59 protein-coding genes and 2 pseudogenes (1 of these 61 only partly in view) are annotated in these 55,203 nt (G+C 70.2%); 34 read left to right on the top strand and 27 right to left on the bottom strand.

Annotated elements, in window-relative coordinates; translation table 11 throughout:
• The 3 genes in view from CF165_RS11250 to CF165_RS51135 are tightly spaced (at most 15 nt apart) and all read left to right on the top strand, a layout consistent with a single transcriptional unit that may run on beyond the window.
• Positions 1–424 carry the 3' portion of a hypothetical protein gene (locus CF165_RS11250; RefSeq protein ID WP_093947421.1) on the top strand. It extends 74 nt beyond the left edge of the window, so 424 of the gene's 498 nt are visible here — the last part of the coding sequence; its start codon lies beyond the left edge, outside the window; the stop codon is at positions 422–424.
• Between the two features lie 15 nt (positions 425–439).
• Positions 440–757: a CATRA system-associated protein gene (locus tag CF165_RS11245; RefSeq protein WP_093947420.1), complete on the top strand. Its 318-nt coding sequence runs from the start codon at positions 440–442 to the stop codon at positions 755–757.
• Positions 738–2,327, top strand: a complete 1,590-nt coding sequence (locus CF165_RS51135) for a CATRA conflict system CASPASE/TPR repeat-associated protein (protein WP_158226762.1) — start codon at positions 738–740, stop codon at positions 2,325–2,327. Before CF165_RS11245 ends, CF165_RS51135 begins: the two co-directional genes overlap by 20 nt.
• A 4-nt stretch (positions 2,328–2,331) precedes the next feature.
• Here CF165_RS51135 and CF165_RS11235 read toward each other — a convergent pair whose 3' ends face one another.
• Positions 2,332–3,300 carry a hypothetical protein gene (locus CF165_RS11235; protein WP_093947418.1) on the bottom strand — a complete coding sequence of 323 codons (969 nt, stop codon included), beginning with the start codon at positions 3,298–3,300 and terminating at the stop codon, positions 2,332–2,334.
• A 188-nt stretch (positions 3,301–3,488) separates the two neighbouring features.
• Between CF165_RS11235 and CF165_RS11230 the strand changes: the two genes are divergently transcribed.
• Entirely contained in the window at positions 3,489–4,487 is a 999-nt protein-coding gene (locus tag CF165_RS11230; RefSeq protein WP_093947417.1) for a hypothetical protein, read from the top strand.
• A 62-nt stretch (positions 4,488–4,549) separates the two neighbouring features.
• On the opposite strand, the gene CF165_RS11225 is transcribed toward CF165_RS11230, so the two are convergent.
• Together CF165_RS11225 and CF165_RS11220 are read right to left on the bottom strand one after the other, a co-directional pair.
• Complete coding sequence (locus CF165_RS11225; RefSeq protein WP_093947416.1) at positions 4,550–4,768, bottom strand: hypothetical protein; 219 nt, start codon at positions 4,766–4,768, stop codon at positions 4,550–4,552.
• Positions 4,769–4,845: 77 nt separating this feature from the next.
• The gene (locus tag CF165_RS11220) at positions 4,846–5,361 is read right to left on the bottom strand and encodes a hypothetical protein (RefSeq protein WP_093947415.1); all 516 of its coding nucleotides are present in this window, start codon (positions 5,359–5,361) and stop codon (positions 4,846–4,848) included.
• 207 nt (positions 5,362–5,568) lie between these two features.
• Here CF165_RS11220 and CF165_RS11215 point away from each other — a divergent pair, with 207 nt between their 5' ends.
• Entirely contained in the window at positions 5,569–5,850 is a 282-nt protein-coding gene (locus CF165_RS11215) for an early set domain-containing protein (RefSeq protein WP_093947414.1), read from the top strand.
• 3 nt (positions 5,851–5,853) lie between these two features.
• Here CF165_RS11215 and CF165_RS11210 read toward each other — a convergent pair whose 3' ends face one another.
• Positions 5,854–6,549 carry a LysR substrate-binding domain-containing protein gene (locus CF165_RS11210; protein WP_093947413.1) on the bottom strand — a complete coding sequence of 232 codons (696 nt, stop codon included), beginning with the start codon at positions 6,547–6,549 and terminating at the stop codon, positions 5,854–5,856.
• A 42-nt stretch (positions 6,550–6,591) separates the two neighbouring features.
• Between CF165_RS11210 and CF165_RS11205 the strand changes: the two genes are divergently transcribed.
• From CF165_RS11205 to CF165_RS11165, 9 genes are all read left to right on the top strand, one after another.
• A complete protein-coding gene (locus CF165_RS11205) occupies positions 6,592–6,963 on the top strand; it encodes a DUF5997 family protein (protein ID WP_205660821.1) in 372 nt (123 codons plus the stop codon).
• A gap of 12 nt (positions 6,964–6,975) precedes the next feature.
• A complete protein-coding gene (locus CF165_RS11200; protein ID WP_093947411.1) occupies positions 6,976–8,193 on the top strand; it encodes a kynureninase in 1,218 nt (405 codons plus the stop codon).
• A 421-nt stretch (positions 8,194–8,614) separates the two neighbouring features.
• On the top strand, positions 8,615–11,038 hold the full coding sequence (locus tag CF165_RS11195; protein ID WP_093947410.1) for a sensor histidine kinase: 2,424 nt from the start codon (positions 8,615–8,617) through the stop codon (positions 11,036–11,038).
• Positions 11,039–11,092: 54 nt separating this feature from the next.
• On the top strand, positions 11,093–11,518 hold the full coding sequence (locus tag CF165_RS11190) for a roadblock/LC7 domain-containing protein (RefSeq protein ID WP_003097762.1): 426 nt from the start codon (positions 11,093–11,095) through the stop codon (positions 11,516–11,518).
• Positions 11,515–11,886 carry a DUF742 domain-containing protein gene (locus CF165_RS11185; protein WP_093947409.1) on the top strand — a complete coding sequence of 124 codons (372 nt, stop codon included), beginning with the start codon at positions 11,515–11,517 and terminating at the stop codon, positions 11,884–11,886. The genes CF165_RS11190 and CF165_RS11185 overlap by 4 nt, the downstream gene beginning before the upstream one ends.
• Positions 11,867–12,457 (top strand): GTP-binding protein, encoded by a 591-nt coding sequence (locus tag CF165_RS11180; RefSeq protein WP_205660820.1) that lies wholly within the window; start codon positions 11,867–11,869, stop codon positions 12,455–12,457. The genes CF165_RS11185 and CF165_RS11180 overlap by 20 nt, the downstream gene beginning before the upstream one ends.
• A 332-nt stretch (positions 12,458–12,789) precedes the next feature.
• Positions 12,790–13,740, top strand: a complete 951-nt coding sequence (locus CF165_RS11175; protein WP_093947408.1) for a hypothetical protein — start codon at positions 12,790–12,792, stop codon at positions 13,738–13,740.
• 37 nt (positions 13,741–13,777) lie between these two features.
• Positions 13,778–14,407, top strand: coding sequence for a hypothetical protein (locus CF165_RS11170; RefSeq protein ID WP_093947407.1), 630 nt, complete (start codon positions 13,778–13,780; stop codon positions 14,405–14,407).
• Positions 14,404–15,225 (top strand): hypothetical protein, encoded by an 822-nt coding sequence (locus CF165_RS11165; protein ID WP_093947406.1) that lies wholly within the window; start codon positions 14,404–14,406, stop codon positions 15,223–15,225. The genes CF165_RS11170 and CF165_RS11165 overlap by 4 nt, the downstream gene beginning before the upstream one ends.
• A 296-nt stretch (positions 15,226–15,521) precedes the next feature.
• Here CF165_RS11165 and CF165_RS52515 read toward each other — a convergent pair.
• From CF165_RS52515 to CF165_RS11150, 4 genes and pseudogenes are all read right to left on the bottom strand, one after another.
• A pseudogene (locus CF165_RS52515) lies at positions 15,522–15,664 on the bottom strand (HNH endonuclease); the annotation flags it as partial.
• Between the two features lie 58 nt (positions 15,665–15,722).
• A complete protein-coding gene (ltrA, locus tag CF165_RS11160; RefSeq protein ID WP_093947405.1) occupies positions 15,723–16,994 on the bottom strand; it encodes a group II intron reverse transcriptase/maturase in 1,272 nt (423 codons plus the stop codon).
• 466 nt (positions 16,995–17,460) lie between these two features.
• Positions 17,461–18,603: an HNH endonuclease signature motif containing protein gene (locus CF165_RS11155; protein WP_093947404.1), complete on the bottom strand. Its 1,143-nt coding sequence runs from the start codon at positions 18,601–18,603 to the stop codon at positions 17,461–17,463.
• Positions 18,604–18,803: 200 nt separating this feature from the next.
• A complete protein-coding gene (locus CF165_RS11150) occupies positions 18,804–19,136 on the bottom strand; it encodes a winged helix-turn-helix transcriptional regulator (protein ID WP_093947659.1) in 333 nt (110 codons plus the stop codon).
• Positions 19,137–19,254: 118 nt separating this feature from the next.
• Here CF165_RS11150 and CF165_RS11145 point away from each other — a divergent pair, with 118 nt between their 5' ends.
• Entirely contained in the window at positions 19,255–19,983 is a 729-nt protein-coding gene (locus tag CF165_RS11145) for an alpha/beta fold hydrolase (protein ID WP_093947403.1), read from the top strand.
• Positions 19,984–20,034: 51 nt separating this feature from the next.
• Here the strand turns inward: CF165_RS11145 and CF165_RS11140 are convergent, their stop codons facing one another.
• The 3 genes from CF165_RS11140 to CF165_RS11130 form a co-directional block, all read right to left on the bottom strand.
• A complete protein-coding gene (locus tag CF165_RS11140) occupies positions 20,035–22,311 on the bottom strand; it encodes an ATP-binding protein (RefSeq protein WP_205660819.1) in 2,277 nt (758 codons plus the stop codon).
• A gap of 353 nt (positions 22,312–22,664) precedes the next feature.
• Positions 22,665–23,549: an RNA polymerase sigma-70 factor gene (locus CF165_RS11135; RefSeq protein WP_093947401.1), complete on the bottom strand. Its 885-nt coding sequence runs from the start codon at positions 23,547–23,549 to the stop codon at positions 22,665–22,667.
• 25 nt (positions 23,550–23,574) lie between these two features.
• Positions 23,575–23,958 carry a DoxX family protein gene (locus CF165_RS11130; protein WP_093947400.1) on the bottom strand — a complete coding sequence of 128 codons (384 nt, stop codon included), beginning with the start codon at positions 23,956–23,958 and terminating at the stop codon, positions 23,575–23,577.
• 105 nt (positions 23,959–24,063) lie between these two features.
• Here CF165_RS11130 and CF165_RS11125 point away from each other — a divergent pair, with 105 nt between their 5' ends.
• The 5 genes and pseudogenes from CF165_RS11125 to CF165_RS11105 all read left to right on the top strand — a co-directional run bounded on the left by CF165_RS11125 (position 24,064) and on the right by CF165_RS11105 (position 27,872).
• The gene (locus tag CF165_RS11125) at positions 24,064–24,621 is read left to right on the top strand and encodes a TetR/AcrR family transcriptional regulator (RefSeq protein WP_093947399.1); all 558 of its coding nucleotides are present in this window, start codon (positions 24,064–24,066) and stop codon (positions 24,619–24,621) included.
• 17 nt (positions 24,622–24,638) lie between these two features.
• Entirely contained in the window at positions 24,639–25,331 is a 693-nt protein-coding gene (locus tag CF165_RS11120) for a cupin domain-containing protein (RefSeq protein WP_093947398.1), read from the top strand.
• Positions 25,332–25,455: 124 nt separating this feature from the next.
• The gene (locus tag CF165_RS11115) at positions 25,456–26,112 is read left to right on the top strand and encodes a lytic polysaccharide monooxygenase auxiliary activity family 9 protein (protein ID WP_093947397.1); all 657 of its coding nucleotides are present in this window, start codon (positions 25,456–25,458) and stop codon (positions 26,110–26,112) included.
• A gap of 87 nt (positions 26,113–26,199) precedes the next feature.
• Positions 26,200–26,537, top strand: a pseudogene (locus tag CF165_RS11110) (helix-turn-helix domain-containing protein).
• A 384-nt stretch (positions 26,538–26,921) separates the two neighbouring features.
• Positions 26,922–27,872, top strand: coding sequence for an endonuclease/exonuclease/phosphatase family protein (locus CF165_RS11105; RefSeq protein ID WP_093947396.1), 951 nt, complete (start codon positions 26,922–26,924; stop codon positions 27,870–27,872).
• 1 nt (position 27,873) lies between these two features.
• On the opposite strand, the gene CF165_RS11100 is transcribed toward CF165_RS11105, so the two are convergent.
• The 3 genes from CF165_RS11100 to CF165_RS51130 form a co-directional block, all read right to left on the bottom strand.
• A complete protein-coding gene (locus CF165_RS11100; protein WP_143268544.1) occupies positions 27,874–29,175 on the bottom strand; it encodes a DUF3592 domain-containing protein in 1,302 nt (433 codons plus the stop codon).
• Positions 29,176–29,339: 164 nt separating this feature from the next.
• Entirely contained in the window at positions 29,340–30,794 is a 1,455-nt protein-coding gene (locus CF165_RS11095; protein ID WP_093947394.1) for a non-reducing end alpha-L-arabinofuranosidase family hydrolase, read from the bottom strand.
• A 186-nt stretch (positions 30,795–30,980) separates the two neighbouring features.
• Entirely contained in the window at positions 30,981–31,121 is a 141-nt protein-coding gene (locus tag CF165_RS51130) for a hypothetical protein (RefSeq protein WP_158226761.1), read from the bottom strand.
• 340 nt (positions 31,122–31,461) lie between these two features.
• Between CF165_RS51130 and CF165_RS11090 the strand changes: the two genes are divergently transcribed.
• The 5 genes from CF165_RS11090 to CF165_RS11070 are packed head-to-tail and all read left to right on the top strand — an operon-like array spanning position 31,462 to position 35,501.
• Positions 31,462–32,331, top strand: a complete 870-nt coding sequence (locus CF165_RS11090) for an acyl-CoA desaturase (protein WP_093947393.1) — start codon at positions 31,462–31,464, stop codon at positions 32,329–32,331.
• Entirely contained in the window at positions 32,328–33,122 is a 795-nt protein-coding gene (locus tag CF165_RS11085; protein ID WP_093947392.1) for a hypothetical protein, read from the top strand. The genes CF165_RS11090 and CF165_RS11085 overlap by 4 nt, the downstream gene beginning before the upstream one ends.
• Positions 33,119–33,562 carry a hypothetical protein gene (locus CF165_RS11080; RefSeq protein WP_143268541.1) on the top strand — a complete coding sequence of 148 codons (444 nt, stop codon included), beginning with the start codon at positions 33,119–33,121 and terminating at the stop codon, positions 33,560–33,562. The genes CF165_RS11085 and CF165_RS11080 overlap by 4 nt, the downstream gene beginning before the upstream one ends.
• Complete coding sequence (locus CF165_RS11075; protein WP_093947390.1) at positions 33,555–34,583, top strand: acyl-CoA desaturase; 1,029 nt, start codon at positions 33,555–33,557, stop codon at positions 34,581–34,583. Before CF165_RS11080 ends, CF165_RS11075 begins: the two co-directional genes overlap by 8 nt.
• Before the next feature lie 3 nt (positions 34,584–34,586).
• Positions 34,587–35,501, top strand: a complete 915-nt coding sequence (locus CF165_RS11070) for a class I SAM-dependent methyltransferase (protein WP_093947389.1) — start codon at positions 34,587–34,589, stop codon at positions 35,499–35,501.
• A gap of 322 nt (positions 35,502–35,823) precedes the next feature.
• On the opposite strand, the gene CF165_RS11065 is transcribed toward CF165_RS11070, so the two are convergent.
• On the bottom strand, positions 35,824–36,384 hold the full coding sequence (locus tag CF165_RS11065) for a phosphoribosyltransferase family protein (protein WP_240521541.1): 561 nt from the start codon (positions 36,382–36,384) through the stop codon (positions 35,824–35,826).
• A gap of 289 nt (positions 36,385–36,673) precedes the next feature.
• On the opposite strand from CF165_RS11065, the gene CF165_RS11060 reads away from it, so the two are divergent.
• The gene (locus tag CF165_RS11060) at positions 36,674–37,159 is read left to right on the top strand and encodes a hypothetical protein (RefSeq protein ID WP_093947388.1); all 486 of its coding nucleotides are present in this window, start codon (positions 36,674–36,676) and stop codon (positions 37,157–37,159) included.
• A 15-nt stretch (positions 37,160–37,174) separates the two neighbouring features.
• Complete coding sequence (locus CF165_RS11055) at positions 37,175–37,327, top strand: hypothetical protein (RefSeq protein ID WP_205660818.1); 153 nt, start codon at positions 37,175–37,177, stop codon at positions 37,325–37,327.
• 188 nt (positions 37,328–37,515) lie between these two features.
• Here CF165_RS11055 and CF165_RS11050 read toward each other — a convergent pair whose 3' ends face one another.
• Positions 37,516–38,553, bottom strand: coding sequence for an amidohydrolase family protein (locus tag CF165_RS11050; protein WP_093947387.1), 1,038 nt, complete (start codon positions 38,551–38,553; stop codon positions 37,516–37,518).
• Between the two features lie 60 nt (positions 38,554–38,613).
• Here CF165_RS11050 and CF165_RS11045 point away from each other — a divergent pair, with 60 nt between their 5' ends.
• Complete coding sequence (locus CF165_RS11045) at positions 38,614–39,189, top strand: TetR/AcrR family transcriptional regulator (protein ID WP_093947386.1); 576 nt, start codon at positions 38,614–38,616, stop codon at positions 39,187–39,189.
• A gap of 93 nt (positions 39,190–39,282) precedes the next feature.
• Here the strand turns inward: CF165_RS11045 and CF165_RS11040 are convergent, their stop codons facing one another.
• The 3 genes from CF165_RS11040 to CF165_RS11030 all read right to left on the bottom strand — a co-directional run bounded on the left by CF165_RS11040 (position 39,283) and on the right by CF165_RS11030 (position 44,146).
• Entirely contained in the window at positions 39,283–41,688 is a 2,406-nt protein-coding gene (locus tag CF165_RS11040; RefSeq protein ID WP_093947385.1) for a ricin-type beta-trefoil lectin domain protein, read from the bottom strand.
• 49 nt (positions 41,689–41,737) lie between these two features.
• Positions 41,738–43,204 carry an endo-1,4-beta-xylanase gene (locus tag CF165_RS11035; RefSeq protein ID WP_093947384.1) on the bottom strand — a complete coding sequence of 489 codons (1,467 nt, stop codon included), beginning with the start codon at positions 43,202–43,204 and terminating at the stop codon, positions 41,738–41,740.
• 456 nt (positions 43,205–43,660) lie between these two features.
• Positions 43,661–44,146 (bottom strand): MarR family winged helix-turn-helix transcriptional regulator, encoded by a 486-nt coding sequence (locus CF165_RS11030; RefSeq protein WP_240521540.1) that lies wholly within the window; start codon positions 44,144–44,146, stop codon positions 43,661–43,663.
• 121 nt (positions 44,147–44,267) lie between these two features.
• Between CF165_RS11030 and CF165_RS11025 the strand changes: the two genes are divergently transcribed.
• The 3 genes from CF165_RS11025 to CF165_RS11015 are packed head-to-tail and all read left to right on the top strand — an operon-like array spanning position 44,268 to position 45,760.
• Positions 44,268–45,074, top strand: a complete 807-nt coding sequence (locus CF165_RS11025) for an MBL fold metallo-hydrolase (RefSeq protein ID WP_093947382.1) — start codon at positions 44,268–44,270, stop codon at positions 45,072–45,074.
• A gap of 2 nt (positions 45,075–45,076) precedes the next feature.
• A complete protein-coding gene (locus CF165_RS11020; RefSeq protein ID WP_240521539.1) occupies positions 45,077–45,499 on the top strand; it encodes a nuclear transport factor 2 family protein in 423 nt (140 codons plus the stop codon).
• 33 nt (positions 45,500–45,532) lie between these two features.
• Positions 45,533–45,760, top strand: coding sequence for a nuclear transport factor 2 family protein (locus CF165_RS11015; protein WP_240521538.1), 228 nt, complete (start codon positions 45,533–45,535; stop codon positions 45,758–45,760).
• Positions 45,761–46,016: 256 nt separating this feature from the next.
• Here CF165_RS11015 and CF165_RS11010 read toward each other — a convergent pair whose 3' ends face one another.
• Positions 46,017–46,619, bottom strand: coding sequence for a TetR/AcrR family transcriptional regulator (locus CF165_RS11010; protein WP_093947657.1), 603 nt, complete (start codon positions 46,617–46,619; stop codon positions 46,017–46,019).
• Between the two features lie 204 nt (positions 46,620–46,823).
• Here CF165_RS11010 and CF165_RS11005 point away from each other — a divergent pair, with 204 nt between their 5' ends.
• Positions 46,824–47,771: an NAD-dependent epimerase/dehydratase family protein gene (locus CF165_RS11005; protein ID WP_093947380.1), complete on the top strand. Its 948-nt coding sequence runs from the start codon at positions 46,824–46,826 to the stop codon at positions 47,769–47,771.
• 129 nt (positions 47,772–47,900) lie between these two features.
• On the opposite strand, the gene CF165_RS50100 is transcribed toward CF165_RS11005, so the two are convergent.
• Positions 47,901–48,668 (bottom strand): DUF6348 family protein, encoded by a 768-nt coding sequence (locus CF165_RS50100; protein WP_143268539.1) that lies wholly within the window; start codon positions 48,666–48,668, stop codon positions 47,901–47,903.
• A gap of 108 nt (positions 48,669–48,776) precedes the next feature.
• On the opposite strand from CF165_RS50100, the gene CF165_RS50095 reads away from it, so the two are divergent.
• Complete coding sequence (locus CF165_RS50095; protein WP_143268537.1) at positions 48,777–48,983, top strand: hypothetical protein; 207 nt, start codon at positions 48,777–48,779, stop codon at positions 48,981–48,983.
• 211 nt (positions 48,984–49,194) lie between these two features.
• On the opposite strand, the gene CF165_RS10990 is transcribed toward CF165_RS50095, so the two are convergent.
• The 6 genes from CF165_RS10990 to CF165_RS10965 form a co-directional block, all read right to left on the bottom strand.
• Positions 49,195–50,040, bottom strand: coding sequence for a hypothetical protein (locus CF165_RS10990; RefSeq protein ID WP_093947377.1), 846 nt, complete (start codon positions 50,038–50,040; stop codon positions 49,195–49,197).
• A gap of 420 nt (positions 50,041–50,460) precedes the next feature.
• Complete coding sequence (locus CF165_RS10985; RefSeq protein ID WP_158226760.1) at positions 50,461–51,315, bottom strand: DUF1963 domain-containing protein; 855 nt, start codon at positions 51,313–51,315, stop codon at positions 50,461–50,463.
• A 1,011-nt stretch (positions 51,316–52,326) separates the two neighbouring features.
• A complete protein-coding gene (locus tag CF165_RS52510) occupies positions 52,327–52,485 on the bottom strand; it encodes a DUF6307 family protein (protein ID WP_093947656.1) in 159 nt (52 codons plus the stop codon).
• Between the two features lie 8 nt (positions 52,486–52,493).
• Complete coding sequence (locus tag CF165_RS52040; RefSeq protein ID WP_143268536.1) at positions 52,494–52,751, bottom strand: RGCVC family protein; 258 nt, start codon at positions 52,749–52,751, stop codon at positions 52,494–52,496.
• A 56-nt stretch (positions 52,752–52,807) separates the two neighbouring features.
• Positions 52,808–53,023, bottom strand: coding sequence for a hypothetical protein (locus CF165_RS10970; RefSeq protein ID WP_093947374.1), 216 nt, complete (start codon positions 53,021–53,023; stop codon positions 52,808–52,810).
• 57 nt (positions 53,024–53,080) lie between these two features.
• A complete protein-coding gene (locus CF165_RS10965; protein ID WP_093947373.1) occupies positions 53,081–53,566 on the bottom strand; it encodes a DUF5994 family protein in 486 nt (161 codons plus the stop codon).
• A gap of 463 nt (positions 53,567–54,029) precedes the next feature.
• Here CF165_RS10965 and CF165_RS10960 point away from each other — a divergent pair, with 463 nt between their 5' ends.
• Positions 54,030–54,452, top strand: a complete 423-nt coding sequence (locus tag CF165_RS10960) for a DUF6292 family protein (protein WP_093947372.1) — start codon at positions 54,030–54,032, stop codon at positions 54,450–54,452.
• Positions 54,453–55,203 lie beyond the last annotated feature (751 nt).

Below are 55,203 nucleotides of genomic sequence, written 5' to 3'. Positions count from 1 at the left end.
GTTCCTCGTCGGCCTGAGCACGATGCCCGCCGCCGCGCCGCTGCCGTCCAGCCCGCCGCCGAAGCCGACGCCCACCACCACGCCCGCGACCCCGACGACCCCGCCGAAGGCGCCGCCGGTGCTGCGGCCCGACCCGGTCGAGTTCACCGTCTCCGCCGACCTCGCGCACCTGGACGGCGACCGGGTGCGCCGCGACGTCGAGGCGGTGCTCGCCGGCACCGGCCCGCAGCCGCGGGTGGGGGTCGTCCTGGTGTTCGCGGCGGGCCCGCAGAACGCCATCGGCGTCGCGACCGGCCGCGCGAACTCGGTGATCGACCTGCTGCGCGCCGGTTCCGCGCCGTTCCAGCGGGCGACCGGCAAGGGGTACTGGAAGGCGGGTTCGCGCGCGGACTCGCTCGACTTCGTCGTGTTCCTCTACGCGTGAAGCGAGGTGTTCGGAGTGACCGTCCTCGACCCGGCCACCACCGCCGACGCGCTCGACGTGCTCAGCGACGTTCCATTGTGGACACTGACGCCGTCCCAATGGGACACGGTGACGCGCGACCTCGGCGCGCTCGCCGAAGCGGTGCAGCACAAGGAAGCCGCCTCGGCGCGTGCGGTGGTCGACCGGCTGCTGCTCGCCGAGCCCTCACGGGTGACGCCCATCGGCGCGGAGCCCGCCGTGCCGGCGCCCCCGCCGGTGCGCGAGCGGATCGCGCTGCTGGTGCACACCCTGCTCGGCGACGGAGGTGACCGCCGTGCCACCGGAACTCGTTGAGCCGGAGCTCGTCGTCCACGCGTTCGCGCCGCTCACCGGGCCGTCGGTGGCGGCCGCCTACGACCAGCTCGGCCGCATCTGGACCCGCTGCCGGTCCCTGCTCGGCACCACCGAGCCGCTGCCGGTGCCCGGGCTGCCGACCGGCCTGCCGGAACGGCCGCCGAAGCCGGGCAACGCGGAGAACGCCGTGGCGGGGCAGGAAAACACCGACGGCGACCGGCAGGCCATCGTGCGCCGGGTGCAGGACGTGCTGGTCTTCTCGCTGGTGTTCACCGGGCCGTCGGCCGGCTGGCACGGGGCATGCCGCCGGTGGGCCGCGCTGTCCGCCGGATCGACCGGCGACCTGCTCGGCATCTGCCTGCTCCACCAAGCCAAACACCGCGACGAAGACGCGTCACCCGGCGAACTCGCGACCGCGCTCGAGGGCTGGGTGGAATGCCCCGGACCGGGTGAGCTGCGGCCCGGCGGCTTCACCGTCTGGGACCTCTCCCCGCCCTTCGACGCGCCGATCGAGCAGCGGCTGGTCGTGCTCGCCCCGGCCGGACTCGACGCCGAACTGAGCGCCTGGACGTGGAGCCGCGGCGACGTCGTGCTGCCGCCCCTGCCGCGCTACCTCGCCCAGGTCGCGAAGATCCGGTACCAGAGCCGGGTCTGGCAGGCCGGCCACGACCGCGTCGAAGAGCTGCGGATCCGGCTCGACGAGGCCGTCGAGGCGCTCGGCGCCGACCCCGGGCGGCCCACCGGCCTCGACGAGCTCGCGCGCGACCGGGCGCAGGCGGCGATCGCGGCCACGCGGCTGCGGGACATGGCGCGCACGGTGGAGATCTGCGCGGCCAACCTGACCACCGTCCTCGGCTCGCCGCTGGCCGCGGACCTCCGCCGGACCACGTGGCTGGCCGACCGTCTCGCCGATTCTGCGTCCTATCTGGACAATGCGCTGCGCCGGGCCGAGCAGGTCGTGGCCGCGGTCCCGGCGGCGACCGGTTCCCCGGCGCCGGCGCGGCGGGCCGGGACGCTGACCGTCCGGCTCGGGTACGCGCTCGACATCGTCGGGTTCAGCAAGCGCCCCGCGCCCCGCCGCGAAGCCCTGCAGCGGCGCTTGGCCGCCCTGTCCGAAGAGGTCCTCGCCGACCTGGGCGTCCCGCCCGGCGAAACCGACCACCAGGGCACCGGCGACGGGCTGATCGTCTTCCTGCCCGACGGCTGCCCGGTGCACGAGGCGCTGCCGCGGCTGCTGAACTCGTGGCACACGCGGCTGGCGGCCGACAACGCCCGGCACGCCGAACGGCTCCGGCTGCGGCTGGCCGTCGCGATCGGCCCGTTCGGCCTCGCCGCGCTCGGCTTCCGCGGCCAGACGGTCATCGAGGTCAACCGGCTGCTGGACAGCGAGCCCCTGCGGCGGACCCTGGCCGAGCGCGACGACCTCGGCGTCGCCGCCCTCGTGTCCGACCAGCTCTACGGCTACGTCGTCGGCGACGGCTACCCCGGGCTGGACCCGGCGCAGTTCCGCCGCCACGACGTGACGGTGAAGTCCTTCTCCGCCCAGGCCTGGCTCTGGACCGCGGACTGAGGGTTCACGAAGCCAGCCACCGCAGGCCGTAGGCGTAGCCCAGCTGCGGGCCCACGAAGTCCTGGGCGACTTCGCAGGCGCCGTCCAGCGGCAGCGTCGTGCCGGGCTGGGCCGGGTCGGCGAGCACCGAGTGCGGCACCCGGTCCAGCCGCCACACCGCCCGCGGCAGCCGGTGCGGGTGGAAGCGGACCCGGACCGTGAACGACTCGCACGTCACCAGCGGCACGAACGCGTACGACGTCCGGATCGGCCTGCCGTCGCGGATGCGGAACACCAGGGAGTAGGTGTGGCTGTCGCCGCGCGAAAGGGGCCGCGGCAGGTCGAGCAGCCAGTGGAAGTGCCGCTGGCCCTCCCGTTCCGGGGCGCCGATCCGGACGCCGTGCTGGGCGTCCGCGACCACGTCCCGTTCGCCTTCCCCGCCGTCCCCGCCGTCTTCGGTGCGGGGCACGGTGAACCGGGCGGAGATCCGGTTCAGGCCGTCGCGGGTCGCGACGATCTCCCGCTCTTCGATCAGCTCCGGTTCGTCGGTGTCCAGCCGCACGAGGGCCTTGAGCCGTTTGACGAACCAGCCCTTGTCCGGGTCCGGCACCGCCTCGGCGGACTGCGTGCCCGCCTCGATCTCGGCGGCGAGCCGGGCGAACGCCCGGTCGATCCGCCGCCGCGCCGTACGTTCCGAAACGTTCAGCCGGTGCGCGAGGACGCCGACCCGGTCGCTGAGCCGGGCGTACCGCGCGTCGGGGGTGCTGGCCAGCGCGACGTTGACCGCCAGGCGGTCGTCGGCCGGGAAGTCCGCCATCGCGGCCTCGATCGCTTCCCGCAGGATCCGTCTCACTTCGCGGTCGCTGGTCGTCCGGTGCAGCTCGCACCAGCCGGAGACCAGCGGCCCCAGCCGGCCGCGCAGCTTTTCGGTTTCCAGCCCCCAGCCCCGCCGCAACGTGGTCAGTTCCCGGATCAGTCCGTCGTCGTGTGCCATGGGATTTCGATTGTGACACGCGAACTTCCGGGCGATCGGCGGAAGCTGCTGGGCCGATCAGGTGATTCCCGGGTGGCCAGTCCGTGGCCAGTCCGGCGGAAAATCGGCCTGCCGCAGGCCTTTTCCGCTTCCCCGGCTGACCGACCATTCCCCCGTCGGCGCAGTAACTGACGGCATCCGGAGGAAAGTTGCTCCCCAGCACGCTCCCGCCGAACGAGCAGGCCGAGGTGGCGGTGCTCCGCCGGCTGGCGCGCGACGGCCTGCTCGCCAGCTCGGCCTCGTCCGCTTCGCCCGGCCGGCTCGCCCGGCTGCGCCGCGCGGTCTACACCGTGGCGTGGCCCCTGGTCTTCGCGCGGATCACCAAGCCACTGGAACAGCAGCGCCGCCACCCGGACTGCACGAGACGGCTCGAGTCGATGCGGCCGGACTGCCTCGACCGCTTCCACGACGACGTGGAAGCGGTGGTGGAGCACGCGCTGCGGCGCGCGACCGACCCGATCGAGAACCTGGAGGGCTGGCTGGCGACTCGCCTCACCCCGGCGACGGTCGACGCGCACCGGCGGCGGCGCGGCGAAATCGGGGCCCTGCAACGGCCCCGCCTGCCGGCCTGGCTGGCCGACGCCCTCGGCGGCGACCGGTGGCTGGGCGACCTCGCCGTGCAGATCCTGGTCTGGGCCGGGGTGCCCTCGACCGCGGGCGCCGAGCTGTGGCCACTGGACGGCTGGGCGGCGCGCCGTGCCGCGGTCACCGGCGAGCCGGTGGCCGGCCGCGACACCCTCGACCGCGAGGTGCGGACGGTCCTGGCGGCCATGCGCACCCGCCCGAAGTGGCACGCCGAGCACGTCGAGCGCCCGCTGGGGCACAAGCAGGCGCCGGTCGCGCCGATGCCTGCGGACAACGCGGCCGAGCTGCCGGCACTGGACCTGGCCGGCCCGCACGAAGCCGAGGACACCCGGCTGTCCGGGCTCGCCGAGCAGGCGCTGCACGCGATCGAGGCACGCCTGGACCGCGGCGAAGCCGCCCAGGCGGCGGTGACCGCGGTGGTCCGGCTGGTGTTCGGCGCGGGCGAGCCGGGACCACTGCCCGCCCGCGGCTCCCCCTGCGACGACTGGCTGGCCACCGCACTGGCCGACGAAACCCGGCTGGCGGAGATCGTGGCGACAGCACTGGCCATCCTCGGCCGCTGATCACCGGCGCCGCGGTGTCGTGAACGACTCGTTCACGACATCCGGCGACATGAACGACTCGTTCACGACATCCGGGTCCGCGCCGCACTTTCGTCCGCGCCGGGGCCGTCGCCGGCCGCCGACTTGCGGCGGGCGTCGAAGACCGCCGCCAGCACCTCGGGCGGGCAGCCCGCGGCGCGGGCCCGCGTCCCGGCGGCCACCAGCTCGGCCAGCAGGAGCGCGCGCACCGCCGCGCGGGTCGCGTGCGGAAGTCTCGTGCGCGGGGCCGCTGGTTCGGTCACCCGGCCTCCTCTCGCCCGGGGCCGGCATCCGCCGGGCCCAGCCTTCACCTGACGGACACGCGTCCGCACCAACGATTTCAGCGCCACCACGACGGCGGCGGCACCGGGAGCCGCAGCGGGCGGCCGGGGTGGCAGCCCGTCCAGCTGTCGGCGAGCCGCCGGGTCAGCGCGACCGGCCCGAGCAGGCTGTCCTCCCACACCGGGGTCAGCTCGCCCGCCCGGCGCAGGACGGCTTCCGCGGTGCCGCAGCAGGAAACGATCGCGGCGATCGCGGCGTCGGCCCGCTCGACGGGCCAGGCGACCGCGCCCGGCGGCAGCCGGGCCGGGATGGCCAGGCCGGTGCCGACGGTGCAGTTGCGTGCCAGCTGCGCGGCGAGGTCGAACTCGACCGCTTCGGCGTGGCACTGCCGGGCGCACCACCGGGGCGAAACCACGGCGGCGTGCAGGCCGGCCACCCGGGCGGCGACCAGCCCGTCCCACACCGTCAGGAGCACCGCTCGCGTGTCCGCCGGATGGAGGGCGGCGAGCTCGTGGGCGACGGCGCCGAGCCAGGCACGCGGGTCCTCGACATGACGATCAACGGTGACAGTCACGGCAGTCAGTCTCGCACCTGAGCGCACGTCCGGCAGCAAGATGATCATGGTTCGCGGCAGGACCACCCGGTCGGTGGCGAACCGTTGAGCGGCGCCGTCCCCCCATCGGGCACTGCACGTGACCGAATCGTCACAGCTGTGTCATCATGTCGGCGCTCAGTGCCGAGCACGCCACCCCCGACCCGTCCGCGAAAGGCCAGCACAACCGTGATCAAGATCAGCAAGAGCCGGGCCGGCACCCAGCGCGTCACGTTCAGCCTCCCCGCCGGAGCGCCGCCCGGCCGGGTGAGCGTCGTGGGTTCGTTCAACGACTGGACGCCCGGCCGCCACCACCTCACCCCGCGGTCGAACGGCCGCCGCTCGGCGTCGGTCGACGTGGCACCCGGCACCGTGCTCGAGTTCCGCTACCTCGGGGAGAACGGCCTCTGGTTCGACGACCCCGACCTGCCCGACCGCGCCGACGGCAACTGCGTCTGCGCGACCTCCTGACGTTCAGGCCCGGCCGCGGCGCTTGCCCGTGCTGCGCCGGGCCGGTTTCGCCGCCGCGGGCTTGCGCGGCTGCCGCTGCGCGCGCTTCTTCTCCGGGGGTTGCTGCGGGCGGCCGCGCGTGCTGTTGACCGTGCGGCCGCGGACGATCCCGATGAACTGCTCCATCAGGTCCGTCGTCTCCTCCTCCAGCCACGACAGCGCGACGCTCGACTGCGGCGCGTCCACGACCGGCCGGTAGGTGAGGTCGCGGCGGTGGTGCAGCCGGGCGAGCGACTGCGGGACGACGAGGACGCCGACGCCGGCCGCGACCAGCTCGATGGCGTCCGCCGTCGTCTCGGGCCGCGAAACCGCCGGGCGCCCAGGCCGGGTTTCCCACTCCAGCGTGTCGTCGAGGGGGTGCAGCACGACGTCGTCCGCGAGGTCCGCCGCCGACACTTCGTCCGCCGCCGCGACCAGGTGGTCCTTGGCCACGACGACCACCGACGTCTCGGTGTAGAGCGGGATCGCGTGGAGGCCGTCGCGGTCGACGGGCGAGCGCAGCAGTGCCGCGTCGGCATCCCGGGCACGCAGCAGGCCGGCCGCGTCGACAGCGGCGACCGGGACGAGCACCAGCGGGACCTCCGGCACCCGCTCGGCCCAGGTCCGCACCCACTTGGCGGGAGTCGCGCCCGGGACGTACGCGAGCTTGAAAGAGGTCACCGGGTCAGGTTACCGGGGGTGACGCTGGCTACCCTGGACGGCATGACGTCGCACAAGACCGCCCAGACGATGAAGCCCGCGACGGCGGCGAAGAAGCTGGGTGTGTACCTCGAGGCCACCCCCGCGGAGTTCCAGGAGGGCGTCGTTTCGCGCGACGAGCTGAACGCGCTGCAGGCCGACCCGCCCGAGTGGCTGCGCGAGCTGCGCCGCACCGGCCCGCACCCGCGGCCCGTGGTCGCGGCGAAGCTGGGCATTTCCATCGGCGGCCTGACGCGCGGCGGGATCACCGAAGCGCTCACCACCGAGCAGATCGACGCGCTGAAGACGGAAAACCCCGACTGGCTGGTGCGGGAACGCGCCACCCAGGCCGAGGTCCGCAAGGAAGCGGTGCGGGTCAAGGAAAAGCACGACTGAGCCGGTCCGGTCATGGACATCTCGCCCGAAGGAGCGAAGCGGCTCGACGCCACCGACGAGCTCGCCGCGTTCCGCGACCGGTTCGTCCCGATCACCGACGCGAGCGTGGTCGCCTACCTCGACGGGAACTCCCTGGGCCGCCCGTTGCGGGCCACCGCCGAGCGGCTGCGGAACCTTGTCGCCGAGGAGTGGGGCTCCCGGCTCATCCGGTCGTGGGAAGAACGCTGGCTCGCGCTGCCCGAGGAGATCGGGGACGAGCTGGGACGCGTCGCGCTCGGGGCCGCGCCGGGGCAGACGATCGTCGCCGATTCGACGTCCGTGTGCCTCTACAAGACGCTCCGGTCGGCCGTCGCGCTCCGGCCGGGACGCGACGAGATCGTCACGGACACCGCGAACTTCCCCACCGACCGGTTCCTCGTCGAGAGCGTCGCCGCCGAACTCGGCCTGACGCCGCGGTGGATCGAGACCGGCCCGCTGACCGGCGTCCGCGCCGAGGACGTCGCCGCGGTCACCGGCCCGCGCACGGCGGCGGTCGTCCTGTCCCATGTGGACTACCGGTCGGCGGCGATCGCGGACCTGGCCGCCGTCACGCGGCTGGTGCACGAACGCGGCGGCCTCGTCGTGTGGGACCTCTGCCACAGCGTCGGCGTGCTCCCGGTCGGACTGGACGCGGCGGGCGCCGACTTCGCCGTCGGCTGCACGTACAAGTTCCTCAACGCCGGGCCCGGCGCGCCGGCCTTCCTCTACGTGAACGCGCGGCACCACGAGGCGTTCGGCCAGCCCATCACCGGCTGGATGGGCGCGGCCGACACGTTCGCCATGGCGCCGCGCTACGTGCCGGCGCCGGGGATCCGGCGGGCGCTGTCGGGCACCCCGCCGGTGCTCGGCATGGCAGGCGTCCAGGAGGGGGTCGCGCTGCTGGCCGAAGCGGGGATCGACCGCGTGCGGGCCAAGGCCGTGGCGCTGGGCCGGTGGGTGCTGGCCCTCGCCGACGCGTGGCTCGTCCCGCTCGGGTTCACGATCGCCTCGCCCCGCGACGACGACCGGCGCGGCGGCCACGTCACGCTGCGGCACCCGGACGCCGAGCGGCTCTCGCGCGTGCTCATCGAGAACGGCGTGCTCATCGACTTCCGCCGCCCCGACGGCATCCGCATCGGGCTGAGCCCCCTCACGACCGGCTTCGCCGAAGTCCGGCAGGCCATGGCGCGCGTGCGGGAACTCGCCGGCTGATCTCCGCCCGGACTCAGCGGACGAGGTCGCCCAGGACGCCCGTGCAGAAGTCGTGCCCCTTCTCGCCCACGCCCACGGACACTCCGCGCAGCGAAGTCGAGGAATTCGATTTCACCCGTTCGGCCCAGTAAGCCGACGTTGAAATGTGTCCCAAGCCTGCTACCTGAGGAAATGCCGGTGATCGTCCCGGAGCGCTGAGTAAACAGCGTTCGCGGCCTGCCGGACGAGTGTCCGCCAACCGGGTCACAGCCACAGCCCTTCCTGGGTTCATGGTAAAAATCTGGCCCTGATCGATTCCGCGGCAACACGGAGGGTGAGGCGAAGACGGGTGACGGCGGCCGCTGTGTCCCATCGTCGTGTCCGCTTCCTCGTCCGGGTCCCCTTTCCTCGCCGACCGTCACTCAGGAGTTCGTGAACCGCCGTGCTGAACAAAGACCCCAGGGACGAGTCGGACAAGCCGTACGACAAGTCGATCCGCAAAAGGCTGACCAGGACCGTTCTCATTCCCAGCGTGACGCTGCTGGTGCTGTGGATCGCGGTCTCGTCCTACTTCCTCTTCAATGGCGTTTACGTCCGGTTGGTCGCGGCTTCCGTGCGCGAGGTGTCGATCCCCGCCGCCACCGCGCTGGCCGAGTTCCAGAAGGAACGCCAGACCGCGCTGCAGTACCTGGACGACCCGGCGCAGGGCCCAGCGAGGCTCCAGCAGCAGCAGCGGGCGACCGACGAAAAGCTCTCCGCGCTGAAGGACGCCTTCGCCGCGACCATCTCCAACGCGCCCGACGAGATCGCGTCCAAGGTCAACGCGCTGAAGTCGCAGTTCGACCAGCTGCCCGTGCTGCGCTCGCAGATCAGCTTCCGCAGCATCGACCGCGCGCAGGTCAACAGCTACTACAACGGCGTGATGGACACCGCGTCCAACCTGTTCGACACCCAGGCCCGTGTCGTGCCCGACGCCGAAGCGGCGACCGGTGGCATCACGGCGACCTCGGTCTTCCGCGCCGGTGACATGATGTCGCGTGAGACGTCGCTCGCCTCGACGGCGTTCTCGTCCGGGACGTTCGCGCCCGACGACTTCGCGCAGTTCGCGCAGCTGTCCGGGCTCTACCGGACCCAGCTGGCCCAGATCGCGCCGTTCCTCGACCCGGGGGTCCGCGACAAGTACCGGGCGCTGACGACCAGCACGGCTTGGCGGCAGCTGGCGACCGCCGAACAGGCGCTGGTGAAGCACGGCCCGTGGTCCACCGGCGAGCAGAACACCGTGCCGGTGGCCGAAACGGACTGGGAGAACGCGACGACCCAGGTCGCCCAGAGCCTCAACGATCTCGCCATCACCCAGGCGGACAAGGTCTCGGCGGCCGCGATCGACTCCGGCGACGCCCAGCTGCGCAACGTGATCATCGGCAGCATCCTGGCGCTGCTCGCGTCGCTGGCGGCGATCATCGTGGCGGTGCGGGTGTCCCGCTCGCTCGTCGACCGCGCGCTGATGACGCGGCTTGCCCGGCTGCGCAACGACTCCCTCGACCTCGCCCGCAACCGGCTGCCGAACATCGTGGACCGGCTGAAGAACGGCGAAGCCGTCGACCTGAAGGAAGAACTGCCGCAGCTCGACCACGGCCGGGACGAGATCGGCCAGGTGGCCGAGGCGTTCAACGTCGCCCAGCTGACCGCCGTCAACGCCGCGGCCAGCGAGGCCAAGGCCCGCAGCGGCGTGCACAACGTGTTCCTCGGCATCGCGCACCGCAACCAGGTCCTGGTCCACCGGCAGCTGCAGATCCTCGACGAGATGGAAGCCCGCGAGGACGACTCGACGCAGCTGGCGTCGCTGTTCCAGCTCGACCACCTCGCCGCCCGCGCCCGCCGCACCACCGAGAACCTGATCATCCTCGGCGGCAAGCAGCCGGGCCGCCGCTGGCGCAAGCCGGTGCCGCTGATGGAGGTGCTGCGCGCGGCCGTCTCGGAAACCGAGCAGTACGCGCGGGTCCAGGTCGAGCAGGTGCCCGACGTCGCGATCGTCGGCGCCGCGGTGGCCGACACGATCCACCTCGTCGCCGAGCTGGTCGACAACGCGACGTCGTTCTCGCCGCCCGGCTCGCCGGTCGAGGTGACCAGCCGCCGGGTCGCGCGCGGCGTCGTCGTCGACGTGTCGGACCAGGGGCTCGGCATGAAGGACGGCGTCCGCGACTGGGCCAACGCGATGATGGCCGAGGCACCCGAGTTCGACGCGATGGCCCTGCGGGCCGACTCCAGCCTCGGCCTGTTCGTGGTCGCGCGCCTGGCGGCCCGGCTCGGCATCACCGTCACCTTCGACCCCTCCCGCTACGGCGGCCTCCGCGCCACCGTCCTCATCCCCACCCAGCACCTGGCCGGACAGGACGCCGACCAGGCCGACGACACCGGTTCCACGCCCGCGGAGGACACCGCGGTCCTCGCCCCGGTGGGCGGCCCCGCGCCGCAGGCAGCAGAAAGCTCGCTCCGCACGATGGACACGCCCAGCTCGTTCAGCGGCCAGATCCCGATGAAACGAGACACCAAGCCCCGGCCCTACCCGGCACGCGCCCTCACGCCGCCCGACGCTCTGCCCTCCGTGCCGGTGGCGACGCCGGAACCGGAACTGGCGCCCGCCGCCGACCCGGCCAACGCCGCGAACGCCGCAAACAACCAGCCGACCGATGACCGGCCCCGGCTGCCCCGGCGTGAGCCCCAGCAGAACCTCGTCGCCCAGCTGGAGAACGAACCCGACGACAGCGCCGAGGATGTCGTGGCGCCGGGCGAAGGCACCGCGCGCACGCTCGCGGCGTTCCACAAGGGCACCCGCCGCGGGCGCGGCGGGCCGGACGACGCGTAATCCGCGACAGCACACAGGAAAGTCCACACACCGAAAGTCAGGGTCTGACGTCGAATGAACGAGTACGGGAACCCCAAACCCGATCTCAACTGGTTGCTCGATGACATGGTGAACCGCGTGGTCGGCGCGCAGAACGCCATCGTGCTGTCCGCCGACGGGCTGCTGATCGGCAAGTCGGCGGGCATGGGCAAGGACGACTCGGACCAGCTGTCGGCCATCGCCTCCAGCCTGCAAAGCCTCGCCAAGGGGGTGAGCAAGCAGTTCAACCGCGGCCCGGTGCTGCAGAACATGATCGAGATGGAGCGCGGCTACCTGTTCGTCTCGGCGGCGGGGCAGGGCGCCTGCCTCGCCGTGCTGGCCGCGGACAACGTCGACGTCGAGATGATCGCCTACGAGATGAGCCGGCTGGTCAAGCGGGTCGGCGACTACATGGCGTCCGCGCCGCGAGAAGCGGCGTCGGTCCTGCGGGAGGCCACATGAGTGCCGATGACGGCTGGTACGACGAGGCTGCCGGGCCGCTGGTCCGGCCGTACACGATCACGAGCGGCCGGACGCCGGCCGAGAACGCGCGGCTCGACCTGTCGACGCAGGTGATGACTCTGCGCTCGGAGCAGGAGCCGGCCGGGCTCGGCCCGGAGCACCAGGCGATCGTGCAGCTGTGCCGCCATCCGGTGTCCATCGCCGAGATCGCGGTCTACGTGAAGATCCCGCTCGGGGTCGTGCGCGTGCTCGTCGGCGACCTGATCGAACGCGGCCTCGTCATCACGCGGTCGCCCACCCATAACCCGGCGCAGTCGCCGGACCTCGAAACACTCCAGGCGGTTCTCGATGGCCTCATCAAGTACTGACCCCGCGGGGGCGGAGCTGGTCCCCACGCCGGTCAAGATCATCATCGCGGGCGGCTTCGGCGCCGGGAAGACCACGATGGTCGGTTCGGTCAGCGAGATCCCGCCGCTGACCACCGAAGAGGTGCTGACCGAGGCGAGTGCCGGGGTGGACGACCTGTCCGGCGTCGAGCGGAAGACGACCACGACGGTCGCGCTGGACTTCGGCCGGATCACGATCTCGCCGCGGCACGTGCTGTACCTGTTCGGGACGCCGGGGCAGGCGCGCTTCTGGTTCATGTGGGACGACCTCGCGCGCGGGGCCATCGGCACGATCGTGCTGGTCGACACGCGCCGGCTGGAAACCAGCTTCGCCGCGATCGACTTTTTCGAACGCCGGAAGATCCCGTTCGTCGTCGCGGTCAACTGCTTCGACAACGCGCCGCGCTACACGACCGACGAGATCCGCGAAGCCCTGGTGATCCCGGACCGCGTGCCGATCGTCATGTGCGACGCCCGCGACCGGGACTCGAGCAAGCTCGCGCTGATCCGCCTGGTCAAGCACGCGATGACGGTGGTGCCGGCGCGGGTCTGATGTCCACTCCGTGTCCATTCGATGTCCGGTCATGTCCGGTCATGTCCGGACTGGACAACGCCGGTGTCCGATGTGCCCCTCCGTGTCCACGCCGGACACCGGCTACCCACATGGCGCAATTGACTGGACCACCCGGGTGCAGATTTTTAGTTGAGCAAGCATCCACCTGATAACATCCGGGCGTGACGAGCCACGTGCCAGGAATTCCCGAATATATAAGGGAAAACTATCCGGCACAGGGTCGGCTCTTCGGTGACTTTCTGTGTGGACTTTGGTCGACGGCGTGTGACGCGCTCGAGGTCCCGGTCGAGCAGTCCGTCCGGACGACCCGGATGCTGCGCGCCCTGCTGCCCCCGTGGGCGCACGAGCGGATCGGGCCCGCGCCCGCCCAGCCGTCCTATGTGGCGGACGACGGGTTCCCGGCCGAGATGTCGGTGAACTGGTCCGGCGGGCGGCCGGAGCTGCGCGTGCTGTTCGACAGCCTCGGCCACGACCTGGTTTTCCCAGGTGAAAGCGGTTTCGCCGCCCGTCGGCTCGAGCGCGTCCACGAGACGTTCACGCCACGGGCGGGCCGTCCCTCGCCCGCGCCGCTGTGGCATTCGATCGCCTGGCGTCCGCCGTCCGGCGTGGTGCACAAGACCTACTTCGGGCTGTACTCGTGGCCCCACGCGCAACGCGAGACGGCCGTGGCCGAAGCCATGGCCCAGCTCGGCCTGGGAGCCGCCTGGGAAGACGCCCACCGTCGCATCGAAACCGTCGAAGGCGACCGGGAGATCGAATTCTTCGCCGTCGACTTGGCCGGTGAAACCCGGGCCAGGGTGAAGATCTATTACCGCAACCACGCGGCCGGCCTCGCGGAGGTCGGCCGCGTCGCGGCGGTGGCGCTGCGCCACGACCCGGAGGAGGCCCAAGCGGCCTACCGGGTGCTGGCCGGCAGCCGCGCCGACGCCGGCGAGGGCGCCCTGACGTGCCTGGCGTTCCGGTCCGGGGTGGACCGTGCCGCCGAGTCCACGACGTACCTGCGGCTGCCGGATCTGGCCCAGGACGACCAGGAAGCCGTGGAGCGCACCGCGGCGCTGCTGCACGACGAAGGCGTGGACCCCGGCCGGTTCCGCACGCTCGCCGCCGCGCTGGCACCCGGCCCGCTGTCCGGCAGCCGGGGTGTGCTGGAGCTGGTCAGCTACCGCGCGGCGGGCCGGCGCGGCGACGTCACCACGTACTTCCGGTTCCCCGTCTACGACCGGCCCGGTCCCTCTCCGCTCGCCCCTGTCGATCTTGCCTAGAGTTGATCTCCGGCAACACCAAGGTAAGGAGCCGATCGTGACCCAGCAGGACGTCGAGCGCGTCGCGCGCCACAACGAGCAGCGGCAACGCGAGTACGAGTCGTCGGACCTGATCCGGCTGCTGACCGGCGAGGACACTCCCGCGGAGACGAAGAAGGCGGTGCTCACGTACCTGCAGCCGTGGTCGAACGCCTTCCAGCGGATGATCAGCGCGCGCGTCACCTTCGAGAGCGACCCGGAACTGCGGGCGCTCGCGTGCGAACACCAGCAGGAAGAGGTGGGCCACGACCGGATCCTGGCGCGCAGCCGCGCGGACGACCGGGAGCTGGTGTGGGATCCGGTGATCGAGATGGGCGCGTCGTGGTTCGTGGACCAGTTCGCGATCCTGCCGGGCGTGCAGCGCGCGGTCCTGGCACACCTGGCCCTCGAGGCGGGCAGCCTGGTGTTCAGCCAGGCGGGCACGAAGGCGTTCCCGGACGACGAATACTTCGACCTGCACGACGAAGCCGACGTCGAGCACCTGGAGATGGGCTACGAACTGCTGCGGCGGCGCCAGGACTGGACCGCGGACGCGGTGATCGCGGTGCTGGACCGGGCGTGGCAGGTGATCGGCGTGGTGTCGGACCGCATCGCGGAGTGCGCCCGCCGCGATACGGTGGCGGCATGACGACGACCGAACCGGCGACCAAGGCCCGCGCGATCGCCACCGAGGCCGCTGAATCGTATCGGGAACTGTTCGGTTCGCGCTTGATCGGCGCGTACGTACTGGGCAGCCTGTCGTACGGCGGCTACTCGGCGGCGGTGAGCGACATAGACCTGGCCCTGGTCCTCACGGAAGTCCGGGAAGGCGACCCCTCGGCGGTGGCGGCGGCGACGGAGGCCCTGCAGGAGCGAAGCCCGTTGCACCGCAAGCTGTCGGTGTTCTGGGCGTCCCTGCCGGCCTTGCGCAAGGGAGAGGACGACGGCCGTTTCCCAGCCCTGGACCGCCTGCAGCTGGCAGAGCACGGCCGCGTCCTGCTGGGCGAGGACGTGACGGCCGAGGTGGCCCGCCCGGCCGCCGAAGAGCTGCTGCTGGAGAGCGCCCGGTTCGCCGTGGCGGTCTTGGCGACCGACGAGGTGACGGCGGAGTTCCGCACCCCCCGCCGCCTCCTGGCCGACAAGGTGTGGTTCACGAAGGCGGTGTTCTTCCCGGTCCGTTTCCTGTATTCGGCAACGACGGAGACCGGCCGCGCGGCCACGAACGACGAAGCGCTGGAGTGGTATCTGGCCCAGCCGGAAGCGCCGTCGAAGTCCTTGGTCCGGCTCGGGGCGCGAGTGCGGGAAGGTCAGCCGTTGGATGCGGACGAGGCCGGTCCCGAGCTGGCTGTGGGCTTGGTTCCGTTGTACCGGTACTACATCGAGGCCGAGGTCCGGCGGTTGCGGGAGGTCGGTGGTCCCGGGGATCTCGTTGCCGCCTTGACGGACTGGAGCGAACGCCTGGGGTGACGACGTGGTGCGATGGGGTGGCCGCTGGTTCGGGCGGGTTGGTGGCGGTCCGAAGTCCGTTAGCGGCAAGCCTTTCCGGCTGAGCGGCACGCCGATCGCACCGCCCGTGGGCGGCTAGGACAGTGGCTTGAAACCTGTGGGTAGCAAGCCTTCGGCATCGAGCGGCAGGCTGACTCACGCCGCTGACACCGTGCGCGCCTGAGCCTCAAAAGCCTTCGCTGCCTTGCGTAGCCACGCCTCGCGGACGTGGGTGTGGGCCCGTAGCCGTGTGGCTGCGGGCCTGTCCCATGCTGTGGTTATGCCGCGAACGGCAAGGGTTGGTGCAGGTTGTTGCGCCTCGGTTTTCGCTGTTGTCCAAGAACACCGGCGGTAAGAACTCCGGGAGGCCGTCGGTGGCGACGCGGACTTGCCATCCTGAGCGGTGCAGCAGCCGGTGGTGAGTCGGCGGCGGGATTTCACCCGCCGCCGCTCTCAGAACCGTGCGTGACACTCTCGCGTCACACGGCTCCCGTTGTCGAACCTGCCGGGAGTGCGCCGTGGCGCCAGTGGATGAACATGCCCGGGTAGTTTGTGGCGATCTGGGCGATTCGCCGCCGAGCTTTGGCTGGCCAGCGGTGCAGATGTTTGAACTTGCGCATGGCCCACCGGACCAGATGGGGATTGATCCGGTCGGAGAGGAAGCTGATCAACAGGGATTTGTAGAAGTGCCCGTAGTAGTTGATCCAGCCGGCCACGATGCGGTTGATCATCGCAGCGACTTCTCTGAAGCTCAGGTCGGTGCGCCGCCCCAGCCGCCATCCGCGGATCACTGCCGCCATCGACTTCTTGGCAGCCTTGCTCACCGCGGGCAGGAAGCCGGATTTCCAGCGACCGTCTCGCAGTCGTGCATAGCGAGGCCGGAACGTGAAGCCCAGGAACGTGAACTCGACCCCGTAACGCGGGTCCTGGGTTCGTTGTTCCTGAACACAATGCACGATCTTGGTTTTCTGCGGATGCAGTGTCAGGCCAAGACGCGTGAACCGCTCCGCTATCGACCTTTTGATGTAGAGCGCTTGTTTCTCGCTCACGCAATGCACGATCACGTCATCGCAGTACCGTTCGAACCTGACCAGGGGCTGCATCCGGGCCAGCCAGTCATCGAACGCGTAATGCATGAACAGATTCGACAACAAAGGCGAGATCGCAGACCCCTGAGGAGTCCCCCGACCTCTGACCACCAGGGTTCCGTCCTGTTGCTGGACCGGGGCCGTGAGCCACCGCTGCACATACAGCAGCACCCACGGTTTGTCGGTGTGCTTTCCGACGGCACGCAGAATCGGTTCGTGTGGCACATTGTCGAAGAATCCCTGGATGTCGATGTCGATCACCCACTGACTCTGCCAACACCGTTTCCGGCACGTCTCGACTGCGTCCAGCGCCGACCGCGCAGGCCGGTAACCATAGGAATCCTGGTGGAACACCTGTTCCGCCGAGGGCTCCAATGTCATGGCCACCACGGTTTGCGCGATCCGATCTGCCACGGTCGGGACGCCGAGCACCCGCACGCCACCGCCCGCCTTCGGGATCTCCACCGCCCGGACCGGCGGCGGGAAGTAGCTTCCCGACGACATCCGGTTCCAGATCTTGTACAGGTTCTTCTTCTCGTCCCGCGCAAAATCCACCAGCGACTGCCGGTCCACCCCGGCGGCACCCTTGTTGCTCCTCACTTTCAGATAAGCTTCCCATACCATCATTTTCGGAATATCAAACGCCTTGCCCGACGATCCCATTACAGGAGCTTCGTCACTACTACGGGTCGATCCGCCTCCCTGCCCGGCCACCGACACCCGAACCTCTTGCAGCTCTTCACTGCTTGAAGCTCAACCTCTCGACACCAGCCACAACCAGCCGATACCCATTTCCGCGCGAGGGATTCTCCCGTTCCATACCGAAGCCTGATCCAGACTCACGCCGTCTATATGCCGGACACCGCCAGGTCAATAAACAGGCACCCACCTGACTTATCCCGGGATAACCACCAAACCCCGGTTCCGATGTCATCTCATGCGTTACGACACGTCATCGACGGTTCACTGTCGTTCGTCTTCCTGGACCGCACCTGCCACCTCATTGTGTGACTTTTCCATGACGCTCACCACCACACCTCATTCAATGCAGCAGCTCATGGCGGTTTGACACCATCACCTGCATGACGATGCCGAGGGGCCTACCCTCATCTCCAGCACAGCACTTCCATCAAGCGACTCTGGCTTCTACATCAGAACCTCTCAATCGAATTCGGGACACACGGTGGTGGGCGCACATCAGCACCAGATTGCCCAGCTCGGTGGGGCCACCATCGGCCCAGTGACGGATGTGGTGACCCTGACAGTGTCGGGGTGGGCGATGACACCCCGGGAAGGCACAGCCCCGATCACGCAAGTAGAGGGCGTGGCGGATCGCTCGGGGAACCAGGCGGCGCAGGCGCCCCACGTCGAGGGGTTCACTGTGGGTGCCGAGGACGGCGGGGATGATCATGCAGTCGCAGGCGTGCAGTCGGGCTTCGGCGGCGGAGATCGTTCCGGTGTCGCCGAGGAGGGCGGTGCCGATGCCGGTCTTCAGGTCTTCCAGGGAGACCGCGACCATGACGTGGGCGCGGTCTCCGGCCTGCATCGGCAGGTCCGGGGTGTTCAACGCGAGGTCGAGGGCGTCGGAGAAGGCGTCGCCGTAGCGTTCCTGCGGCGACCGCAAATCCGGGCCCTCGCCGGCGGGGCGGCGCTGGGCGAGGGAATCCAGCAGGGCGCTGGCCCGGGCACCGGTCTCGTCATCCAGCCGGCCGTTGATCTCCCAGATCCCGGTCCGCTTGCGTCGCAGGGAGAGTTCCCGGGCCGGGGTGGCGGGTTCGGTGTCATCGGGTTCCGCGCCGTCGGGGTCGAGGTGCGCCAGGATGCGGGCGCCGAGCGCGGCGACCTGCCGATGCCCCGCCTCGGCGGCGAAGTCGAGCAGATGCCGCTCGGCCCCCTCGCGGTGCTCGGGTGGAACGTCTTGCAGGACCCCGGCAATCACGTCGATCATCGGGTTGCTCAGCTGTCCCGACCGGGCCACGACCCCCGTGGCGGCCGCCAGGGCCGGGATCGGGGTGCCATCCAGGCTCAGGCCGGGGTTGACCGCCCGCGCCCGTTTCACCATCCGCTCAGCCGAAGACTTCGGGACATCCGCGAGGTGTTCCAGCAATCGGGGAACAGATCGGTAGCCGAACAGCTCCAGCACCCCTCGCTGCTCGATCTCGACCAGCAGCGCGCCGAGTTCGGCTTCGGCGGACCGGATGCACGCGAACAGGGAGCCGATGCGGTCGGCCAGGGCCACCGCATCAGACTGCCAGAGCGCGTGTTCGGTCATAACTCAAGATTACCGGCAATCGAACACCTGTCATCACACGAACAGGTACCACCAAAACCGAACTGTCACAGCACCGGAACACCCCACGAAAGAGGCGGCAGAGGGACTCGGTGCGTGGGGAATCGGCGCTACGGACCACAACGGGAAAGCAACCACGGCAAGCGCCGATTCCCACGCCACGGCGAAGCCGCGCTTGAAACCTAGCCACGACCGTCATAATCAGAACGAGCCGCATCAATAGCAGGCAAATGCGCAACACTCCACTCGAGCAACGGCGCAGCGGCTTCCCGCAAGGTCAGCCCCATCGGCGTCAGCTCATAGCTCACATGCGGCGGCATGACGTTGAAGACGGTCCGCGTCAAAAGCCCGTCCCGTTCAAGATCGCGCAGAGTCACCGTGAGCATCCGCTGGCTGATCCCGTCGATCGCCCGCTTGAGTTCGGTGAAGCGAAGCGGCCCATCCCGAAGCGTCCGGACCACGAGCAAAGCCCACTTGTCGCCCACGATGTCCAGGACCGCGCGGGTCCGGCACATGTCCTCCACGGTTACCTCCAGAGAACCGGGGCACCGGAAAGTGCCTTATTGCCCGGTGCGCGTCGAGTGGATCACGATGGTTACCAAACAGTACCGAGGCACGGATGGGAACCGAAGCATGTCGACGTTTTTGCTGGTCCACGGCGCTTGGCACCGCGGAGAGTGCTGGCAGCGGGTGGTCCCGCTGCTGGAGTCCGCCGGACACCGGGTGCTCGCGCCGTCACTGACCGGCTACGGTGACAAAGCGCACCTGCTCAGCCCCGACGTGGGGCTCGACACCCACGTCGACGACATCGCCGCGCTGCTCGAGGACGAGCGCGACGTCGTGCTCGTCGGGCACAGCTACGCCGGGCTGGTCATCTCGTCCGTGGCCAACCGGCTCCCCGACCGCGTCGCGCACCTCGTCTACCTCGACGCGATGGTCCCCGAAGACGGTGAGACCGCGGCCGACGTCATGCCCATCACCAAGGAGCTGATCGATCTCGCCGTTGACGGCTGGCGAGTCCCTCCCCTGCCGGAAGGGCCCGGTGGCCTGTTCGGGGTCACGGATCCCGGGGACATCTCGTGGCTGCGTTCGATGCTCTCGGACCAGCCCGTGCGCTGCCTCCAGCAACCCGTGCGGCTGGACAACCCGGCGGCCAACGCGATCCCGCGCACGCACATCCACTGCGTCGGCGGGGAAAAGCCGGCGGGCATCACGCGGCGGCCCGTTCCCCCGCTCCAGCCCAACGGCTCGCCGTCGCGGGTGCGGGAGCTGCCGACCGGGCACGACTGCATGATCACCATGCCCGCCGAGCTCGCCGCACTGCTGCTCGATCCGGAGGTGCGCACATCGACCAGGACGTGATCTTCACCGATGGCTCCCATGTGGACGGTGGGGCTGCGGCGAACCGGACGCCTAGGGCGACGGCACCCGCGATGCCGTGGCCGCCCACGCGGCCACCTGCGCGCGGGAGTCGAAGCCCAGCTTCCGCAGGATCCGGTTCACGTGCCCCTCCGCGGTGCGGCGGGAGATGACCAGGCGGTCGGCGATCTCCTGGTTCGACCGGCCGTCCGCGATCAGGGCGACGACCTGCGCTTCCCGGTCCGTCAGCGGTGTCGGCCGCTCCGGTTCGGGTTCCGGGGACGGCGACGCGACGCCGTCCCCGAGCGCGTAGGCGATCGCCTCCTTCAAGCCGAAGCCGGCGCCGCGCCGGAACGCGGCTTCGAACGGGCCGTCCCCCAGTGCGCGGCGGGTCCTTGTCACGCATTCGCCGTGCGGGGAGCCGAAATGCCGGGAGCCGAACATCGGGAAGCCGACCGCGTCCCAAATCGGCTGGGCGCACCCGAGCAACGTCGCGGCCGGTTCCCAGTGCTGCCGCGCGGCCTCGGTCCACGCCAGCACCTCGATCGCGAGCACGATGCCGAGCAGGTCGTGGAACGTGCTCTTGACGCGCAGGCAGTGCCGCCCGTGGACGGCCGCCCGGTCGAAGTCTCCGCGGCCCAGCGCGACCATGGCCTTGACGTAGATCGCATAGGCGCGGGCCCACTGCTCGCCGTGGGCGGCGCCGGTCGCGCACGCCTCTTCGCACAGTTCCGCGGCGCGGTCGAGGTCGCCGAGGAAGACCGACGCGACGGCGAGTTCGACGCCGGCCAGCAACACGGTGCTGTTGAGCTCACCGAGCTGCCGGTAGCGGGCCCGCGCTTCTTCGAGCAGGGTCTTCGCGTCGCCGACGTCGTCCCCGACCAAGAGGTTGCAGCCGAGGCGGTGGGTCGCGTACGCCAGCGCGACTTCGTCACCGGACCGCCTCGCGTAGGCACGGCATTCCTCCAGCATCGCGACGGCCGCGACGTTGTCGCCTTGCACCGTGGCGACGTACCCGGTGACCCACAACGCTTTCGCCCGCGCTGCGCCGGGTTCCGTGGCGAGGGCGAGAGCACGGTCGAGCCAGTGACGGCCTTCGCCGAACACCCCGCAGCCCGCCCAGTAGAACCACAGGGCCGAGGCGAGCCGGAGGCCGGTCTCGACCTCGCCCGGCACCGTCAGGCTGTAGTCCAGCGCCGCACGCAGGTTCGCGTGCTCGCGGCGCATCCGCCGGAAGATGTCCGCCTGCTCCGGGCCGAACCACGCGCGTTCGCTCCGCACGGCGAGAGCGAGGTAGTGGTCCCGCATCCGCCGCCGGACCGCCGCCGTCTCCCCCGCCCCGGCCAGCTTGTCGCGGCCGAACTGCCGCAGCGGCTCCAGCAGCCGGAACCGCTGCCGGTCGCCGTCCGTTTCCCTGACCAGCACGGACTTCTCCACCAGCCCGGCGAGCCGGTCCCGCAGCTCGCCGGCGGGCAGCCCGTCACCGGCGCAGACGCACTCGGCCGCGGCCAGGTCGAAGCCGCCGGCGAACACCGACGCCCGGGCCCACAGGTGCCGTTCGGCCGGGCCGCACAAGGCGAAACTCCAGTCAATGGCGGCGAGCAGCGTCTGATGGCGGGGTTCCCCGCCGCGCTTCACCGTTCCGGGCAGCCGGAAGCAGTCGCCCAGCCCGGCTTCCAGCTCCGCCAGCGTCAGGACCCGCAGCCGCACGGCCGCGAGCTCGATGGCCAGCGGGATGCCGGCCAGCAGGCGGCACACCTCGGCGACGCGGTCCTGGTTCTCCGGCGTGACGGCGAACCCCGGCACGACCGCGGCCGCGCGCTCGGCGAACAACGTCAGCGCCGGGTAGCGCAGCCAGCCGCCGCCGGGCAACGGGCACCCGGGTTCCGGCAGCGGCAACGGGGAAACCGGCCAGAGGTGCTCGCCGGTCAGCGCGAGCCGCTCCCGGCTGGTCGCGAGCAGCCGGAGGCCGGGCGCGGCCCGCAGCAGGTCGTGCGCGAGCGCGGCACAGCCGTCCAGGAGGTGCTCGCAGTTGTCCAGGATCACCAGCAGCCGCCGGTCCCGCACGTGCCCGGCGAGCACGGCGGCCGGGGGCCTGCCGGTTTGGTCGGGCACGCCCAGCGCTTTGAGGACGGTGTGCGCCACGAGCGCCGGGTCTTCGAGCCCGGCGAGCTCGGCCAGCCAGACGCCGTCGGGGAACGCGCGGGACAGCCCGGCCGCGGTCTGCACGGCCAGCCGCGTCTTGCCGACGCCGCCCACGCCGGTCAAGGTGACCAGCCGGGCCTCGGCCAGCAGGTGTTTCACCTCGGCGACTTCGTGCTTGCGTCCCACGAAACTCGTGGTGTCCGCAGGCAGGTTGCCCCTCCCGCACGCCGCACCGGCCTTGCCCACCACTGAACCGTAGGGAGGACACCACGAGCGGTCAATGCGACGGGGCGGGTCGTCCCTCGGAGGAAGCAACCCCCGGGCGTCACCGGAGGGAAGAGGCCGGTCGCGGCAGCGGGTCGTCCGAGGGGAGACGACCCGGAGGAGGGGACGCGACCGGCCGGCCACCATCTGCTTCGACCTCCCACGGTCTTCGACGGCTCGTCCGAGAGTGCTCCGGGCGGCTCCGCGCCGCACCCGTACAAGTACCTCACTCCATACCTGTTTCGTTGTCACTCAACGCACCCGACGGACTACTTTCAGCGCAGAGTGAGCGGGGTTTCGGACGCGAGGCGGGTCAGTTTCGCCGGGTTGCGGACGTAGTAGAGGCCGGAGATGCGGCCGTCGTCGAACCGGATCGCGATCACGCCGTCGAGTTCGCCGTCCAGGCGCACCACGAAGCCCGGGTTGCCGTTGACCGTCGTGGGTTCGACGGTGATCCGCTCGGTGGTCTTGCCGAGACCGCCGAGGATGAAGCGGACCACCTTGCCGGCGCCGGAAACCGGGCGCAGCGCGGCCTGCTTGACCCCGCCGCCGTCGCCGACGACGACCACGTCCGGCGCGAGCACGTCGAGCAGGCCCTGAAGGTCCCGGCCTTCCAGGGCCCGCCGGAACGAATCCAGCACCGCCCGGGTTTCGCTCGCGGAGACCGTCTCGCGCGGGCGGCGGGCGTCGACGTGCCGCCGCGCGCGGTGCGCGATCTGCCGGACGGCCGCGGGTGTCTTGCCGACGGCGTCGGCGATTTCGTCGTAGCCGACGTCGAAGACCTCGCGCAGCACGAACACGGCCCGCTCGGTCGGCGCGAGCGTCTCGAGGACGAGCATGAGCGCCATCGAGACGCTCTCGGCCAGCTCGACGTCCTCGGCCACGTCCGGCGTGGTGAGCAGGGGTTCGGGCAGCCACGGGCCGACGTAGGCTTCTTTGCGGCGCTTCATCGTGCGCAGCCGGTTGAGCGCCAGCCGGGTCGTGATCCGGACCAGGTAGGCACGCTCGTCGCGCACGTCGCCGGAGTCGACCTTCACCCAGCGCAGCCAGGTTTCCTGGAGCACGTCCTCGGCGTCGGCCGCCGAACCGAGCATCTCGTAGGCGACGGTGAAGAGCAGGTTCCGGTGGGCGACGAAGGTTTCCGTGGCGCGGTCGCTCATGACCCTTTCCTTTCGCGGTCGCCGGTCAGGCGGTGAAGGCGGCCGGACCGAAGCGGCCCCAGGCGACGAACGCGGCCACGGCGAGGTAGGCCAGGTTCAGCACCACGAAGTTCGCGCTGCCGTGCCGGACGTGGGTGATCATCGCACCGGCCATCAGCAGCACCCAGCAGGCGGCGGTCACCGGCACGAGCACCGGTGCGATGCCGGTCAGGGCGGGCAGGACCAGGCCGGCCGCGGCGAGGAGCTCGACGGCACCGAGCGACTTGACGAAGCCGCGTCCCGCCTCGGCGGTCCACTCCCCGCCCGGTGCGGCGGCCAGCTTTTCCTCGGGTACGAACACCTTGCTGACACCGCCGGTCAGCGCGACCACGGCGAGCAGTCCGGCGGCGATCCACAGTGCGAGGTTCACGGGCTTCTCCTTTTCGGTTCGGCCTCAAGACACCGGCCGCCGGGAGGCTGTGACATGACCTGGGTCACTTGATTCTGTACCTACTAGTATGTACATTCGGTCGCCATGGGGACCAGGGACCAGCTGATCGACAGCACCCGCGAGCTGTTGTGGGAACGGGGTTACGTCGGGACGAGCCCGAAGGCCATCCAGCAGCGGGCCGGCGCCGGCCAGGGCAGCATGTACCACCACTTCGCCGGCAAGAAGGAGCTGGCGCTGGCCGCCGTGCGGCGCAGTGCCGACGCCCTGCTGGCCGCCGCCGACGAGCAGTTCCGCGGTCCTGGCACCGCCGTCGACCGGATCACCGCGTACCTGCGGCGCGAGCGCGAAGTGCTCAAGGGCTGCCCGATCGGCAGGCTCACCCAGGATCCCGACATCGTGGCCGATCCCGTCCTGCGCGCCCCGGTGGACGAGACCCTGACCCGCCTGCGCGCGCGGCTGACCGAGGTCCTCGACGAAGGCCGGGCCGCGGGGGAACTGCCCGGCACGACCGACACCGCCGCGCTGGCCGCCACGATCGTCGCCGTGCTGCAGGGCGGCTATGTGCTGGCCCGCGCCGCGAACGCGCCAGAACCGTTCGACCAAGCCGTTTCCGGCGTGCTCGCCCTGCTCGCCGCCCGCTGAAGCCTCAGGAGTACTCCGTGAACTTCCCGTCCGCCGTCCCCGCCGACGTGATCACCGGCAACGCGTGGGTCACCCCGCTCGCCGTCCCCGAAGGCGCTTCGCGCACCCAAGTGGACCGCGTGCAGTTCGCGCCCGGCGCCCGCACCCACTGGCACCGGCACCCGGTCGGCCAGGTCCTCGTCGTCACCGAAGGCACCGGTTACGTGCAGCGCCGGGGCGGCCCGGCGACGCTGATCAGGGCGGGCGACACGGTCCGCGTCGCGGCCGGCGAATGGCACTGGCACGGCGCGACGGACACGACGCCGATGACCCACCTGGCGATCGAGGAGATTCCCGCCGACGGCACACCCACCGAGATCGGCGAACCGGCCGACCTTCCCGCCGTCACCCGCACGGTCGTGCTGGACCAGCACCTGCCCGAACCCCGCGTGGTCGGCCACGTCGAGGTCCGCCGCATCACCATCGCCCCGCACCACAGCCCCGGCCCGCACACCCACAACGGCCCGGTCTTCGGCAGCATCGAGGCCGGCTCCGCCGTCTACCAGATCGAGGGCGAGCCCGAGACCGTGCTGAACCCCGGCGACGTCTTCTACGAGCCGGAAGCGACCCGCATCGCGCGGTTCGACGCCCAGGGCGAAGGGGTCACGTTCCTCGCGCACTTCCCCGTGGGGCCGGGTGAAGCTCCGCGGCTGGACAGTGTCGGAAACTGAGCCGAAAGTTTTCGACACATCGCACGGAATGTCCGGTTGAAGTTTCACGAGACGGCGTATAGCCTGTTGCTCCGGGAGCGCTCCCACAGCCACCGCTCGTTCATCCGAGAATGGAGGCTCATCCATGCGTATGCGCACCTCCGGGCCCGCCACCAGGCGGCGGAGCATCATCGCAGTGATCATCGGCGTGCTGGCCGGATTGTTCCTCTGGGCCCCGCCGGCCTCGGCGCACGGCACCATCGTCAGCCCCGCCACCCGCGCCTACCAGTGCTGGAAGGACTGGGGCAACCAGCACACGAACCCCGCGATGCAACAGCAGGACCCCATGTGCTGGCAGGCTTTCCAGGCCAACGCCGACACCATGTGGAACTGGATGAGCGCGCTGCGGGACGGGCTCAAGGGGAACTTCCAGGGCGCGACCCCCGACGGCCAGCTCTGCAGCAACGCCCTCGCGCGCAACAACTCCCTCAACACCCCCGGCCAGTGGAAGACCACCAGCATCGGCAGCAGCTTCTCGATGCACCTGTACGACCAGGCCAGCCACGGCGCCGACTACTTCCGCGTGTACGTCAGCAAGAACGGGTACGACCCCACCACGCAGCGCCTCGGCTGGGGCAACCTCGACTTCATCACCCAGACGGGGAGGTACGCGCCGGCCAAGGACATCACGTTCGACGTCCAGACCTCCGGCTACCGGGGACACCACGTCGTCTTCACGATCTGGCAGGCCTCGCACCAGGACCAGACCTACATGTGGTGCAGCGACGTGACCTTCGGCTAGCGGCTGCCCGCTCCCGCGAGTTGGGCAACCCCTGAGGACCCCGGGTGCCGTGACGGCACCCGGGGTCCTCTGTGATGTGGAGGTGGAATGATCCCTGAGCAGGAAAGACCGGCCACGCCAGGCGGGGCCGACAAGTTCGACGACGAGCACTACCCCGCGTACACCATGGGGCGGGCCGCGGAAATGCTCGGCACGACCCAAACTTCTTGCGCAGCCTCGACCAGGCCGGCCTGATCACGCCGCAACGCTCCGGCGGCGGGCACCGCCGCTACTCGCGCCACCAGCTGCGGCTGGCCGCCCGCGTCCGGGAACTGGTCGACCAGGGCACCGCCGTCGACGCGGCCTGCCGCATCGTCACCCCCGAAGACCAGCTCCACGAAGCTCAACGCCTCAACCGATCCCAAGGTCTCGAGGCCGTCGACTGACCCCGTCGGCCAGTGCGTCCGGCGTGCCGCGATCGACGTGGCCGGTGGTGGCATCCTTTCCGCCGCGCAAGGCACCCTCGTCGCCCGTGCGGCCGCGCCCAGGCAGACGACGGCCTCGCGTGGGGCCCCGGCCCGCGCGACTTCCGGCGCCCACACAGGGCTCGGCGGCGTTGAGCCTGCGCCCACGTCGCGAAACGACGTGCCCGCGGGTTTTCCCCAACCAATGACGCAAATCGGTACGGAATCACTCGCCGAAGAGGGTTCGTGCACTGCGGCATTCGGGTGAGGCTTGTAACCGTGCGTCAGGACGCGACGAGTCATCTGGTATCCGTGCGCGGAACACCAGCGTCCCTGGCGGCCGGCACGCAAGGCCCGGGAGGCGTCATGGTCGTCATCGGCACGTGGAACCTGGAAAACCTGTTCCTGCCCGGCGACGGAGACGGCCGGCCGGACCCGGCGACCTACGACGCCAAGCTGAAAGCCCTGCACGGGACGATCACGGCGATCGGCCCGGACGTGCTGGCCGTGCAGGAGGTCGGGGATCCGGAAGCGCTGAAGGACCTCGCCGCGCGGCTGACCGGCGACTGGCACACAGTCTGCTCGCAGCACCCCGACTCACGCGGGATCCGGGTCGGCTTCCTGTCCCGCCTGCCGCTGACCGTCGTCGCCGACACCGTGGCCCTGCCGGCGAAGCTGGCGCCGATCCAGGTCGCCGACCCGCCCGCCCCGCTCAGCGGCCAGCTCGGCCGCGGCGCGCTGACCGTCACCGCGCAACTCGAAGGCGGCAGCGTCACCCTGATCACCTGTCACCTGAAGTCCAAGCTGCTGACCTACCCGGAAAACCGGTTCTTCCCGCACGGCGAAGGCGAACGCGCCCGCTACGGCGCCTACGCCCTTTACCGCCGCACCGCCGAAGCCACCGCCGTCCGCGAACTGGCCACCGCCGCCCTCGAACCGGGCGACGGGAAACGCGTCATCGTGCTCGGCGACCTCAACGACGAAGCCGAAGCGGCGACCACCCAGATCCTGACCGGCCCGCCCGGCTCGGAAATCGGCACCGGCGGCTTCGAACGTGACGACGCCGGCGACCGCCGTCGCCTGTGGAACCTCTCCCCCTTGATCCCCGACGCCGAGCGCTACTCCCGCATCAACCACGGCCGCCGCGAACTGATCGACCACATCTTCGCCAGCCACGCGCTCCTCGCGCCGCTGCCCGAAGTCCACGTCCGCCACGACCACGACCTGCCCTCGGTCACCGAAGACCCGTCCGCGCACGTGAGCAAGCCGGGCTCCGACCACGCCCCGGTCTTCGCTTCCTTCCCGCTGGACGGCTAGGTCATTTCTCCTCGATCGCGGCCCGCATCCGGCTGAAGTAGAGCTGGGTGAGCGGGAGAGGCGCGAGCGAGCCCACCACCACGACGAAGAACATGGGCAGCAACATGTCCAGCACGATCAACAGGACGCTGACTCCGACCAGTACGACGAACCAGCCGAAAATCGCGATCATGAACCAGCGGACCCTGCGTTCGACGAACGCCACCTGCTCCGGGTCCTCGGGGATGGGCGCCGCCGCGGGCTGGGGCGCGACCCGCAGGTTCAGCGCGTAGGCCGGCACGGCGTAGGGCGGCTGCCGCCAACGTCCGTGGGGGAAGAGCACCACCATGTCGCGGTCGGTGCCGCCGATCCAGGCCCGCCGGTTCGGCTCGTTCTTCAACGGCGCCGCGCCGTGTGACGACGTGGCCGCGCGCAGCGTGATCCGGGTGCCGTCGCGATACTCGACGTTGATGTCCGGCAGGTGCCGGTTCGAGCGCATCGGCTTGTCCGGCACGACGGTCACCGACGCGATCCGCCAGCCGGTGGCGAGGACGGCGCGGTGGCGGCGCCGCCAGTTCACCGCGGCGATGACCGAGAGCACGAGCCCGAACCCCCCGGCGGCCGTCCCCATCGCCAGCACCCAGGTCAAGGTCTGGTCGTCGTTGGTCTCGTCCAGCGTGCGCACCCGAGCGGGGTCGGCCTTGTCGTAGATGACCGTGATCTGCTGCCCCTTGGTGTACGGCCGGCCGGAGTCCCAGACGATGTCGGCATACCTCAGGTGGCCGTAGTCCACCGGGTACGCCACGTAGATCGTGTCCTCGCCACGGCTGTGCTGGTAGACGCCCAGCACCTCGCCGCTCACCCGCACCCCGGTCTTCAGCAGGTGGTCGGCCGACGCGCTCATCGCGGCGAATCCCGCGACCACCCCCGCCAGCACGGCGATCCAGACCAGCACGAGCCCCACGGAGCGCAGCACCAGCGGCCGCAACCGGGCGGTCTCGACGTCGAGGTCGACCTGGCCCTGGCCGTCGTGTTCGGTCAGCGACGGCAGCCAGTGTTCGTGCTCGGCGACCAGCGCGGCGCGCCGCAGGTCGTGGCGCCGCCCGAGGGCGACGCAGCCGAGCAACAGCGCGGAGGCCAGGGCGAAGACCAGCATCTCGCCCGTGAGCTCGCCGTCGTCGAAGACGTACCCGGGAGCGCTCAGCGAGTAGGCCGCGCCCGCCGCCACACCGAGCGCGGCCAGGCCGAAGACGATCTCCCCGGCCAGAAAGGTGTTCTGCCACCGGCGGTGCTTCGTCGCATCCCGGTCCATCCCCAGCGTCATCGCCTCAGCGTAGACCCGGGAAACCCGCCCTGACCTGCGATCAACCAGACACCGGAGCAAGGCAACCAAGCACGCCCGCCAAGCGTGCAAGCGGGCAATGCCCTCGGAACGGAGGAACCCCAGCCGGTGGCCGGCTGGGGTTCCTCCCGAGAGAGTGCCGCGGGTCAGCGCTGCAGCGTCAGGACACCCGGCCGCCACGGCAGCTGGTCGTAGGGGCCGCCGGCGCTCGGCGACTTGCCCTGGTAGAGCAGCTGCAGGTTGCAGGGGTCGACGGTCATGGTCTGGTCCGGGTTGGTGCGGACCAGGTCACCGTGACTGATGTCGTTGGTCCAGCTGGCGCCGCTGTTGGCCTTGCCCGCGAAGGGGTTGCCTTCACTGGCGGCCTGCGGCGTCCACGAACCGCTGAGGCTGCTGGCCGTGAACGAGCGGAAGTACCGGCCGTTCGCGCCCATCGCCTCGACGATCATGAGGTACTGGTTCTGGCCCTGCACCTTGTAGACCTGGACCGCCTCGAACAGGTTGGCCTGCGAGTCGCTCATGATCGTCGTGTAGTTCGAGCCGAAGCTGCCCGGGAAGTTCCCGATCGGCATGCTCGCCCGGTAGATCTTGCCGTTGTCACCGGCGAAGAACAGGTACATGTTCGAGCCGTCGGCGATCAGGGTCTGGTCGATCGGGCCGGTGCCGGAGCCGGAGATGCTGCCCGTGAACAACGGCTGCGGCGACGACCACCCGTTGGGGTTGGTGGGGTCGCTCGACGTGCGGTAGATGAACGGCCAGGCACCCCACTGGTACGCCAGCACCCAGATGTTCTTCGGCGCGAAGTAGAACAGCGTGGGCGCCACCGTGCCCTGGTTCATCCCGGTCTGGCCGGCCGAGGCCATGTCGGACCAGTTCGTGAAGGGGGTGAAGGCCATCGAGCCGTACGACGATCCCGAGACGTTCGACGCGTAGACGAGGTGCTTGCCGTTGTAGACGACGTTGGTGAAGTCCTTGAGCGAGACCCATCCGTGCTGCGGCTGCGCCAGCGCCCCCGTCGAGGACCACCGGTACGTCGACGGAAGCGTGCAGCCGTTGTTCCCGCCGGTCGTGGTGGTGGTCGTGGTCGGCGTCGTGCCCGACAGGCCCGTCCACTTCTGGTTGCTGCCGCCGTTGCACGTCCAGATCTGCACCGCGGTGCCGTTGGCCGTGCCGGCCCCGGAGACGTCCAGGCAGAGCCCCGACTGCACGCCGACCACCGTGCCGTCGGCGTTCACCCGCCACTGCTGGTTGGCCCCGCCGTGACAGGTCCAGGTCTGCACCTTGGTGCCGGCGGCGGTCGCGCTGCCGGGGACGTCCAGGCACTTGTTGCCGTACACGGTGAGCAGGCCGGCCGCGGTCGACGTCCACTGCTGGCCCGCTCCGCCGGAGCAGTCGTAGATCTGCAGGGAGGCACCGTCGTTCTGGCTGCCGTTGACGACGTCCAGGCATCGACCCGAACCGACACCACGCAGGGCGCCGGTGGCGTCGGCCAGCGCCTGGCCGGTGACACCCAGCGTCACCGCCAAGGCGACCGTCACCGCCGCGGCGGAGAGCACGGCGACCAGGCGCCGGCTCCGGCGGCTGATACTTCCTCTGTTCATGACGACCTTCTCCCAGTCATCGCGCGGCCACTGTTACCGCTAACACGCGTCGCGCCAGCCTGAACTTCCCGGAGAAGAGTTGTCAATCCATGCGACGGCGCGCCCGGAGACGCCGCCGTCGGCCGGGTGACCTCGCAGTTCAAGGCCACGGTCGTCAGTCCACAGAGGACAGATGAACCATGTAAATTACATGGGTACGGGGACGATCAGCGCGGCGAGGATCGCCAGGACGCAGCTGCCGCCCGAGATCGCGCACGACGTGCCGTAACCGTCCACTGTGGGCAGTGGCAGGCGGCCGCGAAGCTCCGGGACATGCCCCTGCGGCACCCGCGCAGTTGCAGAACGTCACTACCGGACGTGCCCCGGTGTCCGGTTGCGAAGGCGGCCGGTGATGCGCTCAGGGCGGGGCCGAAGACTCGGTCGGATACCCCTGATGGGTGAAGCTGTTCAGAGCCGGAAGGACCGGAGCGTCACGATTGTCCCGGCGCTCCCGCTGATTTCGCCGGGGCCAACCCCCTTCTCGACCGGCTCAGAGCCGCGCCGACGTGCGCCCAACTGCCCCGGACTCGTCCAGCCGTCTGGCCGGCACCTTCACCCGGCCTGGACTGGCGTGAGCGTGCACAGGCTGTCATCGTGAACGTGCGCACCAGCCTCAGAGGAGGCGCCCATGGACACTTCCGAGCGTCGGGAACGGCACGCGGTGGGGCCGCTGGAACGCGCCGCAACCCTGCTCGGTGTGCTCCTCCCGATACTGGCGGTGGCCGCGGGCGCCGTGCTGACCTGGGAGAACCTGACCACCGGGCGCGATATCGCGATCTTCGCGGGGATGTACGTCGCGACGAGCCTCGGCCTGACCGTCGGCTTCCACCGGATGCTGACTCACCGTAGTTTCCAGGCGCGCCCGGCGGTGCGTTTCGTGTTGCTCGCCCTGGGGTGCATGGCGGGCATGGCCGACCCGGTGCGGTGGGCGGCGATCCACATCGAGCACCACGCCCACTCCGACGACGACGCCGATCCGCACAGCCCGGTCCGCGGGTTCTTCCACGCGCACATGGGCTGGTTCCTGCCCGGCTACCCCGACGATCCCGACACCTACGCGCCTCGGCTGCGTGACGACCGGATGGTGCGCTTCTTCCAGCGCACGTTCTGGTACTGGGCGGCACTGTCCTTCGCCGTCCCGTTCGCGCTCGGCGGCTGGACCGGGCTGCTGTGGGGTGGCTGGATCCGGCTGTTCTTCACGCTCCATGTCACCTTCGCGGTCAACTCGATCTGCCACACGTTCGGGCGAGCCGAGTTCGCGACCGGCGACCGCAGCCGCAACAACTGGCCGATGGGCGTGCTCGCCTTCGGTGAGGGCTGGCACAACAACCACCACGCTTTCCCCAGCTCGGCGATGCACGGCCTGTACTGGTGGCAGGTGGACCTTTCCGGGTACGTGATCCTCGGTCTCGAGCGGCTCCGGCTGGTCAGCCACGTGCGCCGGGTGCCGCCGGAACTGCGGGCCAGGCGACGGCTCGGCGCGAAGGCACCGCCATGAGGAACCCGTGGTGGCTGCGGGTGTTCTTCGCGCTCGTCGTGGTGCAGGCGCTCATGTTGGGGCGGGCGCTGATCTGGCCGCAGCTGATCTCCGAGAACCTGCCGTGGCCGGCCACCCCGCTCAACGCGCGGTTCGTGGCCTCCCTCTACGGCATGGGCGCGCTGACCGGGTTGTTCAGTGCGGCGGCGCCGAGGTACGTCGCGGTGCGGATCTCGCTCGTCAGCGTCGGGACGGTCACCGGTGGCCTGCTGCTGCTCACCTTGCCGCACCTCGGCCAGTTCGGCTCGGACGACTTTCCGGCCCGTTGGCTGATCTTCTACGGCGTCGACGTGGTGATCGCGGCACTGGCGCTGTACCTGTTGCGCGGCAAGGACAACCGGCCCGCCGGCCACCACCGGTTCGCGCCGCTGACCGGCGCCTACACGGCACTGCTCGCGGTGTGCGGGGTGGTCATGCTGGTCGCCCCCGACTTCGCGGTTCAGCTGTGGCCGTGGTCCCTGACGCCGATCCTCGCCCAGGTTTACAGCGTGTTCCTGCTGACCTTCGCCGCCGGCGGGGTGCTGGTCACGATGGACGTGCGGCCGGAGGCGGGCTGGATCTGGACCGCGGCGAACCTCGGCACCGTGCTGCTCGTGCTCGGCGTTTCACTGGCGAACCTCGACCGGTTCAAGGCAGGCCCGTCCACAGTGGCGTGGTTCGTGGTTTTCGGCGTGGACGCGGCGCTGCTGGCGGTCGTGCTGCTTCGAAGCAGGGGAACGGCCCTGGTGCGCACGGCGAGGTTGGCGTCATGAGGGAGCCCGCGAGCGAATCGAGACCCGGCGCGCGGGCGCTGCGGGCATACCTGGTCGCGTTGATGGCGGGCCTTCTGCTGCAGGGCGCCGGTTCGCTGCTGTTCCGCGCGGACCCCGATCTCGCCGGCACCGCGCCCTACCTGGTGCGCGGGCTGCTCGGGATCGACCCGGCACACGCCTGGCTGCACGTCGGGTGGGGCGCCGCCGCCCTCGCCGCGCTCCTGGTGGCGCGCGGGGCGGGGTTCGCGGTCGGCCTGGCGCTGTCGTTCGGCGTGTTCTACACCGCCCTCGGCGTGTGGGGTGTGATCGCGCACCACCCGCTCGGCCTGGAGCTGGACGCGTTCGAGAACGGGTTCCACCTCGTCGCCGGGCCTTTGACGCTGCTGCTCGGGACGCTCGCCGCGGCCGGACGGCGGCACCGGCGAGTGGCGCATGCCTGAGTACGTGACGACGAGCGCCGACTACCTGGAGCTGCGCGGCCGGGTGCGCCGGGCCGGGTTGCTCGAGCCCGCACCGGCCTTTTACGCGCGCACGACGGTGGTCACGCTCGGCCTGCTCGGCGGTGGCTTCGCGGGCATCGTGCTGGCGGACGGGCCGGCGGCGCGGCTGGCGCTGTGCGTCCCGCTCGCGTTCGCCTACGGCCGGGCCGGCCTGCTCGTGCACGATCTCGGCCACCGGCAGGTGTTCCGCTCGCAGCGGGCCACCACGGTCGCCGGCCTGCTGCTCGGCAACCTGATCATGGGGTGGAGCTGGAGCTGGTGGGTGGCCGACCACAACGGGCACCACCGCCACCCCAACCGGATCGGGCGCGATCCCAGCCTGGCCAGGACGTTCACCGCGTTCACCGAACGTGACGCCGTGCGCAGCCGGGGCTTCGTCCGGCTCATGATGCGCCACCAGGCCGTGCTCGAGGTCCCGCTGTACTCGTTCGTCGCGCTGTTGTTCCTGATCGAGAGCATCACCACGCTGGTGCGGGGTCGCGCACGGCTGGTCGCCGTCGAGGCGACGCTGATGCTGGCGCACTACCCCGGGTACCTCGCGCTGGTGATGACGAGGCTGTCCGTCGGGCAGGCGGTGCTGATCATGGTCGTGCAGAAGGCATTGTTCGGGTTGTACGCGGGCTCGGTGGTCGCGCCCAACCACAAGGGCATGCCCCTGCTGGACGCGGCCGACGAGCTGGGTTTCGTCGCCCGGCAGGTCGTCACTGCACGCAACGTGGTCGGCTCGCCGCTGGTCGACCTGTGGTACGGCGGGTTGAACTCGCAGATCGAGCACCACCTGTTCCCGACGATGGCCCGCAACCGGCTGCCGGCGGCCCGGCCGATCGTGCGGGCGTTCTGTGCCGAACGCGGCATCCCGTACGCGCAGACCGGGGTGCTGGGGTCCTATCGGGAAATCCTCGGATTCCTCGCCAGAACCAGCGCCCCCCTGCGCGTCCACCCCGCTCGAGAGAGGCCGTAACCGATGACGGATATCGCCGGCGAGATCGATCTGTTCTCCTTCGATCCGTTCAGCCACCACGAGTTCTACCTGGAGGTGAACCGATCGCTCGTCGAGCGCGCGATCGCCGGCCTGCCGGCGGGCGGTCACCGCACCGTGGTCGATCTCGGCTGCGGCACGGGCGCGATCACCGAGCTGGTCGTGTCGGCGCTGCGTGCCCGTCAGCTGGACGCGACCGTGGTCGCGGTGGAACCCTCGCCCGCCGCGCTCGCCGAAGCGCGGCGACGGCTGTCCGATGCCGGCATGCCGGTCCGGTGGCTTCAGGGCGACGCGGGCGAACTGCGCTCGCTCGGCCACGACGTCGACGCCCTGTTCTTCTGCAACGCGATCCACCTGATCCACGACAAGGCCGAGACCGTGCGGATGATCGCCGAAGCGATGGCGCCCGGCGGGGTGGTCGCCATCAACAGCACGTTCTTCTCCGGCTGCTACGTCGCGGACACCGAACGCTTCTACCGGATGTGGACCATCGGGGCCATGCGCTGGCTGCGCCGCGAACATCCAGAGGTGCCGGTTTCGCGTGACCGGGCGGAGGCGATGCGCTGGCTCTCGGGAGCGGAGTACGCCGCGATGCTGGGCGAGCACGGGCTGGACGTCGAGTACTGCGAGCACGAGCAGGCCGAGATGACGCTCGAGTCGTTCCAGGACATCGGCCGGTACCGGTTGTTCATCGAGGGTGCGCTCCCTGGCGTACCGATCCCGCTCGGCGCACAGGCTCTGTACCGCGGCGCCGCGGATGCTTTCGCCCAGCTGAACCTCACCCGCGTCCCGCGCAACTGGCTGCAGATCATCGCCCGCCGTCGCCCGGGCTCCGGGACGACCTGGTCGTCGAGCGGCTGCCGCGACGCGACCGCCCCCGCGCTCGATGAGCGCCGCTAGCTTCCCCCGGCGGCCGATCCCTCGCTCGTCAGTGTCCGTTGGGGGCCGCCCGGTCGGGAAAACGACCATCACCCGGCTTCTCGCGGACGGCAGCCGCACTGTCCACACTGCTCAACCACGCCGAGCAGCTCACCGGCCACCGGCTCCCCTGGACAACGACGCCCGCCGCCCCGGACATCGAGACACCCCTGGATGCCACCGCGAGCGCGATGATCACGTTCCACGCCGAGCGGCGAGGCCTTCGGGGCGCGAACACCGCCCTCCGCGACGCCGATCTGCTGCGCCGCTGCCTGACCGAGGCCGCGGCTCAGCCGCCGAAGAGTCAGAGCTCTCGGACGTGCAGCAGTGATCGGACGTTCAGGTGCCGTCGGACCTGATTGCTGCTCAGCGCGTCGACCACCGTCGCAGCACCGAGCCACGTGGCCCCGGCATCCTGGGTCAACAGGTGGGCACCACAGGCCTGCCCGCCGGTCTCCACCCAGTCGTCGACGAACAGCACTCGATCGCCACTGTTGACCAGGCTCTTGCGGAAACCGAGAGTGAGATGACGGTCTCGATAGTCCGGTGGCGCGGTTCGCTGCAACCAGACGTCACTGTCGCTCGACCCCACGCGGTCCTTGCGAACCTCAACGAACCCGACGTCGAAGCTCAGAGCGACCAACGGCCCCAAGAGACAGCCACGCGATTCCGGCCCGAGGACGACCGTGGGTCGCTCGCCCGCGAACAGCTGCGCCAGCGCGGGACCGAGACACTTGAGCAGGTCGGGGCGACGCCACCAACCGGTGACGTCGGCATAGCGATGCCGATCCGGGCGGTCGCCCCGCCAGGTGAGCGCGCCACGAAGCCCGGACTTCACCTCTTCCAGCCGCACGTCCACAGACACCGGCCCATGATCGCGTCGACGGCCTCGGCAAGCAATCAGGTTTCCTCACCTGCCCGACCTGCTGCTTTCTCGGACCGGTGACGGCAGTGCTCCGACGCACGCAAATGCCGACGAGCGGACGCCGACACCACCGCGAGGCCGGCAGCTCTGTCGCCGAACTCACCGCGTGTTACGCGCAGACCTTTGGCAAGGCCGTTGACAGCCGACTGAAGCTGTGAATCCTTGAACGGCCCGGGCAAAGACCCGGGCCGCCGGGCAACCGCGGCGGCCTTCCCGGCGTGCTGGAGGCATGACGTCGTCGAAGTCGTGGCTGCCCGCGGGGGCCTTGTTGTGGCTTCCCCTGATGGTCCTGTTCGGCGGGCTCGCGGCGGTGTGGGCCGGCGTTTCCGTGGCCGCGGATGTGAACCGGTCGGCGGGGCTGTTCCCGGGGCGGGTCGTCGCGACCGGGGTCCGGGAGCACCTGACCGCGGACGTCGAGTACACCGGGCCCGACGGGGTGACGAGGACAGAGACCTTCGAGCACCACCAGGGGCGTGTGATCGTCCCGGGCCGCCGGGTGCAGATCCGGGTGTGGCCGGACGAACGGCGCGCGGAACTCGACCAGGGTGACAAGCACACCATGCCGATCGTGGCCGGCAGCCTGCTGACTCTGCTCGGCGCGGGCGCCACCGTCCTGCTGTTCCTGTGGCATCACGGCGTGAGGATGGAGAAGTCCCGGGCGCGGCTCGAAAGGTGGTGGTGGTTGTTGTGGTGGTGGCTGTCTCGCTGGCGCTGACGTCTCTTCGAATCGATGTACCTGCCGGACGGCTCGGGGCTGGTCGCGGCGTTGTACAACGCGGCCCCCGGCTCCGCGGCCGAGGACGCCCTGAAACTGCTGGCGAGCTGGTCCACCACGGCCGAGGCCGCGGATGCGCAGGCCGCCGAGGCGGACTCCGGGAACTGAACCGACCTCCCCAGCCCCGGCTGCCGCCGGCAACAAAGGCGGGCTTTGACCTGCACATATACCGCCGGGGATCGCTGCTGTTACCCCTCACAGCGGAAACTCCCTCGTCGACTCCGTTCCCGGCTGCATCGTCAGTGCCCCGCTTCGGGGCCGGCGGGGATCGAACCTCCGGCCTCCTCATGACGGCGCTACTCGACGCCCTCGCACCAGACGCGGCTGATCGCGCGGGTGGCGCGGATGTCGGCGACCGGGTCGCCGTCGACCAGGACCAGATCCGCGCGCAGCCCGGGCCGGATCGCGCCGCGGTCGGTGAGGCCGAAGTGCTTCGCGGGCAGCTCGGTCGCCGCGCGTAGCGCATCCACAGTGGACAGTCCGGCGGCGACGAGCAGCTCGAGTTCGTCGTGCACGCTCGCGCCGTGCTCGACGGGGGACGGAGAGCCGGGCGCGGCGTTCGCGTCGGTGCCGGCCAGGATGGGTACGCCCGCGCGGTGGAGCAGGGTGACCGACGTCTTCGCGCCTTCGTAGAGCCGCGGTTGCCCGATCCCCGACGAAATGCCCTTCATCATCGTCAGCGTCGGCACGACGACCTTCACGCGCGGGACGTCCTCCCCCGCGATCGGCGGCCCCAGCGGCGCGTGCGTGACGACGTCCACGCCCGCGTCCAAAGCCATCGTGTACGCCCCGGTGTTCGCGGCGTGCGCGATGACCAGCAGCCCGGCTTCGTGCGCGGCTCCGGTAAGGGCACAGGCCACGGGGAGTTCGGGGCCACCTCCGCCGGGCGCCTCCAAGACGATCTTGAGGTAGTCCGACCCCGCCGCCTTGCGTGCCGCGACGAAGTCCTTCGCCTGCGCGGGGTCGGTGACGACCGCTTCGGCCGGCATGCCGGGCATGCGGGCGTGGTTGCCGCCGGGGCCGATCGCGGGCACGCCGGCGCTGCGGATGTCGGTGAGGCCGGGCTGGTCGCGCAGTGCGGCCAGCAGTTCGGCGGACGTCGTCGCCATGTCGAGCGCGGTGGTGACGCCGTACCGGGTGAGCTGCTCGAGGTTTTCCCGGCCGCGCAGGTGGACGTGGGCGTCGATGAGGCCGGGGAGCAGGACCTTCCCGGTTCCGTCGATCGTCCGGCCGCTGCTCGCCTCCGCGGCCAGCCTGCCGCCGTCGACGAAGACGGTTCGCGGTTCGCTGAGCCCGGTGCCGTCGAAGATCCGCACGTTCGTGATGGCCGTCATGACGCACCCCCGATAAGGAACGGTATCGTTCACTAACGACCGTACACGAGAGGGGCCACGATGACGGGAACGCGGCGCCGGGGCGACGCACTAGTCCGCGCGATCCTCGAGTCGGCGCTGCGCGAACTGGCCGAAACCTCCTTCGAAGAGCTGAGTTTCGAGAAGGTCGCGGTCCGTGCGCGAACCGGAAAGGCGGCGCTCTACCGGCGGTGGTCCACGCCCGAAGATCTGGTGCTGGCCGCGCTCACCGATCCGGTCGCGGGATTCGGGGCGACTCCGCCGCCGGGCACCGGCAGCTTGCGCGGTGACCTGCTGGTCCTGCTCGGGGGGCTGGCTCGCGTGCTCGACGAGCCGCAGGGCCGGGCCCTGCTCGCCCTGATCACCCAGCGGGCGAGGCACCCGGAACTGTTCGCCCGGGTCCGCGCGCTCGTGCTGCGCCCTCGTCAGGAGCTGATCCTCGACCTGCTGGCCCACGCCGCCGAACGCGGGGAGGCGCGGCCCGCCGCGGTCACCGCCCGCATCGCGGCGGTCGGGCCACGCCTGGTTCTCGTCGAACACCTGGAGGCCGGGGTGGTGACCGCGGCCGGGGTGACCACGATCGTCGACGAAGTACTGCTCCCGCTGATCAGGCGCTGAAAGACCGCCGCTCCCAGCCACAGCGGGCCCGCCTCGGGTTGCCGGGTGAAGCCGAGGCGGATGCGACGACTTCACCCGGCCCGGTCGACCGGATCAGTTCCGCGCCCACTTCTGGTTGCTGCCGCCGGTGCAGGTGGCGAGGTCGATCAGCGTTCCGTTGCCGGTGCCGTTCCCGATGGCGTCCAGGCACAGTCCCGATGGGGTGCCGACGATCGTGCCGTCGGACTTGAGCGTCCACTTCTGGTTGGCGCCGCCGGTGCAGGTCCAGATGATCGCCTTGGTGCCGGGGGTGGTGCCCTGCCCGCTGGCGTCGAGGCAGGAGCTGCCGTAGACCCGCAGCTCACCGGCGGCGGTCGAGGTCCACTGCTGGTTGGCACCACCGTTGCAGTCCCACAGTTCCACCTGGGTGCCCGATGTCTGCGAAGCGTTGGGCACGTCGAGGCAGCGGCCCGAACCGGCGCCGACGACTGTCGACGTCGTGCCGCCGTTTCCGCCGCTGCCCGGGGTGATGGAGAGGTTGTCGAACTGTGCCGTCTCGCCCTGGCTCGTGGCGTAGCCGACCTGGCCGGCGCCCCAGGTGGAATCGTTCGCCGAGCCGGCGGTCGCGCCGTCGACGACGGCGGTGATGGTGCTGCCGGAGAAGGTGAGCGCGAGGGTGTGCCACCGGTTGGTGCCCAGCGCCGCGACTGTGCCGTGCGCGAGGGTGGAGACCGTGCCGTTGGTGTTCGAGTTCAGGATCGACCAGTTCCCGGTGTCGCTCACACGCAGGTGGTAGGCGTTGAGCCCGGCGGCTCCGGTGTAGCTCTGGCTGCCGGCGCGCCCGATCACCTCGGCGTACCCGGGCTTTTCGAGCATGGCGTCGGACGAAACGGTGTAGTTGCTCCACCCGAGCTCGCCGAGCAGGGTGTGCGGGTCGGTCAACGGGTCCCAGGTGATCGGCGCCTGCGCGCTCATCTGGCGTACGCACCGGCCCGCACGGCCGCCGCCACAGGCCGCCACTTCGAAGGAACCCTGCCAGTCCATCAGGTACTTCGCCTCGGTGCCGATCGCGTTGCTGTCGAAGGGGTCGCTGTACGGCAGGCTCAGTGCGCCCGGCGCCGGGCCGGCCGCCGTGCCCTTGCCCTGCCCGGTCGTCGTGGTGAGGGTGTAGACGTACCCGGGCTGCACGGTCAGGCTGAACCTGGCGCCGGATGGGGTGATGTCGGTGGTGTGCACGAAGTAGTCGGCCGCGTTGCCGGAGTTGACGTTGGTGGCCCACACGTGCACGGCGCCCGTCGACAGGCCACCGGTCGCGGTGAAGGCCAGCGTCTGCGGCCCGCTTGCGTCCATCGTCTCGATGACCGTGCTGTAGTCCTGGTTGTTCGGCGCCTTCAGCGAAACGTAGCTGCCGTTGTTCCGGTTGCCGCCGAGGTAACCGCTGGAGCCGTCGAGGTACTTCCAGCCGGGCGCGGTGAACTGGCTCGTCTGGGCCATCACCCAGGCGTTCTTGCCGATCGCGTAGTGGCCGGACCACGGCTGCGCGGCCAGCGCGACACCCATGGTCGGCCACGGCAGGTTCGGGGTGATCGCGGCGATCACCGGCCAGTTGAGGTAGGCGGTCATCTTCCCGTCGATGTACCCCCGGTTGAGGCCGCGAGCCATGGCCTGCGCGCCGCCGTTGTAGTCGTCCGAGCCGTTTTCGCTGGCCCACAACGGCTTTCCGGACGACGTGGCGGCCGAAGGCACGCTGCAGTTCGACTGGGACGAACGGTAGCCGCACGGGTAGTGCGCGCCGATGATGCCGATGGCCGAGGCGAGAGCGGGGTTGGAGTTGATGTCGTTGGCGATCGACCAATCGGAGTCGGCGCCGACGATCTTCACCGCCGAGTAGCCGCCGGAGTTGAGCGTGGAGCGCAGGTTCTCGTACCAGCCGACGTTGTAGCCGCGCTCGTTCCACCCGCCGAGGTAGTCGATGGCCAGGTTGTGCTGCTTGGCGCAGCCCAGCCACGTGGTCAGGTAGCCGAGCGTGTCGGTCGACCAGAAGTTGCCGCCGCCGATCCAGCCGGGCGCTCCCCAGGCCAGCCCGTAGAGCTTGATGTTCGGGTTACGGGCCTTCGCCTGTTCGGCGAGCCAGAACTCGTAGCCGACGTCGCAGTTGACGGTCCCCCGCGTGTGCTCGACGCTCGGCTCCGCGCCGGAGGTGGAGTTGGTGTCGCCGCCGATCTCGATCTTGAGGATCTGCACCGAAGCGCCGTAGCCGGGCTTGAACAGGTAGTCCAGGATCTGGCCGCGCTCCGGCTCCGGGTAGTCGATCAGCAGGCGCGAGTTGCCGCCCCCGCCGCTGATCGCCCCCACGCCGTCGAACGTGCGGCCGCCCGACGAGCCGTTGATCGTGATCGAAGTCGCGGCTTCGGCCGGTGCTGCGGTGACGGCCACGACGCCACCGGTGGCCAGGGCGAGGCAACCGACCATGACCGCCGGCGCCCGCCAACGCCGGACCAGCCCGCTGAACCTGGACATGACGAGTTCCTTCCCAGCAGAGGTCGTCGTGGTTGTCGTTGCTACGCGGCTATCCGAGGGTCCATTGCTGGTTACTCCGGCCGTTGCAGGTCCACAGTTCGACAAGGGCGCTGTTGGCGGTGGAGCCTCCGGTGACGTCCAGGCAGAGCCCGGACTGCGCGCCGGTGACCGTCCCGTCGGCGTTGACGGTCCACTGCTGGTTGGCCTGGCCGTTGCAGGGCCAGATGATCACCTTGGTGCCGGGACTCGTGCCCTTCCCGTTGGCGTCGAGGCAGTCGCCGCCGTTGTACACGCTGAGCGCGCCCGAGGAGCTGTGGGTGAAGGTCTGGTTCGATCCGCCCGAGCAGTCCCGGATCTGCACCTGCGTGCCGGCCGCGGTGGTCGAGTTCGGCACGTCCAGGCACTTGCCCGCGCCCACCGCGTGCAACGGTCCGCCGCCGCCGGTGGGAGGCGGGCCGCCCAGCGCCGTCGCGGTGGCGTTGTAGGCGGACTTGGGCTGGTAGTTGTTGTCGTACATGCTCGCGGCGCCGTAGCCGGGGAAGGTCCCGGGAATCCAGGAATCGGCGTCGCCGACGCCCCACTGCGATACGCCCGGGCAGCGGGTGACCGCCAGACAGTCCTTCACCACGGTGGCGTAGTCGTTGGCCTGCTGCTGAAGACTGCTGCTGGATGCGGGCAGCTGGATGCGGTCGTCGAGCTCGGTGATGGCGACGTCCAGTCCCAGCGCCGCGAAGCGCTGCATGTTCGCCAGCATGGACGACGGGACCTGGCCGACGATGAAGTGGCTCTCGAGGCCGATACCGCCGAGCGGCACGCCTTGGGACAGCAGGGATTGCGCGAGACTGTAAAGACCGTTGCTCTTGGCGTTCTCGCCTTCGATGTTGTAGTCGTTGATGTACAGCACGGCGTTGGGGTCCGCGTTGTGCGCGGTGCGGATCGCGTCGGCGAGGTAGCCGGTGCCCATGGCGTTGGTGAAGGCGTCCTGGCGCAGGCTGCCGTCCTCGTTGAAGGGTTCGTTGATCACGTCCCAGGCGTAGATCTTGCCCTTGTAGTGGTTCACCTCGGTGGTGATATGGGCTTCCATCGCGCCCTGGACCTGGTTGCGCGGCAGGCTGTTCACCCACCCGGGCAGCTGTGCGTGCCAGACCAGGTTGTGCCCGCGCACGCGCATGGTGTGCGCCTGCGCGAAGGACACGACGTTGTCACCGGGACCGAAGTTGTACGAACCGTTGCGGGGCTCGGTGGTGTCCCACTTCATCTCGTTGCCGGGGGTCACCATGTCGAACTGGGTGCCGGCGAGCGAGGTGATCGTCGCGTTGTTCACCATGTTGCCGGTGAGCTCGGTGCCGATGTACCTGTTCTGGGCCTCGGCCAGCGAACGCAGCGTCGACGCCGCATCCGCGGGCGGTGCCGCGACCACGGCGAAGACCGGCGCGACGGCGAGCCCCATCGCGACAGCGAGCGCACCGGGCCGGGAGCGCGGTGACCGGCGCGGCTTGCGGGTGAAGGGGCGCATGCGACCTCCGATGGCGTCGTCGACATCTCTGCGGGCGGCACAGTCCGAAAGGGGCGATGGGCAGGCGTCGGCGCAGGAAGCGGGCACGGCGGCCTGATGCGGTCGCGCCATCGCGACCGGTCCGGCACCGATCCCTGGCGTGACCCCGAAAACAGGTAACTCCCCGGCGATGATCGGTGTCAAGTGACCGTGAAAGGTGCACGGGCGCGGTAACGGATGAAACTTGCATCGACAGGCGATCGAAGTTGACCGTTCCCGGCCCACGCCGTCACGGCTGCCGAACGTTGCCGGTCGACCCGGTTCGGTTCCGGCGGCAGTACTGCCGCCCACGACCGGTGAACGCGACGCCCTGAAACGCCGTCACACCGACTGGCTCTCCGCTTCTTCACCCTGGCCAGAATCCGCCGCAGGCCGGTGGCTCGGCGGTCTTGCGATCGCCGGCACATGCGGAAAAAGTCACTGGGTTTCCCGCCTGGGTGTGGCGGTTGTCTCGCCGGGGTCGATGCGGCGTAGCAGGTCCTGGAGCTGTCGGCGCTGGGCCGCGGTCAGCCGGTTGATCATCTCGGCGTCCAGGCGCGGGATGTGGGCTTTGAGCCCGGCGCGCAGGGCCGCCTGGCCCGCATCGGTCAGCGCGACCCGGAAGGCGCGGCCGTCCTGCGGGTCGCGTTCCCGGCGGATCACGCCCTTGTCTTCCAGGCGGGCGACCAGCTTGGTGGTGCCCGCGGAGCTGTAACCCATCCGGGCGGCGACCATGCTGGCGTGGGTGCGCGGGCCGGGGAAGCGCGCCAGGCGCAGCAGGAACTCGAACTCGGTGCCGTCGAGGCCGGTGGCGGCGCGGATGTCGGCGTGCAGCAGCGTGTTGAGGGCCCGGTGCAGGTTGACCACCCGGCCCCACAGCACCACTCCTTCGTCGGCCACCAGCGCGCGCAACTCCTCATCCACGCTGCCGATGATATCGGACCCCGGGAATTTACCTCGCCGATGAGGTACTTTAGCTCGCCAGAGAGGTATATATTGAGTCGTGCCCGACCGCCGGGCCCGCCATGAGGAGGCTGCGAGCAGCATGACCAACCTGACCTACACGATCATCGACGGGGACTTCCCCGCCGGCGTCAAGAACAAGACCGCGACCCTGGTGACCAGCGAGAACGAGGCACTTCTGGTCGACGCCGGGTTCACCCGCGCGGACGGGCACCGCCTGGCCGCCGCCGTGCTCGACTCCGGCAGGCAGCTGACCACCGTGGTGATCAGCCACGCGGACCCTGACTTCTACTTCGGCGCCGAAGTGATCGCCGACGCGTTCCCCGGCGCGCGGTTCCTGGCCACCCCGGAGGTGGCCACCGCGATGGCCAAGAAGTACGAGGGCAAGCTCAAGGCCTGGGCGGCGCTGGGCGCGAACCTGCCCACCCGGCTGATCGAGACCGAGCTGCTCACCGGCGACCTGCAGTTCGCCGGCCACACCTTCGAGCTCAAGGGCGCCCCTCCGGCGCTGCCCGACCGCACCTACCTCTACCAGGCCGAGGACCGCGCGATCCTCGGCGGCGTGCTGGTCTTCGCCGACGAGCACGTCTGGATCGCGGACACCCCGCGCGACGAGCAGCTCGACGCCTGGGACGCCTTGCTGGCCGACATGCAGACCCTCGACCCCATCCTGGTCGTGCCCGGCCACCGGCAGCCCGCGACCCCCGCCGACGCGTCCGCACTGGCCTACACCCGCGAATACATCGCCGCGTTCCGCCGCATCGTGGCCGAAGCCGCCGACGGCGCCGCCGCCACCGAGGCGCTGCTCAAGGCGTACCCGCAGGCCGGCATGCAGATCGCCGCACAGCTCGGTCCGAAGGTCGTCAAGGGCGAGATGGCGTGGGGCTGACCATGACCGAGACCGATTTCGCCACGAGCAGCGCACCGGCCGACGTGGTGCGCCGCCAGTACCTCGCCTCGGCCGCCGGCGACCTGGCCGCCTTGCGCGCCACGCTCGCCCCGGACGTGGAATGGACCGAGATGGCCGGCTTTCCGCTTGCCGGCACCTACCGCACGCCTGACGGCGTGACCGCGAACGTCATGCAGCGGCTCGGCGCCGACTGGGACGACTGGGCCGCGCACGACGACACCTACGTCGTCGACGGTGAGAACGTCGTGGTCCTGGCCCGCTACACCGCGGTCCACAAAACCACCGGCAAGCACCTGAACGCGCGGGTCGCCCACCACTTCACCGTACGCGGCGGACTGATCGTGCGCTTCGAGCAGTTCGTCGACACCGCCCTGGTGCGCGACGCCGCAACCCCGGACAGCTGAAACACCCCGCTCTGCCGAGAAGGACCCAAACCCATGTCCGCAGCCGCGAACAAAGCCCTCGTGCTCGCCTTCTACCAGCAGGCGTTCGACGACGGCCAGCCCGAGCAGGCCGCCGCCCACCTGGGCACCACCTACACCCAGCACAACCCCGGCGCCCCGGACGGCGCCGAGGGATTCATCGGCTACGTGCCCTGGCTGCGCGGTCAGTTCCCCGAACTGCACCTGGACATCAGCGCGCCATCGCCGAAGACGATCTGGTAGTGCCGCCAAGCACGGAGTGCGCGCCTACCTACCAGGACCGGATCACCGCCTTCCCGGACATGGTGGTCACCGCGCAGCCGTATCTCGCCACCGATGAGCACGTCGCCGTCAACTTCGTCTACGCCGGTACCCAACTGGGCCATCAAATCCGGCCGGCATCCGGCGATGTCGCCTCAGATCGCGGGGCTTCCCCTCACAGACGTACACCGCGGCAAGCGCACACGCCTCAGCCGTTGGCGCCGACGGCGGTGCCGGACTACTCGTTTCCCGGTGCCTCGGTTCGCCAGCCGAGAAGGATCGCGCGGAGCGCCTGCTCGGCGAGCCGCCGGGCGCGCTCATTGCCGACAGTGCCGAGATAGCCTAGCGAGGCTATGCCGTAGAGCGTGCCCCAGATGATCTCGCAGGCCTCATCGGGGTCGGCCAGGACCATGTCGTGTGCGTCCGACCAGGCGGCGAGCAGTTCCTTCAGGACGGCGATGGCCGGTTCCGCGGCGCGCCGGCGCTCGTCCGCGTCGACTACTGCGCCGTTCATCACCTCGTAGAGGTGTGGGTGCTCGCCGGCGAACCGGACGTACTCGGACGCGATGCGCATCATGCGCCGGTCGATACCGGGCTCCTCGACGGCCTGCCGGAACTCGGCCAGCATCAGGCGGTGGCCGTGCGCGACCAACTCCAGCACGAGCGCGTCCTTGTTGGCGAAGTGCTGGTAGACAACGGGTGCGGAGTATTCGATGTCGGTCGCGATGCGCCGGATCGTCAGCGCCGCGACGCCTTCGGTCTCGAGGACGCGCAGCGCGGCCTCGATGATCCGTTCGCGGGTGCTCGCCCGTTCCCGGGCCCGTCTCGTGCTGGTCGGCATGCTCCGCCACTTCGCTTCGGTGATGTCCTCGGACACTAGCCGCCGTCCCTTGACGACGACATCTCGGCGCGGCTAAGTTAACGACGTTAGGAAATCTAACACTGTTAGAAGAAGTCGCCGGAATGCCGGCCGAGGTGCCGGCCTACACCGGCTCCGGTGTGGACGACCGACCGGATCTCGAGGCTCTCAAGGAGAAAACCCGTCATGGCCGAACATGTCATCATCGGCGCCGGCTCCATCGGCACGAACGTCGCCCGCCTGCTGGTCGAGCGCGGCGACAGCGTCCGGATCGTCACGCGCAGCGGCTCCGGCCCCGCGCACCCGCTGATCGAGCGGGTCGCCGCGGACGCCTCGGACCCCTCACGAATGACCCAGCTGTCCCACGGCGCGAAGGTGATCTACCACTGCGCGAACCCGCCCTCGTACACGATGTGGGAGCGCTTGTTGCCGCCCGTGCAGACCGCAGTGATCGCCGCCGCGAAGGCCAACGACGCGGTCCTGGCGCTCACCGGCAGCCTCTACGCCTACGGACCGCAGCCCGGCGGCCGGATGAACGAGCACACTCCGATGGCCGCCACCGGGCGCAAGGGCCGCCTGCGCAGAAGAATGTGGGAACAGGCCCTCACCGCCGGCATCCGCACCATTGAGGTCCGCGGCTCCGACTACATCGGCAAGGACGCCAACGGCATCTACTCCCTGCTCATCGAGCCGGCCTTGAAGAAGGGCCGTGCCGCGTGGATCACCGGCCACCTCGACATGCCGCACACCTTCACCTTCAACGGCGACATGGCCAAAACCCTCGTCACGCTCGTCCAGGACGAACGCGCACGGGGCCGAGCCTGGCACGTGCCATCCCCACCAGCCGTCACCATCCGCGAGCTCGCACGACGCTACGCCATCGCCGCGGGCCGGCCGCCGATCAAACTGATCCAGATGCCGCGCTTCGCGATGCGCACGGCCGGGCTGGTCGTGCCCATCGCCCGCGAGATGGCCGAGATGGACTACCAGTGGTACGCGCCATTCCATATGGACGCGACAGAAACGGCGGACACCTTCGGACTGACCGCCACCGACCTCGACACCGCCATCCGCGACCAGGTCGGCGCGATCAAGGGGGAACACGCCGACGGGGAGCAGCGGTCGAACATGTGACCAAGTTCTTCCTCGGACAGTTCCGCGACGAGCTGCGGCGACTCGGGACCGAAGCCGGGATGATCCAGGTCCGGGTGGCCACCCCAACCACACGTGGCACCGGTGACATGGGTCGTGGTCCCGCCGCGCCTAGAGTTCGAGGGACGTGGCCGGGTAGTCCGGTTCCCCGCCACCGGCCGGCACCGGGAGCAGCAGCGCGTAGTAGCGGACAGCGGTGAACGTGGTCGGCTCAGGCAGGTTCAGCGCTGCCATGGCGGCTGATGCGGCGTCGTGTCGTTCTCCGTTGACCCGGATCTCGGCCTGCATCGCCCCGGGCTGCCCGCCGTAGAAGACCTTTACGCCGTTGAAGAACGGTGATTCCAGGTCGGCGCTGAACGTGGCGGCGATGCTGGGCAGCACGTTCGCCTCCAGCAGCGTGAACTGCAGGCGCCGGTTCTCGTCGGCATCGAGGCCGAAGGCAACCGCGCCGGAGGTGATCGTGTGCCAGCCCGAAACGCCGCGGGTTTGGCCGGGTCCGACGTGTTCGGCGAAACGCCCGCGCCGATCGAGCAGCTCCAGCAGGCACGCGCCCGCCGTCTGCGTCCACGCGTCGGCCGCGTGCCCGGGATTTCCGGAGTAGGCCATGGCACAGTCGAGGAAACACGGCACGTCGGGTTGGATGGTGATGTCGGGCAGCGCGACGAGGTCATAGTGATGGTTGCCGCCATGCTGTGGGGGTGTTACGCCCACCGCCCAACCCCGAGGGCTGATCAGTGCATTGGCCTTGAGTTCGGCGCCACTTGTCACGCCGGGTGCACACGCCTCGAGGCTGGCTCGCACCAGGGCGAGGAACTCCAGATCCGGCAGGCGCTTCGCGCCTGCTCCGACGTCACCCCGACGGCCTCGTTTCCCGAACATGCGGCAGATGCTAGCCGCCCCGAGCACGTCCGGAGACCGAATAAGCCATCCGCCCTCTTTCTGCCGATCTTCGAGCACCGACGAACGCACTGCCATGCCGAGCACCAGTTGTCAGAGACGGGATTCGAGCGTGGCCTGGATGTCCAGCTGGACGGTGACCGTGCCGCCGACGACGACCTTCTGACCTTCGCCGGCCGCGGCACCAACGCCGTAGTCCGATCGCCGGGGCGCATGCGGTTCCCGGTGTTCACCGAGCTCATGGAGATCCTCGCGGACGCGGAGCAGTCGGTTGGCTGTTCGGCGATCCTCAGGTGACCGGTGAATTCTGCCCGAGCAGCTCGAACTTGCCGAGCGCCGCAGCCCAAGCCATGGACGGCCCCTACGGCACTCCAAAATGTCCTCTTCTGCCGCCGAGCGTGCGGCTCAGCCGGCGAAGCCGCGCCATATCGCCTCTTGCCGGGCGCGATTGCGCAGCCTCGAATGCCGTGGAATTCCGGCTGAAAGGTTCGGCGTCCGCCGGCTTCGCTCACGCGGCGGACGTACTGGGCTCGGTTTGATGGGCGGTCGCGTAGTGCGCGGTACCGATCGCCCCGGCGATGGCGAGGACGAAGCCCGCGGCGGCCGCGGCGGTGAAGCCGGCGCGGACGCGGTCGTCCAGCACCACCAGTCCGATGAGCGAGGACACCGCCGTGTTGGTGGTGAACATGATGGCGGTGACCGCGGTCGCCCGGCCGCGTTGCAGGGCCATCGCGAACGCGGCCGCCGCGACGAGCCCGTTGGCGATCATCGCCCAGAGCGCCGGCTCCGCGACGAGGCGCCAGGCCGGCCCGGACGCGTCGAGCGTCCGTGCCGAGATCCCGACGGTGCTGAACCCCAGCCCGGCGCAGAACCCGAGCACGATCGGCGACCAGCGGCCGGTGCTGCGCTGGGCGGTGAACGCGATCGCCGCGATCACCACCGCCACGCCCACCAGCAGCAGCTTCCACCCGGGCGGTAACAGGCGCGCCGGGCCCGGATCCGCGGACAGGCCGAGCAGGACCAGGCCGGTCGCACCGACCCCCAGCGCGGCCCACCCGGCACCGGCCAGCCGGACGCCGAGGATCGCGGAGATCGTCGCGGTCACGCCGACGCTGAACGCGAGCACCGACTGGACCAGGAACAGGGGCAGGCGGTGCAGTGCGGCCGCGGCGAAGACGAACCCGAGCAGATCCACCCCCAGCCCGAGGAAGTAGAGCGGCTGCCGGCGCAGCGCGACCAGGTCCTGCGGCGAGCCGCCGAAGGCGCCGGCCCGCCGGACCCCGGCCGACTCCAGGATGGAGCCGCTGCCCGAGGCGACCGCGGCCAGCACGGCGAGGACATATCCGAGGATCACGGCCCCGAGTTTGTCAGCCCGGTGTCCCAGGACCGGCGTTCACCCCGCCGAGTGCCGGTTCGGCGGCCCTCCTGGCGTCCGCCCGGGTACGGCGGTCTGCCGTCACCAGTCGGCCCGGAAACCGCCCGACGCGACGCCGAACTGGCGCTCGAACGCATGCGAGAAGGCGTAACCGCTGCTTCTGCGAAGACCCGCGGCAGGCCGCCACCACCCGGCTGGGCCGAGCCACTGAGGGGTTGACCCTGACGTAAGGTCAACCCCTCAGCATGGTTGCCATGACTACGAAAGCCGGTCGGTTCGAAGTCCACCGCAACGGCGTCAAGATCTCGGTCACCCGCGGTGGCCGGGGACAGCCGCTGGTCCTGTGCCCTGGGCTCCTCACGGCGCAAACCGACCTGTACGAGCTGATCGAGCTGCTGCCTAGAAACCCTCGAACAAAGCGACTGCCTGCTCGTAGTCCCCGACGCGGAACGCCTTCGGCGGCAGGATGAAGTGCACGTAGCCGCCGTCGCCGAGGTCGTGGTGCCCGATAGTGATGAGATGGCGGTACGGCTCCTTCAGCTGGGTGAAGCTGTTCTCCAGGTGCGGCCAGCCGAACGCCTGGTCGGGCGAGAAAAAGACATCCTCGTACTTGTACAGGCCCTGCTCACGCTCACAGAACTCGAGCCAGGCGTCGCCGAGGCGGTCCGAAGCCAGCCAGCCCGGCGCCGACCGGTAGTAGAGGGAATCTTCCGTTTCTCCGCCGTAGTCCACCGTGTCGAGGATCGGGTCGTAGGAGACTCCGCGCATTGAGGGCAATGTCACGACGGGTACCGCGTAGAACGGCTCCGGGGCGTGGATCGATGCCGGTGCGGGTGCTGCCTGCTCGATCGCCAGTGCCGGGTCCGCCGGGATGATCCGGCAGCATCGCGGGTCGTCCAAGTCCAGGAGGGGCGAGCCCTCGAGCACGTGTCCGCGCTTGATGTCCGGATCGAAGAGGAAGATGTTCAGCAGCCCGTCGGGTGGGCGCTCGTCGCCGAGCCAGGAGCCGAGCGCATCGACGTCCAGGACGGCGAACAGGCTGAGCGGAACGCCGTCGTGCTCGGGCCACGGCGTGCCGGGATTCAGCAACGCCGAACCGCCCCACCTGCCGATGCCGGCCGCGGTGATGCCCGGCTTCACCGGACGCAAGCCGAACCCGGGTTTCGCCAGTGCCGCGACCTGTGTGCCGACATGCTCGCCCAGCTGCTCGACGCACAGCTCCCGCACCCTCGCGCAGGCTTCTTCAAAGCTCACCCGGCTCATCATGGCACCATGCTCGCAGCCGTGCCGTCACCACGCCTGTGTCAGCCTGAACCCGGCACTCCACTGTGGATTCACATCCTCAACGAAGCCCAGCGCCACGGCCCGCGATCGGCACCGGCGCGGCGGTGCGGCAACTCCTGTCCGGTAGGCCCGCTCCAGCATCGCCGCGCCGCCCCGAGTGCACGAGGGCCGTTGGTCACCACGTGAGGGACCATTCGGCACCAGCGATCACGACAAGCGTGGCGAGTCCATCGAGCAACCGACCGGGGCCTCAGCGCCACCGGATGGTCCCGATTTCGGGACCATCCGGTGGCGCAGCGACCCGAAACGCGACTGAGCCCAGGATGTGCACGTTGATCAGGTAGGACGGATGCGCGGAGCCCGCCGACGCGACGGCGCGACCGGGCGGGACGCTGTGCCGGGGCCGTGAGACCGCCGGCGACCACCAGGCAGGCCAGGACGAACATCACTGCGGCGGCCACCCCCAGCAACAGTTGGGCTCACTTCGACCCGATGCCCTCGCCGTTGCCAAGGCGTGCCGAATGCGACGAGAACCCGGCCCCGTTCCCAACAGGCCCTTGCCACGCGTGCCACCTCGTCGTCCGGTTCGGGCGCCGAGCCGGACGGCCCGCGCCGCGGAAACCACGATCGCCGAGGTCTGGGGGCTTCAACTTCACTATTGACCCCGCCACCGCGCACCAGCGCAGTGGCACGCTGATCCGCAGCCGCCGTCTCCTGGCGCTTGCTTGCCCACCGTCTTCAGTTCCGGCGTACGCAGCCTGACCACCCGGCCGGACGAACCCGGCCCGGCAGACATCGCACGACGCCGCCCGGTCCTCGGGTGAGGGCGCCGGTATCGGAGACGAATGGCCCGGCGCCGGCATCGCAGGCGCGGATGACAGCGCCCGTTGCCAAGCCGGACTGCGCGACGGTGATGCGCGCAGCGCTAATCCGGCCGGCTGGAGCGCCCGACACGGAGAGGCCGGGGGCCCCAGCGCTTGTTCACCGCATTCGTTCGAGGATCGAGTCCATGGTGTGGAGTAGTTGCACAGCCAGTGCCTGGCCGGCACTGTCGGACAATTTCGTGTTCTGTTTCAGAACATCTCGCACCAGTTTGACCCGCAGATCGTACCGCGACACAAACGCGACATCCGTAGTCATGATTTCCTTCACAGGTTCGTCGTGCCGCCGACGCAGACGCATCGGCGGTTGAACCCACCCGCCACGGTGGCAGTGCAGTAACGGCGTGCGATCGAATCATGCGAGTCCTGGGCATGCGGACACGTCGCGCACGTGACTCCGGCCGTGCCGCCGGTCCCCGTTCCGGCGACGCCGCCTTCCTCGATGACTGGTGCATGGGACAAACGCGTTACGCCCGAGCGGATGGGAAATCTCGCACGAATTCTCGACCTCGAGTTCGCGCTCACCTTCGCTGTGATGATGGCGGAAACCCACGCCCAGCCTGCCGGTACAACGCCCTGTATCACCGGTGGGCGCGGCGTCCGGACGGGTCGTGTGCCCACGTGCTCGCCGCGCCGGGCCGCCGTTGCGGGCCGGGTTCGTTCGCGCCGTCGGTTGACGGTGCCGGGGTGTACACCGGCTGGAGGAACAGGCTCCCGTACCGGTAGTCCTGGGACGCCGTGAGCGCTCCGGGCCGGGGTTGCTCGGCGATGGGGTGGCTGAACATCGAACTGTCCAATGTGGAAATACTGATCGGGGTAATCCTCTCGTGGATGCCGCCGGTGGGCGGCGTGGTTCAGGACCGCAGTGGTACGCCGCGGGTGGTCTGCTCGCGCTCGGCGGCGGCACCGGGGGCAGCGAGCGGCTGTGCGCTGTCGTCGGTGTTGCCCGGGTCCGCGGCGGTCGTGAGAGTGTGCTGTGCGACGTCGGCACTGGTTTCCGGCGGAACGACCAGCAGGGTCGTCCGGTGCCGGTTCCAGCCGATCACCGTCAAGCTGCCGGAGGCCTGCGACCGGAATCCCTCGAGCCGGACGACGCTGTCATCGAAGGTGACGCGCCGGGGAGGATCCGGCCAATCGCCGAGGTGGTAGGTGACCCGGTCGATGCGTCCCAGCCGAGCGGCCAGTGCCGCGAGCAGCGCGGGCAGTTCGGCGGCCAGGTCGCGGGTCCGGGGCCACCACGCACCGTCGACGTGTCCGGTGGCGGGTGCCGCCGGCTTCAACCGCAGACGTGGTTCGGTGACCGGCTGCGTGGAGGAGGTGGTGTTCGGGCCCGACGTCATGTCGGTGCTCCCGTCTCCGGCGGTTGAGGCTGGCCGGACTGGGGCCGAGGACGGCGTAGGTTCGATCACTCACGCACGAAATGCTCTCGGACACCACCGACAGTACACGACGACTGCACTGAGTGCGCGAAGGGTGAAATCCGGCGAGGGCCACCGGGTCGGTGGTGCTCAACGGCGACGACGCGACTTCAGCCGCGCATCGACACGCAGTGCCGGACCGCCTGCCCTGCGTGACCCCGGTGAGTGCACCGACGCCCTGACGCGGCTGCTCGATCGTGCGTGGCGCTGCTTGCCGAGGGAGAGGCCTGCGCGGCGGCGGGCGAGCTGCGGGATGTCGATGCCGGGATCGTGGTTGGGATTGGCGCGGCGCCGGCTGTGCTTGCCCATCCACCAGCCTCAGCTCATGCCGACGACGGCACGGGCCGTCCGGCACGCCGATCGGCGGCCCTCTAGCGTGGCGGGCATGGAGCACCCGGAACCCGACGCCCGAACCCTCGAGCGAGGCCTGGCCGAGTACGTGCGGGCGGTCGCGGCCGCGGTCGGTGTCCCGGTCGAGAGCACGACGGTGGAGATCAGCGACACGGCCACCGCCTACCTCGGCCTGCCCCGGCGATGGCTCGACCGGCCCGACCACGACGTCATGCTGGTGTGGAGCGAACAGCGGGGCTGGTCGCTCGCGGTGGAAACCGACCCCGCCGACGACCCGGTCGTCATCGCGCGCCAAGGCGGCGGCGACCTCGTGCCGCCCCCGGGCACGGTCGCGCGGTTCGTCGCCGACGCCGTCGCCGGACACCACACCGGCCAGGAGAGTGCCGGCCCCGCGCCCCTCGGGACCCGCAGGTCGCTGGCCGATCGGCTGGAGCCCTACCTCCATCACTCGCAGTGACCGGATAGGCAGAGGTGGTCGTCATCGGCGGCGGGTACCCCGCCTCACCTGCTCCGCGCCGGCCGGCGGCAGGGCCGGACGGCGTGGAGATCGGCCTGCGGTCAAGCGCCGAGGCGGCTGTAGATCCGGCTGGCCAGGGTCGTGGGGAGCTGGTGCGGCTTGTCGGTGGGGTCGTGCTGGGCGTGCTGGCCCGGCAGTTCGGCCGCGTGAGTGCGTCGGGTCCGGGGGGCCGAAGGTTGACCTGCGAACTCCGTGAGGTGGGGTACCCCGTTCGGGTCGCGTAGTAAATCTATGGTGGCCGGGTTAGACATTCGGCGGTGGGTGTGTGTAGAGTTCTGCTCGTACCGAGAGAGACAACGTCTAGCAGGCGCGGGAGAGGACGTAACTACCCGCGAGGTGAGACAAGGGTCAGGCAGGACGGGGCCAATCAGTGAACAGGTCTCGGCTGGTGACCGGAGCAGTACCCGGGGCCGGGTTGTGAAGTTGAAGTCAGCGGTAGCGGCCCCGGTGAGGCAGTGCAGGACGTGGGCGAGTTCGAGTGCCCGCGGAGCAAGGTAGTACGCAGTAGTCAGGTAGTCCGCAGTATCAGCAGTACCTGCAGTGTGGATAGATCGCAGTAGGCAGTGAAGCCAGGTGGCCGGGACCGATCAAGGTAGGGGGTTCCGGGCAGTGGCCCGCGGTGTGACGCGTGCTGGGGCCGATCAGTGGAAGGGTTCCGGCCGGTGATGACCGCGACAGCAGTACGCAGCAC

Origin of the sequence: Amycolatopsis vastitatis, from assembly GCF_002234595.1 — a bacterium.
GTDB classification, from domain to species: Bacteria; Actinomycetota; Actinomycetes; order Mycobacteriales; family Pseudonocardiaceae; genus Amycolatopsis; species Amycolatopsis vastitatis.
This window is presented reverse-complemented; position numbering and strand designations above follow the sequence as displayed.

Bases quoted from the DNA above. Each gene is read 5' to 3' on its own strand.
- CF165_RS11235 (WP_093947418.1), bottom strand. From the start codon at position 3,300: ATGGCACACGACGACGGACTGATCCGGGAACTGACCACGTTGCGGCGG.
- CF165_RS11205 (WP_205660821.1), top strand. From the start codon at position 6,592: ATGACGTCGCACAAGACCGCCCAGACGATGAAGCCCGCGACGGCGGCG.
- CF165_RS11200 (WP_093947411.1), top strand. From the start codon at position 6,976: ATGGACATCTCGCCCGAAGGAGCGAAGCGGCTCGACGCCACCGACGAG.
- CF165_RS11190 (WP_003097762.1), top strand. From the start codon at position 11,093: ATGAACGAGTACGGGAACCCCAAACCCGATCTCAACTGGTTGCTCGAT.
- CF165_RS11185 (WP_093947409.1), top strand. From the start codon at position 11,515: ATGAGTGCCGATGACGGCTGGTACGACGAGGCTGCCGGGCCGCTGGTC.
- CF165_RS11180 (WP_205660820.1), top strand. From the start codon at position 11,867: ATGGCCTCATCAAGTACTGACCCCGCGGGGGCGGAGCTGGTCCCCACG.
- CF165_RS11175 (WP_093947408.1), top strand. From the start codon at position 12,790: ATGCTGCGCGCCCTGCTGCCCCCGTGGGCGCACGAGCGGATCGGGCCC.
- CF165_RS11165 (WP_093947406.1), top strand. From the start codon at position 14,404: ATGACGACGACCGAACCGGCGACCAAGGCCCGCGCGATCGCCACCGAG.
- ltrA (WP_093947405.1), bottom strand. From the start codon at position 16,994: ATGGGATCGTCGGGCAAGGCGTTTGATATTCCGAAAATGATGGTATGG.
- CF165_RS11155 (WP_093947404.1), bottom strand. From the start codon at position 18,603: ATGACCGAACACGCGCTCTGGCAGTCTGATGCGGTGGCCCTGGCCGAC.
- CF165_RS11150 (WP_093947659.1), bottom strand. From the start codon at position 19,136: ATGTGCCGGACCCGCGCGGTCCTGGACATCGTGGGCGACAAGTGGGCT.
- CF165_RS11145 (WP_093947403.1), top strand. From the start codon at position 19,255: ATGTCGACGTTTTTGCTGGTCCACGGCGCTTGGCACCGCGGAGAGTGC.
- CF165_RS11135 (WP_093947401.1), bottom strand. From the start codon at position 23,549: ATGAGCGACCGCGCCACGGAAACCTTCGTCGCCCACCGGAACCTGCTC.
- CF165_RS11125 (WP_093947399.1), top strand. From the start codon at position 24,064: ATGGGGACCAGGGACCAGCTGATCGACAGCACCCGCGAGCTGTTGTGG.
- CF165_RS11115 (WP_093947397.1), top strand. From the start codon at position 25,456: ATGCGTATGCGCACCTCCGGGCCCGCCACCAGGCGGCGGAGCATCATC.
- CF165_RS11105 (WP_093947396.1), top strand. From the start codon at position 26,922: ATGGTCGTCATCGGCACGTGGAACCTGGAAAACCTGTTCCTGCCCGGC.
- CF165_RS11100 (WP_143268544.1), bottom strand. From the start codon at position 29,175: ATGACGCTGGGGATGGACCGGGATGCGACGAAGCACCGCCGGTGGCAG.
- CF165_RS11095 (WP_093947394.1), bottom strand. From the start codon at position 30,794: ATGAACAGAGGAAGTATCAGCCGCCGGAGCCGGCGCCTGGTCGCCGTG.
- CF165_RS11090 (WP_093947393.1), top strand. From the start codon at position 31,462: ATGGACACTTCCGAGCGTCGGGAACGGCACGCGGTGGGGCCGCTGGAA.
- CF165_RS11085 (WP_093947392.1), top strand. From the start codon at position 32,328: ATGAGGAACCCGTGGTGGCTGCGGGTGTTCTTCGCGCTCGTCGTGGTG.
- CF165_RS11080 (WP_143268541.1), top strand. From the start codon at position 33,119: ATGAGGGAGCCCGCGAGCGAATCGAGACCCGGCGCGCGGGCGCTGCGG.
- CF165_RS11075 (WP_093947390.1), top strand. From the start codon at position 33,555: ATGCCTGAGTACGTGACGACGAGCGCCGACTACCTGGAGCTGCGCGGC.
- CF165_RS11070 (WP_093947389.1), top strand. From the start codon at position 34,587: ATGACGGATATCGCCGGCGAGATCGATCTGTTCTCCTTCGATCCGTTC.
- CF165_RS11060 (WP_093947388.1), top strand. From the start codon at position 36,674: ATGACGTCGTCGAAGTCGTGGCTGCCCGCGGGGGCCTTGTTGTGGCTT.
- CF165_RS11055 (WP_205660818.1), top strand. From the start codon at position 37,175: ATGTACCTGCCGGACGGCTCGGGGCTGGTCGCGGCGTTGTACAACGCG.
- CF165_RS11050 (WP_093947387.1), bottom strand. From the start codon at position 38,553: ATGACGGCCATCACGAACGTGCGGATCTTCGACGGCACCGGGCTCAGC.
- CF165_RS11045 (WP_093947386.1), top strand. From the start codon at position 38,614: ATGACGGGAACGCGGCGCCGGGGCGACGCACTAGTCCGCGCGATCCTC.
- CF165_RS11040 (WP_093947385.1), bottom strand. From the start codon at position 41,688: ATGTCCAGGTTCAGCGGGCTGGTCCGGCGTTGGCGGGCGCCGGCGGTC.
- CF165_RS11035 (WP_093947384.1), bottom strand. From the start codon at position 43,204: ATGCGCCCCTTCACCCGCAAGCCGCGCCGGTCACCGCGCTCCCGGCCC.
- CF165_RS11025 (WP_093947382.1), top strand. From the start codon at position 44,268: ATGACCAACCTGACCTACACGATCATCGACGGGGACTTCCCCGCCGGC.
- CF165_RS11020 (WP_240521539.1), top strand. From the start codon at position 45,077: ATGACCGAGACCGATTTCGCCACGAGCAGCGCACCGGCCGACGTGGTG.
- CF165_RS11015 (WP_240521538.1), top strand. From the start codon at position 45,533: ATGTCCGCAGCCGCGAACAAAGCCCTCGTGCTCGCCTTCTACCAGCAG.
- CF165_RS11010 (WP_093947657.1), bottom strand. From the start codon at position 46,619: ATGCCGACCAGCACGAGACGGGCCCGGGAACGGGCGAGCACCCGCGAA.
- CF165_RS11005 (WP_093947380.1), top strand. From the start codon at position 46,824: ATGGCCGAACATGTCATCATCGGCGCCGGCTCCATCGGCACGAACGTC.
- CF165_RS50100 (WP_143268539.1), bottom strand. From the start codon at position 48,668: ATGTTCGGGAAACGAGGCCGTCGGGGTGACGTCGGAGCAGGCGCGAAG.
- CF165_RS52510 (WP_093947656.1), bottom strand. From the start codon at position 52,485: ATGACTACGGATGTCGCGTTTGTGTCGCGGTACGATCTGCGGGTCAAA.
- CF165_RS10965 (WP_093947373.1), bottom strand. From the start codon at position 53,566: ATGACGTCGGGCCCGAACACCACCTCCTCCACGCAGCCGGTCACCGAA.
- CF165_RS10960 (WP_093947372.1), top strand. From the start codon at position 54,030: ATGGAGCACCCGGAACCCGACGCCCGAACCCTCGAGCGAGGCCTGGCC.